This window comes from Streptococcus parasanguinis, from assembly GCF_901875555.1.
Lineage (GTDB): Bacteria > Bacillota > Bacilli > Lactobacillales > Streptococcaceae > Streptococcus > Streptococcus parasanguinis_H.
In genome coordinates this window covers 1-57,671 of record NZ_CABFMD010000004.1, presented here as the reverse complement: position 1 = coordinate 57,671, position 57,671 = coordinate 1, and the positions used below count along the sequence as shown (strand labels likewise).

Genomic DNA, 57,671 nt, shown 5'->3' with positions numbered 1-57,671 from the left:
TCTGCAGGATCAATGTCGATATGGGCAACCTTAGCATTTTTAGCGAAAGTCTTTGGATTCCCTGTCAAACGGTCGTCAAATCGACAACCAACACTGATCATAAAATCCGTCTCTGTCATAGCGATATTGGCTGCGAAGGATCCGTGCATTCCTCCCATCCCTAGGAAAAGAGGATGACTGGTCGCAATCGTTCCTTGACCTAAAAGACTGGTCACTACTGGAATCTGATAGCGCTCTGCTAGAGCAATCAACTCTTTTGCAGCTCCAGCGTAACTTACCCCACCACCAGCAAGAAGAACCGGTTTTTTCGCCTTGCTCAATTGCTTCAAGATCTTTTTGATCTGCAATTCATTGGGCTCTACCGTTGGCTGATAGCTAGGAAGCTTCACTGTCGGATCATAGATGAAATCTGTCTCTAAAGCAGACACATCCTTTGGAAGGTCAATCACAACCGGACCAGGACGGCCGGTCGTCGCAATATGGATAGCTTCTGTGATAATTCGTGGAATATCTGCTGTCTCACGTACTTGATAGTTGTACTTAGTGATGGGCATGGTAATTCCCACGATATCCGCTTCTTGGAAGGCGTCTTTCCCGATCCCAGCACGATTGACTTGACCAGTAAAGACTAGTAAGGGAACGCTATCGCTCATAGCATCTGCAATCCCTGTAATGGCATTGGTCGCTCCCGGTCCACTAGTGACGACTGCGACACCCAGCTTTCCAGTCGATTTAGCGTAGCCTTCAGCCTCATGCAAACATCCTTGTTCATGACGACCCAAGATATGCTGGATACCCTCAAAGCTATAGATGGCATCGTATAAAGGCAAAACCGCTCCACCAGGATAACCAAAAATCGTGTCAATCCCCAAATCACGCAGAGTTTCAAGAACAAGCTCTGAGCCGGTTTTTGCAGTTTCTAAGGTAATTTTCTCCATGTCTCTCCTTTCCAGTACTTTGTAGTTCAAATTAGCATGCTACTATCATACCATTTTTAGAAAATATTTCAAGGAAAAATAGTAAATTTTCTGAATTTTCTATCCAAATCCGAATAATGAGAGTTTTCCTAAAACAATAACAAATCCAATCAAAAAAGAGGTTGGGACAAAAGTCCTAGCCTCTCAATTGTCTTTGGATTATCGAGCAAGACGCAGTGGTTGAGTGGGCTCTACTACGCTGATTTCATCAGCTTTTACAGCCCTACTCAACTGTGCGGAGGTGGGACGATGAAATCGAATTCTAACGAATGACCGATTTCTGTCCCACTCTCTTTTCTTTCTTATAACCAACCCTTTTCTTGGGCGATCTTGGCTGCCTCCGTTCGATTTTCCGCATCCAACTTGGTCAAAATAGCCGACATGTAATTGCGGATGGTTCCATTTGACAGGTATAAATGATCAGCAATTTCTTGATTGGAAGCCCCCTTAGCCACCTCTCTTAAGACTGCTTGCTCCTGCGAGCTTAAGGGATTGGGTTGGGTCAAAATAGTTTCCATTAATTCAGGAGAATATTCTTTTTGCCCTGCCAAAACTGTATGCAAGGTCCCCATCAAGTCCGTAATGCGACGTTCTTTTAAGACATAGGCGTCGACTCCAGCCTTGAGAGCCCGCTCAAAGTAACCGGGCCGCTTAAAGGTAGTAACAATGACGACCTTGAGCTGGGGTTGGTGGCTCTTGGCCCATTCAAGAACCTCAAGACCTGTACGGATTGGCATTTCCACATCTAAAATAGCAATATCTACTGACTGACTTTCCAGCAATTGAATCGCCTCTTGGCCATCTCCAGCCTGTAAGACTTCTTCCACGTCCTTTTGCAAAAGCAAGAGCTGGCAGAGAGCATCTCGCAACATACTTTGGTCTTCAGCAACTAATAAGCGCATCTTATTTCCTTTCTTGATAAGGGATGGTTAATTCTATTCGAGTTGGGTTTTTACAATGACTGATCACCAGTTCTCCTCCTAGCAATTCAAGTCGTTCCCGGATCGAGTGCAGGTCCTTGTCGGAGACTTTGGCAAAACCGATGCCATTGTCTTCTGCGACCATTTCCACCCCTGTTTCGGTAGAGCGATAAGAGAGATGGGCCTCCGTCGCTTTGGCATGTTTGATCATATTGGTGGCTAATTCCAGAGATACCATGGCCAGAGCAGACTCTAGGGTCGGCGAGATACTAGCTGTGTCGAGCTCATTTTGAATCTCCACTTTGACTTGCGCCACTTCTAACATTTGCTGGACAGTTTCTAACTCTCTTGCCAGGGTTCGCTGTTTCAAGTTCTCCACAATCTCTCGGACTTGGTGCATGGACTCTTGGCTAATGGCTTGAATTTCTTGTACCTGCTCCTGTGCCTTCTCAACCTGACCCAATGCTAAGAATTGATCGGCCAGATCTGCCTTAACACTCAGCATGGCAAAGGTGTGTCCCAGACTGTCATGTAGATCGCGGCCAATCCGATGGCGTTCGTTTTCAGCCAGCAAGAGATTGATCTGAGCATTTTGCTTGGCATGGTCAGCTTTCAACTCTTCCATCATCCGATTCCGGACCATACTAAAGGTCATAATCGCGATGAACAAGCAAATAATCAGTACAAAAAGCCAATCATTTTCTCCCATATATCTATTAAATAACAAGGCTCCCAACAGGATCAGTTGTGATAGAAAGGCCGTCCAAAGAAAGGGGGAACGAAAATTGCTGACTTCAAAACGATAGACTAAAATATTACTTAGATAATAGTAAAACCAACAAAAGCCAGTGCCAATATAAAAGGTATTCCCGCCTATATAAGCCAAAAGATAGAGCCAAAAAAGCCAGGTCAGTATCTTATTTTCCGTAATGAGGATTCCTAGATAACTCACCATAAAAAAGAGAGCTAAAAAGAAATGCCAGTAAGGAATTTGCCCAAATAAAATGGTAGCAAAAGGAAAGGCCATAAAGATTAGGCCTACGTAAAACATATGGTGAATATGCTTGAGTTTTTCAATCATGCATGAACCTCAGAATGACGACGATAGACGATGACAAGGGTAAACAAGACCAGGGTAAACAAGGTTAAATAGAGACTAGCAAAACCATTGACCTGCCCCTTATTTAAAAAGGTCTTGATCAGTTCCATCAATTGATAGGTTGGCAGGCATTTGCCAATAGCTTGCATCCATTCTGGAAAGACACTAATCGGCATCCATAGGCCACCCATGACAGCCAGTCCCATATAGAGGAGATTGCCCGTAACCGACATCAATTGACTGGAAGGAAGCAGGGTCAGGACCAGACCAATAGCTACAAAAGCTAGACTTCCTAGGATGAGAAGAAAGGCTGCTAAGACCCAATTTTGTAAGGACATGTTCACATGCCGCACTACATGACCCACAGTAAAGACGACCCCAATGGATAGGAGAAAGTCTACAAAGAGACCCACAACCTTTATTAAATAATATTCTACCATAGATACCGGGGTATGGCGCAAGACTTTTTGCCAATTGTTGAGTCGATCGGTTTCAAGAACCGTTGGAAAGGAAAATAGGGCCGTAGACATCATGGAAAAAGCCGTCATGGAGAGGAGATAATCCCTCATAAAGTGAGCGGGCGCCCCGGGTGTGTCCTGGTACATCCCTGAAAAGAAGAGATAAAAGGCCGTGGGCATCCCTATTGATAATAAATAATAAATGGCTTGGCGACTGGTCAAATGCCACTCAACTACGCCGAGAGCTTTCATGCGTTTCATCTTCTCTACCTACTTCCTTTGTATTTTCAAAAATAGAATCCAATAAACTTCGATTGGTCACTTCGATCTCTTGGATCGAACAGCCTTCTTCTTGTAATCGCCTCCACAAGCGATTGGCATCACCTGTCACAACTTGAAGGGCATCGGGTTTGACCGTCACTTGACCAATTCCGTCCATCCCTGCCACTAGAGCTTGGTAGCGTAAAGGCAGGGTAAAATGTTTTTCCACCTCTTCACTTCTCATAGCGAGTGGTGTTGTATCCCGAAGCAAATGTCCCTGATGCAAGACCAGAATCCGATCGGCCGTATGCTCGACTTCCTCAATGTAATGGGAAGAATAGACAATGGTCACACCTTGATCTTTTAAATCCCTAACAATCTCCCAAAAGCGTTGGCGAGTGGACGTATCCATAGCAGCCGTTGGCTCATCCAAAAACAGAAGAGACGGATGACCAATCAAGGTCAACACAAAGGATAGAAGACGCTTTTGCCCACCAGACAGCTTACTGGCCAATTGTCTCTTCTGCTCCGAACTAAAACGCAATAGATCATCGATTTCATTAATCGTTAAGGGATTAGGATAAATGGAGCGAAAGAAGTTGATCAGCTCCTGCACGGTTAACTTTTGAACGATAGCATTCTCTTGAGGGAGATAAGAGACACTAGCCTTTAATCGAGGATGACCAGGAGCCTTCCCTTCTACTTCAATGATTCCAGAAGTCGCTTTCATATCTCCCAGCAGACAATTCATCAAGGTTGTTTTCCCTGCCCCGTTTGGCCCAATCAAGGCCAAACAGTCCCCTCGTTCAACCCTGAAAGAAAGATCTTCTAGAATCACCTTTTCTTTGATGCTTTTTTTCAAGTTCTCAACTCTAATGACACTCATGATGTTCTCCTTTCAACCAGATCTGTCCAGCTGGAATGATGACAAATACAACCAAGGTCACTCCCCAAATCGTTTGGAAAAACCAGCTAGGAAAATGAGCAGAAAACCAACCCGTCATCTGTTCAGTTAGCCAGAGGACCATACAAAAAGCAAACATCCAGCCAATTTCTAGTTTCTTATTCATTTTTCAAACTCCTTTTTGACCTCTTTAACGAGCTTCAGCCCTTCTTGAGTTGCCCAGCTCACGATGCCTATCCCCGCAAATAATTCCCAAGGGAAATGGTAATAGAGACTATCATCCTTTGAAAAGATCAAATAGACGGCCATCCCAACCACTGTTAACGTAAATACTTTATAGAACCACTGTTTCATTTTTATACCTCTCACTTTCTGACTATATTATAGCGAAAGGTAAAGAATGCAACTAGATGATTTTGTCACTGGCTCACATGACAAATGTCACTAAAAAAAGGCTGGGACAAAAGTCCTAGCCTCTTCTTGTTTTTGGATTGTCGAGCAAGACGCAGTGGTTGAGTGGGCTCTACTACGCTGATTTCATTAGCTTTTACAGCCCTACTCAACTGTGCGGAGGTGGGACGACGAAATCGAATTCTAACGAATGACCGATTTCTGTCCCACTCTCTTTTTGTCTTCTTACTGACCTTCTTCTTTCATGCCATGCAATTTCAAGGCCTTCACCAAGGCATCTGCCTTCATGTTTTTCAAATCATTGAGACCGGCATCTTTGAAGTAGGAAATTTGCTCGAGAGATTTGGCATCAATTTTGTTGAGGTCAATCACACTAGTTGAGAGCAATTTCTTCTCTGGTGTGACACTATACTCCAAACTAAAACCAGGAACTGTTTTCAGTTTTTTATAGTCTTCATTTTGTTCTAGCAAAGCCTGAATAGCAGCTGTCAGCTCTTCTGGAGACTTTTCTGCCGCAATTGCTCCGAGCTGTTGAGGTAGGTCTGCGGTTACTTCGATGCGAAGGTTTTCAACCTTATCTCCTTTTGAGTGAATGATATCGCGGTGCTTGGTCCCATGGATATCTCCTACTAAGGTTGTGGTTTTTTCTTCATTTTTTACTTCTTTTTTAACAGTGGAACTGCTAGATGAGCTAGCGGCTGTAGTTTTCTTTGTTTGGGATTGCGAACAACCAGTCAATACCAAAATGGCTAGCCCAAGGGTTACAAAAAATTTCTTCATTTTTATAACTCTCCTTTCACATACTAATACCAGTATAACATATCGCGTCTTTCTTGTCTAAAAACTCCATCACTCAAACCTTTTTCCACTCATTTCAACCTTTTCATTTTTTGAAAAAATTCACATACTTTTCTCCCATTTTTAACCTTCATTTCGTTTTAAATCCATGTTTTCCTTCCTCATCAAACGCAGGAAGGCTTGTCATCCTCAGGGCTTCTCTTCATTGAAAACTCTGTTTTAGGCAAACATTTATGCACATAAAAAGGTCCCTTTCGGAACCTTCTGTTCATTTATTCTACACTAAACAAGTATGGGTAAACGGGTTGGCCACCTTGGTGGATTTCCACTTCTACGTCTTCGTATTTTTCTGCGAGGCTTTGGGCCAATTCGTTTGCCACTTCCTCACTACCCTCTTCACCAACATAGATGGTCACAATTTCACTGTCTTCGTCCAACATGTGAGCGAAGGTTTCTTCCAAGGTTTCCATCATGTCTGGATTTGAAACGACGATCTTACCATCTACCATACCGAGGTTATCATTTTCGTGGATTTCAAGACCATCAATAGTGGTATCCCGAACAGCAGTCGTTACGCTACCAGAAACAACATCCGCCAATGCAGCGCTCATGCGTTCATAGTTTTCTTCGATCGGCTTACTTTCATCAAAGGCAAGAAGACTGGTTAATCCTTGAGGGATTGTCTTGGTTTCTACAACTGCTGCAGGTTGATCAATCACTTCTGCTGCAGATTGAGCAGCCATCAAGATATTTTTGTTGTTTGGCAAGATAATGATGTTGCGCGCATTCAACTCTTCAACAGCTTTGACAAAGTCTTCTGTTGATGGGTTCATGGTTTGACCACCTGAGATGATGTAGTCTACGCCCTGTGCCTTGAAAATATCTGCCAAGCCATCACCTGCTGCAACAGCAATAATGGCATATTCTTTTTCTTCAACTGGTTTGGCTTGACGTTCTTCTTTTTCAACTTGCGCTTCATGTTGGTTGCGCATGTTATCGACTTTGACCTTGACCAAGCTTCCATACTTAAGACCTTCTTGCATGACAAGACCTGGATCTTCTGTATGGACGTGAACTTTGACAATCTCATCGTCATTCACCACCAATAGGGAATCCCCAAGGTTGTTCAAATAGTTACGGAATTCATCGTAATCGAAGTCTTTGACATAAGTTGGACCTTGTTTCAAAGCGACCATGATTTCTGTACAGTAACCAAACTTGATGTCTTCAGTTGCGACATGGCCAGCGACTGACTTGTGGTGTTCTGCATTGATCATTTCTGACATGGTTGCAGGTGTTGCTTGGAACTCTTCAGAAGCGATGAATTCCCCTGTCAAAGCTGATAAGAATCCTTCATAGATGAAGACCAAACCTTGACCACCAGAGTCTACCACACCAACTTCTTTCAAGACCGGCAACATATCTGGAGTCTTAGCAAGAGCTGTTTTAGCACCTTCAAGAGCTGCACGCATGACTTCTACCGCATCATTGGTAGATTCTGCTTTTTTCTTGGCACCGATGGCTGCCCCACGAGAAACCGTCAAAATGGTACCTTCAACCGGCTTCATAACGGCTTTATAGGCTACTTCAACACCAGACTGGAAGGCTGCTGCAAGTGCTGCTCCATCCAATTCTTCTTTGTCTTTGACACTTTGAGAAAATCCACGGAACAATTGAGAAGTGATGACTCCTGAGTTCCCACGCGCGCCCATCAATAGTCCTTTAGCGAAGATCCCTGCTGCTTCACCAACAGTTGAAGCAGAGCGATCAGCTACTTCTTTTGCCCCATTTTCGATGGTCATTCCCATATTGGTTCCTGTGTCCCCGTCTGGTACAGGAAAGACGTTCAAAGAGTTTACATATTCCGCTTGTTTATTTAAGCGCGTAGCCCCCGCTTGAACCATTTCTTGAAATAAACTTGTAGTAATATTAGCCACGATTATTCTCCCACAATCTTGATATTTTGAATATAGACATTCACAGTATCCGTAGTGATTCCAAGTTGATTTTCCAAACTAAATTTCACACGTTCTTGAATATTTTTTGAGACTTCGCTAATTTTTGTTCCATAGCTCAAAACAGTGTAAACATCAACTGCGATAGTTCCTGCTTCCGTTGTTTTGACAACAACACCTTTAGAGAAGTTTTCTTTCCCTAGGAGGGCTTGGAAATTATCTTTGATCGCATTTTTGCTGGCCATTCCAACCACACCGAAGATCTCAGTAGCAGCACCGCCTACAACAGTTGCGATAACCTCATCAGTCAATTCAATTTGACCGTCCTTTGTATTGATTTTTACTGTCATAATTTCTACCTCAAAAGTATTTTATATTCTATTTTACCATAAAAGAGGCCAACTGTAAAAGGGTAGGGACTATTCTTCTCCCGCTGTGACAGCTGTCTCTAGAGAAAAAGAAAAGGGAGTGGGAAAGGACTCCGATTCGTTCAAAAGAGTCCGTATTCCCACCCCCGCACAGTTGATTAGGAAGTACGAATGTTTCAAAAATGAGTAGTTCCAATCAACCACTGCGTCATACTACTATTCCTATCAAAAAGCGAAGGCTGAACACTTTATGCCCAGCCTTCTTTCTTTATTAAACGCGTTCTACTTTACCAGATTTCAATGCACGAGCTGAAGCCCAAACTTTTTTAGGTTTACCATCGATAAGGACAGTTACTTTTTGAAGGTTTGGTTTTACGGCACGTTTTGTTTGGTTCATCGCGTGTGAACGGTTGTTACCTGATACAGTCTTACGACCTGTGAAATAACATACTTTAGCCATTTCTGTGTTTCCTCCTATTAGATCTAATATAACGGATGTGCTAGCACCACATACCGTACTATATTACCAAAAAAAATCTCTCTTGGCAAGCTTTTGGAGAAAGTTTTTCATTTTCTATCTTAAGAAAACGAATTCTCTCCTACATAGATAATTTCTAGATTTCCTAAGGAAACATCGCCCGTAATGTAGAAATCCTTGCTAGTGAGAGCACTTGGATTTTCCTGATGTTGGATGGCTGAGAGGGAATTATCCACATTAACATGGACGCGCCAATCGCTTGGCACATAGAGGCTCAGACTCCCAAGGGAAACATCGACAACAAACTGGGCAGAAGGACCCTCAATCCGGCAATTGTCAAAATAAACCGATGCTTCTCCGAGACTGACATCTGCACTTCCATGGGTAAAGTGTTGATCATTGAGATACTTGGTTACTGTAGAAAAAGTGACATCAATATTGTTGCCATCAGACTTACTCATGGACCCAGCAGAATAGGAAGCTAGGCGGTCTTTTGTCTTCTTAGAGGGCTTGAATAAAATATTGAGTCCAATCACAGCGAGAATTGAAGAAAGGATCACCACCGAATTGGATACCGGAAGGAAATGGTATTGCCCATTGAGACAAAAGAGGGCTAAAAGTCCATAGATGAAGCCCCAACCAAAATGGCGTTTTAAGAAACTAGAGAGGGAGAGGACCGCTAACAAAGTGACCCAAGCCAAGGTCCAGATGCTGATGTCCCATTTTACAAAATAGCCCTGTAAAAGCACCAAGGCTGCTAGAAGGATCAAGAAGATACCGATTAATTTTTTTCTCATGATATTACCTCATTTCATTTAGTCGTTCTTTTAAGAGTTGGTAGTAGCGTCTGGATACATGGACCTGCTTGTGGGTTTGGTAGAAGTTGACCGTGCTGGTCCCTGAAAAAGACTTTTCCAACGAGTAGATCTGCTTCGCGTTGACAATGGTGGATTTGGAAATCCGACAAAAGGCAATGGGAAGCAACTCCTCCAATTCATAAAGCTTCTGCTTGACCTCATAGGCCTCATCCCTGGTATGCCCATAGATTTTCTCCCCATCCGTCTCAAAAAAGAGGATCGATGCTACATCTAGAAAATACTCACTTCGATCCTTGTAGAAGGCTAATGGAGCGACTTTTTGTTCTAGGATTCTCTCTTGCAGCTGGGTCAACTCCGGGGTCAGGCGCGGAGCTCGAATCAAGATCTCAGGCTCGTCCATTGATGGATCCAATTCAATTCTAACTTTCATAAAACTCCTTTCCCAACGTTTTGATAGTACCATTATAACAGCTGTTGAAAACAAAACAAGGGCTTTTCAGTAAGTGGCACGTTTTGCCCATCAAGAGGTAGTTTTTGAGAAGTAAAAAAGAGGGTGGGACAGAAATCGGTCATTCTTTAGAATTCGATTTCGTCGTCCCACCTCCGCACAGTTGAGTAGGGCTATAAAAGCTGATGAAATCAGCGTAGTAGAGCCCACTCAACCACTGCGTCTTGCTCGACAATCCAAAGACAATTGAGAGGCTAGGATTTTTGTCCCAGCCTCCCTTGTTTATTTGTTGCTTTCCTTATCTGGTAAAAGAAAACCAAGACCCACGCAAGCAAGAACACCCGCTGTGATCACTAAGCCATTTGAAACCGGCAAGAGATCATAGATCGCGTTTGCAATCATCAGGGCAATCAAAGCACAGATAGCACTTGCCTTGTAATCCTGTTTCATCAGATTTTCAAGAGTAAAGAAAGCAAATAAGAGAACGGGAAATAGGGGCCAGATATTCACATCAAGCTTTGGAAAGCCAACCATTCCCATTGTGACAACCGCAAGAGCAGCCAGAATAAATCCAAGTCCAAGTAGTTTTTTCATCCTAATACCTCATTTTCACTATTCGGAAGGGTTCCTTCCTTTGATGATTCTATGATAGCAGAGGGAGTGAAAAGTAACAAGGACTTTTGACTAAGTGGTTAAAAATAGCGCCTATGCGGTCAAAAAAAGGAGCGAGACAGAACGAATCGGTTATCACCATCATTCATTATCTCGCCCCTCCAAGTGGTGCTTCTAGCCATCACTACTACATCAAGCAGGTCCTTTTAATGTTCATCGAAGCCTTTTATAATTAATTTGGTACAAAAAGCAATTAAACATCAAAAAAGCCCGTCACAACAGACTTTTTACTGTATCATTTGATGCCGATTGCAGGGATCGAACCTGTGACCTACGCGTTACGAGTGCGTTGCTCTACCAACTGAGCTAAATCGGCGATTACCTTCTTAGTATAGCACTCTGAGAACGGATGTCAAGCACTTTTAGTTGATCTTTTTAATCAGAATCTGACATGGATTCTGTGGATCCCATAGTTGAGGAAAAATCTCTAATTTTTTAAAACCAAGACTGCGATAAAAGAGATTTGTTCGGTCATAATCTTTATTTGAACCTTCTGCGACTGTTTTGACCTGTAGGTAGTCCACTTGTTTGACTGCTTCTCTTTCTATAGTCGTAATTAATTCCCTTCCAATTCCTTGACCTTGGAATGTTTTTTTCACGCCTAGACAATCAATTTCAGCACAATCTTCACTCGAATATGATAAACTTATAAACCCTACTACATCACTTTCTTGATAAGCAGCCCAAACTCGTAAATCTTTAGTTCCTTCGATGTAGGCTTGCGTGCTTTCTGGTATTCCAAACCATTCTGGCAAATCCTTTAAAACCTCAGCGACAACTGCCATTTTTTGATCTTCATCCTTGACTTCTTTAATTACAAACATCATCAGTTCCTTTCTTGATTTTAGTCTTACTTTACCTCTTACGAACCAGCACTTTCGTAAGCATCCAATCCCCTATCCCAGAGTTTGAGGGAAATGCCAAAGAAGACAAGAGAAATCAGAATCAAACCACCGATGTTAAAGAGCCCATTCTTGCCCTGCAAGAAATAGCTAGCTGGATAATAAGCCGTAAAGGCAAAAGGCACGATAAAACTGATTAACCAACGAAGGAGCGAATTGTAAATAGAAATAGGATACTTGGTAAAATCATTAAACATATAGAAAATGTAAATCATGGCACCTGACTGCTTGGTCCAAAAAGCGATGCTGGCTGTCGCGATTTTTAAAGAAGTGTAAATCAAGGTCGCAAAAGGAATACAGACTAGGAAAAGCAGGAATTTTGAAAGAGTCCAAGCGATGCTAGTCACTGTTGTTCCTAATAGAATGCAACCGACCAAGAGTTCACCCAAGGCATCAATCTGAAAGGTCTCAATCAGGATGTGAAAAAGAGGATTGATAGGTCGAGTCAGATACTTGTCAAACTCCCCTTTTCGAACTAGTCGTTGACCTAAAGCCCAGAGATTGTCAAAAAAGAGATGATCTAATCCCTTTGGAATTAAGGAAAATCCATAGATAAAGGCAATCTCTTGAAAGGTCCAACCTTCTAGCGAAGGGATATGTTGAAAGATGACATTGAGAAACAAGAGGTTTAGGCCTTGAGTCAGAAAGACTCCCAACACACCAACCACAAAATCCACCTTGTATTCCATGATTTGCTTGATGTATTGTCTGATAAAAATCAGATGCATGCGTTGATATTTTTTCATACTAACCTCCCTGAATGGTGATAAATGACTGGACTCGTTTCCAAATCAACTGAGACAAGCCCACCATTACTATAAGCCAGAAGAACTGGAGCAAAAGCGCTTGAAGAATCTGACTAGCATCGTATTTCCCAACAATAATCATAACCGGAGTGTAAATCAAGGATGAAAATGGCAATAAGGAGAGAATATCTGAAACAATCTTTGGAAAGAAAGCCAAGGGAATCAAACTACCAGACATAAAGGCCACTATGGAAGTCTTGAGCAGATTGGAACCCCATAGATTTTTAAATACAAAAGCTGAAAATCCAAAGCAGATATTAAAGAAAAAGTTAATCAGATAGGCCAGCGTTAAGCTAAAAAGATAAAGGGTAGTTAGTCCCAGCACTTCTACAATCCCTTGCCCAGATAAGATTTTCATCAAAACAATGACACTTAAAAATGGCAGTCCAACAGAGATAAAAATCAACCACTTGGAACCAAGCTCCGTAAAGAGGTAAGAAGCCGCAAAATGCACTGGTCTCAGCAAGCGCATGATAATGGAGCCATCCTTGACCTCCTCCCCAATCATAAAGGAGCTATCAGACCTGGTCAAGAGATTGGTCACAAAACTCATGATGATGTAAAGAGTGATATCTGCCATACTGAAGCCCTGAATCAAAGGCTCCTGGGAGGAATCAAAGACAGCCTTCCATAGATAAAAAGCCACAAAAGCCCCCATGACATCACCAATCCGATAAAGTAGAAAGTTGACTCGATAGCTAATCAACTCCTGAATCCCTGCATTGATAAAGGGTTTATAACGTCTCCATAATTTGACCATCTTAGAGCTCCTTTCGATAGAAGCGACGGATAATATCTTCAATATCCGTATCTACCATCTTCAAATCACGGACTTCAAAATCAGATAAGGTTTGCTTGATAATATCGGCCGACTGGTAGCGGGAACTATCGAATTCAATATTGAGAGTATTTCCTTGTCTATCAATGGACATATCAGGCAGGCCTTCATAGTGAGAAAGGAGATGACTTTGATCTGGTACTAGTTCAAAGGAGAGAGTCTTCATCTTTCCAAAGGTCTCCTTGAGCTGGCTAACCGTTCCATCAAAAATCTCTTGCCCCTTATCAATCATAAAAATCCGATCACAGAGTTGCTCAATATCACTCAGGTCGTGAGTGGTCAAAAGAATAGTGGTCTCTTCCTCCTGATTGATCTGGGTGATAGCCCGACGAATGTTATCCTTGACCGACACATCCAAACCAATAGTCGGCTCATCTAAAAAGAGAACCTTGGGATTGTGAAGCAAGGAAGCCGCAATATCCGCCCGCATCCGTTGACCTAGTGAAAGGGTCCGCACAGGATCCTTGATAAATTCTTTCAAATCCAAAACTTCATTCAAAAAGTCCATGCGCTTATGGAAAAGCGAGTCTGGCACATCGTAAATCTCCTTCAAGACCGTGTAGGTCTCTTGCAGTGCCAAATCCCACCATAGCTGGGTGCGTTGTCCGAAAACGACTCCAATATCCTTGACATAATCTTGGCGATTATCCTGGGGAATCTTGCCGTTAATCCGACAAAAACCAGATGTCGGCTTCAAAATTCCTGTCAGCATTTTGATAGTGGTTGACTTCCCAGCACCATTTGCCCCGATAAATCCTAAAATCTGCCCTTTTGGAACTTCAAAAGTTAAATCCTTGACCGCTTCAAAGGTCTGCTTTTCAGGATGAATAAAGGAGCGCAAGGCTCCCTTTAACCCCGGCTCCTTAACTGTCTTCACAAAATTTTTCCGAAGATGTTGCACTTCTATCATTGCCATATCTATCTCCCTATCGTAAGAAACAACATTGTATTTTTGACTACAAATATTCTAAATCCTTACTTTCTACACTTTCTCAATATTATTACAGAAGGCTTTATACCAACCTATTATAATCTAATAAAAATAGGAATGCAAGCGTTTGCTTATTGATTATGAAATGAGAGATTTCTCACTTAAAATGAAACTTTTAATCAAAAATTCTGTTAAATAGTTTCCTTAAGAGACCAAAAAACCTGCCCTTAGGGGCAGGTTTTTTGTTATTTTTTAATCGAGAAAATTAACGATTCTACTGTAAATCCTCCAGCATTTAATGATTATCATCAGTCCCAATGGATTTTTAAGCCCTCAATTATTCTCCAAAAATTCTTTAATGCGAGAAACAATAGCATCGCTTTGATAATGATAGAGGTCGTGAGGCGCATCCATATAGACGACTCGAACATTAGACTGGTCGCTTGCAAATCTCTCTGCATAACGTTGCCACTCTGATTGGCTAAAGCTAGTACCATCACCGTTAGACACCAGGAGTAAGGCTGGAATTTTCGGATTAATGCTAGATGGAACTTTCTTGGCATTTTCCCTTGCCAAACGGGATTCATGGAGCATGGCTTGTGACATCAACTGCTTATATGCTAGTAATTTATATTGTTGTCGTTCAGTTTCAGTCAGAGTTGGATTTTTTATATAAAAGGACTCAGGGAAATAGCGTAATAAGCCAATCTTACTGCTCCAATAAGCCACAGTAAGCAAGGCCTGATTGTCCTTTAAATCCTCATAACTTGCTGGTAATGCCCAATCCAGACCAACCAAGGCTTTCACTTCATCAGGATACTTTTCCTGCCAAGCCAGACTTTCAAGACTAGCCATTGAATGAGACAGAATGATAAAAGGTCCTGATATATTTGCTTGTGATAGAGCTTGACGGGTCTCAGAAAGAACCGTCATCACATCTCTTGATTGATCACTATCTTCACTAAAACCATATCCCGCTCGCTCTACGACGACTACTTTGTATTTTTTGGATAGGGAATCTGTTAGATTCTTAAAGTCTAATATAGGTGAAGCAATACCTGCACCTGAAAGAACTACTATTGTCTCTTGACCATCCCCTTCAACGTAAACATTGATTTTATGCCCATTAACGAGAACAGTTTTACCCATAGGAGTTAGAGATGCTTGTTCCTTTTCTAAGCTGATACGATGAAAGATAAATGTTGCTACTAAAAACAAAAGAATGAAACCAAGAAAGGCTAGACAGCATTTTTTCAGTTTTTTCATAGCATTATTGTACAAAAATTAAATCCCGGAAGCAACTTTTCCCAAACAAAAAAACAAGATCCACATGGGACCTTGTTTTCCTGTTTTTATTAAGCTTTGCCTTCTGAACCGAATACGTCGATACGTTCTTCAACAGCTGCAGTAATTGCTTCGAAACCTGGTTTCAAGAATTTACGTGGGTCGAAGAGTTTCTTCTTGTCGTATTCTGCTTCGTTTGCATCGTATTCACGTACGAATTGACGAGTAGCATTTGCAAATGCGATTTGGCATTCAGTGTTCACGTTAACTTTCGCAACACCAAGTTTGATCGCTGCTTGGATTTGATCATCAGGGATACCTGATCCACCGTGCAATACGATTGGGAATCCTGGAACAGCTTCAGTCAATTTTTGCAAGTGGTCAAGGTGAAGACCTTTCCAGTTTGCTGGGTAAGGACCGTGGATGTTACCGATACCTGCTGCCAAGAAGTCAATTCCTGTAGCAACCATTGCTTTAGCGTCTTCGATTGGTGCCAATTCACCATCACCGATGATACCGTCTTCTTCACCACCGATAGTACCAACTTCAGCTTCAACGGAAACGCCTTTAGCATGAGCTTTTTCAACGACGTCTTTCGCCAATTTAAGGTTTTCTTCAACTGGAAGGTGTGAACCATCAAACATGATTGAAGTGTAACCAGCTTCGATACATTCAAGAGCATCTTCATAATGACCATGGTCAAGGTGAATAGCAACTGGTACAGTGATTCCCATTGCTTCTACAAGGTTTTCGATAAGGGCTTTACATACTTTGTAACCACCCATGTATTTTGCAGCACCCATAGAAGTTTGGATAAGTACTGGAGCTTTCTTAGCTTCTGCTGCACGCAAGATAGCTTGAGTCCACTCAAGGTTGTTTGTGTTAAATCCACCAACTGCATAACCATTGTCACGAGCTGCTTGGACAAATTTTTCTGCTGAAACGATTGCCATTAGTAGTAGGCCTCCTCTAATTTTTTGTGGTTAAACCACTTACATCGTTTATTTTATCACTTTTACGCTAAAATTGCTAGTTTTTCCTGTGGCTTTAAGCGCTTTCTTACGATAAATAGTACGGAACACTCTCCCCTAAGACTTTCATCCTAGCAAATAAGGAAAAGAGAGTGGGACAGAAATCGGTCATTCGTTAGAATTCGATTTCGTCGTCCCACCTCCGCACAGTTGAGTAGGGCTGTAAAAGCTGATGAAATCAGCGTAGTAGAGCCCACTCAACCACTGCGTCTTGCTCGACAATCCAAAAACAATTGAGAGTCTAGGACTTTTGTCCCAGCCTCAATTCTCTTCTTTAAAATTTTTTAGTGAAAGGAGAAAGGCAATCCCGCAAATCACAAGGGATACCGCTGCAACCCATTGAGAATAGAAATAAGCAGCAAATAATTGACTGTCAGTAAACATTTTTCCAAGAAACCCGTTTACCAATCTAAAAAGAAAAGGAAAGGTGTCAGGCACAGCAAGAAATATCGCAACAAGTAGAATACAGCCTGCCATCAAGAAAAGATTGGGAATCCACTTTTTAATCCTCTTCTCTTTTCTGAGCAAATACTTAGAAGCAATCGCTGCTAGAAAAACGAGGACATTCCATATGTTTAAGGCGATAAAATATCTAAAAGTATCCTTGTATGCGCCTATCCCCATAGCTAAAATCATAATAGGACCGAAAAAATTAATGGCACTTCCCAATAGTGCAAAGAGGCCATCGACCAAAATCAGATACTTCTTCTTCATGTTTATACCACCTCTCCCACCTATTCTACCACAAAGGTTTCGAGAAACAAAAAAAGATAGCCGAAGCTATCTTCATCCGATGCGGAGAGAGGGACTTGAACCCTCACGACCTAAAGCGGTCACAGGATCCTTAGTCCTGCGCGTCTGCCAATTCCGCCATCCCCGCGATTGAGTACCTTACTAGTATATCAATCAACGACTTTTTTGTCAAGATTTTTTTCAAACTTTTTTCAGAGTTTGTCATTTTTTCACAAAAAGGGAGCAGGTCTATAGACCTGCTCCCTTGATTTTTATTTGCTATCGTGGTTTTCAACTGCCGCTGTGATAAAGGCTGTGTAAAGTCCTTCTGGGCGGTTTGGACGGCTTGACAATTCTGGGTGGTATTGGCAAGCCACAAAGAATTTATTTTCTGGAATTTCAACGATTTCGACCAGACGGTTGTCTGGAGAAACACCTGAAAAGACCAGTCCTGCTTCTTCGAATTGTTCACGGAAAGCATTGTTAAACTCATAACGGTGACGGTGGCGACGTTGTACCACTTCTTGATTGTCATAGGCAGCAGCTGCTTTTGATCCTCGTTTGAGTTTAGATGGGTAAAGACCGAGACGGAGTGTTCCTCCCATATCTTCTACATCGATTTGATCGCGCATGATATCGATCACTGGATACTTGGTGTCTGGATCCAATTCTGCTGAGTTGGCTCCTTCTAGTCCCAAAACATCACGTGCAAATTCGACACAGGTCAACTGCATACCAAGGCAAACTCCCAGCATTGGTACATCATTTTCACGCGCATACTTGATGGCTTGAATTTTTCCTTCCGTTCCCCGTTGACCAAAACCACCTGGGACGATGATTCCATCAGCATCTCCAAGGAGTTCTGCCACATTTTCGGCTGTCACATCATTGGCATTGACCCAATTAATCTTGACTTCAGCATCATTCGCATAACCTGAGTGCTTCAAGGCCTCAACGACAGAAATGTAGGCATCTTGCAATTCCACGTATTTTCCAACTAAGGAAATCTTGACCTGCTTCTTGAGGTTCATGACCTTATCGACCATCGCAGACCATTCTGTCATATCTGCTGCAGGAACATTCAATTTCAAATGGTCACAAACGATTTGGTCCATATTTTGTGCTTGCAAGTTCAATGGGATTTGGTACAAATGTTCCACATCAAGTGACTCAATGACAGCTTCTGGTGCGACATCACAGAATTGAGCCAACTTGTTCTTAATTCCTTGACCAGCTGGTTTTTCTGTACGGATGACCAACATATTTGGTTGAATCCCAAGACCACGCAATTCTTTCACAGAGTGTTGGGTTGGTTTGGTTTTCATTTCACCCGCAGCCTTCAAGTAAGGAAGGAGAGTGGTGTGGATATACATGACATTTTCAGCACCGACATCTGCCTTCATTTGGCGAAGCGCTTCAAGGAATGGAAGGGACTCGATATCCCCAACGGTACCGCCAACTTCTGTGATGATGACATCTGAATCGGTCGTCGTCGCTGCTCGTTTGATCTTTTCTTTCAAGGCATCCGTAATATGAGGAATAACCTGTACAGTAGCGCCCAAGTATTCCCCATGGCGTTCCTTGCGAAGGACTTCGCTATAAATTTTTCCTGTCGTCACATTTGAGTACTTATTCAGGTTGATATCGATAAAGCGTTCATAGTGACCAAGGTCTAAGTCCGTCTCAGCACCATCGTCAGTGACAAAGACTTCCCCGTGTTGGTAAGGGCTCATCGTCCCTGGGTCGATATTGATATAAGGGTCAAATTTTTGGATGGTCACTTTCAATCCACGATTTTTGAGCAAGCGACCAAGACTTGCTGCGACAATCCCTTTTCCGATGGATGATACGACACCACCCGTGACAAAAATATATTTTGTTGACATGTGCTTTCCTCTTCTTCTAATGTTGTAGAGGCCATTCCTCTTTGCAGAAAAAAACAAAAATAGCTCCCTAATCCATAGGGAGCTCCGACCTCAAAATGAGGTGCCCGAACAATATCTTACCGCAAATGCTCCACTTTGTCAAATTGAAAATTTCATGAAAATGATTCCTGCCGTTTACACGACTTTTTCCACTCCATTTTGTGTGACAAGAAATTTCTCAAATTGAAGATCAGGCATGCAGGAAGCAAGATCCTTGTGGATTCGCTCCAGTGCTTCTAAACGCATCTCTACTGTGGTCTCTTGATTTCCTTGGATGACAAAGAGAGCGTTTTTTGTTGTTTCCTCAAATTTGTAAAGGTCGCTATCCCGCACATCCAACCAAGCTAGAACCCCTTTTTGATCTCTGTAGACGGGGTCTGTCGGTGCTACATGCTTTTCGCTAGAAAGGATAGGTAAGAAGAGATCTTCTCTTTGACTGATCGTAAATTCTATCGGACCCTCAATCTTATCCAGATCGTGTCCTCCAATAGCGAGAAAAGATTTCAGACATTCAACATTATAAATGTCAATGATACTATTGATCTGAGGCAGAGAACCTCGATGCTGGATGTTTCGGATGAGGGCAAGAATTGTTGGCGGATTTTTCTTGGTACTGCGCCCTACCTTTTGCAACAAATCCGTATAGCCTGTAACAACCGCTGATTCTGCAACTTCTTCCACCTCACACTGGAGCGCCCATTGTTCCATCGCTTGCTTTTTTTCAAGAAAAGCGACAGGTAAAACAGCTTGAGGATCCACATGTTTAGCTATGCCGACCACAACCGTGTCAATACCAGCATCTACTAAACTGTCATCTAAACGAAAGTCCATTTGAAACACCTCCTATTTGGAAAATACTTACATGTACATTATACTCTAACTTGTCACCGTTTTCAATGCAAACAAAAAGAAACAAGGAACAATTTCCTTGTTTCGTATGAATTATTCTTCTTCCTCGTCTTCAGAATCCTCTTCTTCGTCGTCTTCTTCGCTCAATTCAACTTCTTCACCCAAATCATCTGGTACAATTTCATTGATTTCAGCATCGTAAGCTTCGACTTCACTCTTTTCATCATCTGGATTTTCTTCATCATATGAAAGAGCTGGATCTGCTTCGTAAACTTCTTCGTCTTCTGGATCGTCATCGTTGTAGTCGATCGCATCTTCGTCTCCATCCATGAAGGCATTAACACGTTTTTTCTTGCGTTTCTTAGGTGTTTCGTCTTCATCTGTTTCTTCAAGAGCGATGATTTCCTCGTCAACTTCATCGATGGCATACCATGAACGAAGTCCCCATTTGTTATCTCCAAGAGGGATAAAGCTTCCATCTACATTCAATTCTGTGTAGAACAATGGGAGGGCTTCACGGATCTCGCTGTTTGATTTTTCAAGGTAATTTTGAATTTCATTTACAAGATCGCTAAAGTACATTTCATGGTCACGTCCGCGTAATTCCAAAATCGCACGCGCCACTTCAATCATAGAAAGTTCACTTTTTTCTTGTCCAGCAAATACTTCTAATTCCAAGGGTAAATCTCCTTATGTTTCATTTCCTAAATGGAGAAGGATCCGGTCTTAAACCTCATCCTATCCTCGATGATAGATTGAAAACTTCTCGTCACTAAATCTATCACGCATTTTATCGTTACACTCTATTGTACGATAAATTTCCCCTTTCGTCAAAGGAAAATTCCAGGATTCTCCATGAAATCAGAAAAGGGAGTGGGAAAGAACTCCGACTAGTTAAAAAGAGTTCGTTTTCCCACCCCCGCACAGTTGATTAGGTCATCTTTGGAGCTTAAAGGCGAACAAAGATGCCAATCAACCACTGCGTCATACAGTTATTTCTACCAAACATCAAAGGCCGGACAGTTGTTGCCCAGCCTTTTTATTCTAAATTATTTTACTTTTGCTGTGCTTGTGATCACGTTCACTGCTTTCTTCACGGTGATGTCATGTTTCAACATTTCTGGTGAAAGAAGGTTGCGAACTTGTTCAACTGGCATGTTGTAATCTGCTGCCAATTGTTCGATTTCAGCGTTGATTTCTTCTTCAGTTGCTTCGAAGCCTTCTGCTTTGGCTACTGCTTCAACCACGAGGTTTGTCTTCGTGCGGCTTTCAGCTTCTGCTTCGTATTGTTTGTGAAGATCTTCTTGAGTTGTTCCAGTGATTTGGAAGTACATTTCAGGTGAGATACCTTGACGTTGCATGTTTCCAAGGAATTCGTTGATTGAACGGTGTACTTCTTCGTGGATCATTTCTTCTGGAAGTTCAACAATTTCAGCGTTTTCAACTGCAAGATCGATTGCTGCTGCTTCTACTGCATCGTTGTATGCTTCTTCTTTTGATTCAGCCAATTCTTTACGGTATTTTTCTTTCAATTCAGCAAGAGTTTCAACTTCTTCGTCGATGTCTTTTGCTAATTCATCGTCAAGAGCTGGTACTTCTTTTGCTTTTACTTCGTGGATCGTTGTCACGAATTTTGCTTCTTTACCTGCAAGGTCAGCTGCTTGGTAGTCTTCTGGGAAGGTTACGATCACATCAACTGTTTCACCAGCAGAGTGTCCAACCAATTGGTCTTCGAAACCTGGGATGAATTGACCTGAACCAAGTCCAAGTGAGAAGTTGTCACCTTTACCACCGTCGAATTCAACACCGTCGATAGAACCTACGAAGTCGATCACAACTGTGTCACCTTCTGCAGCAGCACCTTCTTTAACAACCAATTCAGCCAAGTTGTTGCGTTCGCGTTCGATACGAGCATCCACATCAGCGTCTGTTACTTCTTTAGAAACTTCTACTGATACTTCAAGGTCTTTGTAAGCACCCAATTTTACTTCAGGTTTTGTTACAACAGCTGCTGTCAATGTCCAGTCTTGACCTTTTTCCATAGATACAACATCGAAAGTTGGTTGTGCTACAACTTCGATTCCAGCTTCTTTAACAGCTGCTTCGTATGCTGCTGGAAGAAGATCGTTCAAAGCATCTTGGTAAAGAGCTTCTTCACCAAAACGTTGGTTGAAGATTGGACGTGGAATATGACCTTTACGGAATCCAGGTACGTTCAAAGTTTTCTTAACTGACTCAAACACACGGTCCAAAGCAGGTTTGATTTGCTCTTGGCTGATTGTGAAAGTCAATACACCGTGGTTAGTTTCTTTGTTTTCAAATGATACAGACATTCTGTCTCTCCTTAAAATAATATAGTCATTCCTTATAATTTTACCACAAAACTTTGAAATTGCAAGTTTTAAAACGTTTTTGCCTCTCTTTTCATCCAAAAAAACTAGCCCCTAAAAGCTAGTTCTATTTATGATTTTCGGATGGGATCATCGAGGTAGAGAGCACGGGCACCGCCGATCAATTTTGGCCGACTGGCCAGGGCTGTGACATGGGCACCGCCTAGTTCACGCAAGATAGGGCGAATCGGAACTTGGACATGTTTGACATGCATCCCCACCGAGGTATCTCCGATGTCTAACCCGGCTTGGGCTGTAATAAATTCTACTTCAACAGGATCCTTAAAATACTTGAAAGCAGCGAGTTGCCCAGCACCTCCTGCATGGAGACTCGGAAGGACATTGACGATTTCTAGCTCCTTCTTGTCTGCCAATTCTCTTTCAACCACTAAAGCGCGATTGAGATGCTCACATCCTTGTACCGCTAGATAAATCCCTCTTGGATTCAACTCATCTAGTAAGGTTTTGACAATAGCTTCGGCAATGTCGATGTTCGAGGCTTTTCCAATTTTCCCTCCTGCAACTTCACTTGAAGACATCCCGAGGACTAGAATCTGTCCTTGGTGGAGACGGCTTTTTGCCAGAACATCTACTAGAATTTCTTTCGTAGCCTTCTTCAGTTGCTCCAGATCCATGAGTTAGCTTCCTTTCTTTTGGAAGGCATAATAGACTACATAGCCTAAAGCCATTCCGACAAAGTTTTGAGCAAGGTTATTTGGAATATCCGAGATAGCAGCTCCCCAGCCATTGCCTAAAAAGAGAGCAGAAGCTAGTGCGTAACCGCCTACCATGACGACTGTCGCAAGAAGCAAGCCTAGGTAACGAGCTTTTCCCTTGAAGCCAGCGAAATAGCCTTGTCCCCCGTGAAAGAGGAGACTAAAGAACATCCACTGAGGATAACCTGAGATGAGGTCGAGTAAAAAGGCCCCGACACCACCAACAATAGCGCCTTCCTTGCGTCCAAAATAGAAGGCCGTGAAATAAACACCCAGATCTAGCAGGGTGACGATCCCTGTGGGAGTTGGGAGTTTGGTATAGTAGCCAAGTACAACTGTCAAAGCTGTCAAAATGGAAAGGCGGGCAATGAGTTGAGTTCGATTAGATGTCATATTGTACTACTCCATACTGGTCTGAATGTTGAATCGCTTGGAAGACAAAGTCTTTAGAGGCTTTAACAGCTTCAAACGGTGATTTCCCTTTCACCAACTGGCTGGAAATGCTAGACGCAAAGGTACAACCAGCTCCTGTATTGTTCTTTTCCAAGACTGGCTCTTCAATGACGGTGAAGTCTGTACCATCATAAAAGACATCGATAGCCTTTTCTTTATTGAGACGATTGCCACCTTTGACCACGACATTCGCCGCTCCTAATTCGTGGAGCTTGCGCGCTGCCTCTTTCATATCGTCGAGCGATTGAATCTTGCTTTGGGTCAAGATCTCAGCTTCTGGTAGGTTTGGCGTAATGATGGTCACATAAGGGAAGAACTTGATCAATTCGTCTCGAAGAGCTGAAACTTCCACATCGTGGCTTTCCTTGCAAACCAAGACAGGATCGAGCACTACTGGGATATCTGCATGAGCTTTGACATAGTCCAAAGCTAGGTCTGCCACTTGGACATTTGGCAAGAGGCCGAGTTTAATAGCAGAGAAAGGAACATCTTTGAGGGAACCCAGTTGTTGAGCGAAAGTGGTTGGATCTACCGGAATCACTTCAAAACCATGTTCGGTCATGGCTGTCAAACAAGTCACCGCCACAAAGCCATGCTGTTTGTTGGTTGTATAGGTTGCAAGGTCCGCATGAAGACCTCCCCCACTAAAAATATCATTTCCTGAAATTGCGAGAATTAATTCATTACTCATAGCGTATCTCCTTTAAATATAAGCCATTGGGCGCTGCTGTTGGACCTGCGAGATTGCGGTCCTTCTTTTCCAAAATCAGATCGATCTGCTCGATCGGCATCCGATCATTTCCGATCTTTAGCAAAGTTCCCACCATATTACGGATTTGCTTGTAGAGAAAGCCATTGCCTGAAAAGGTAAAGAGTAGGCGATGATGGTTGGCATCCTCGACCAAGCAAGCCTCTGTAATCGTGCGAACCTTATCCTCCACGCTGGTTCCCGAAGCGGTAAAACCAGTGAAGTCATGAGTCCCTTCCAATTTTTTGATGGCCACTTGCATCTTGTCTACATCCAACGGATAAGGGTAGTGAGTTGCATAATGGCGCATCATTGGATTTTTAGGACGACCATAATCCACGATAAATTCATAGGTCTTGCTGTGCTTATTGTAGCGCGAATGGAAATCATCTGAAACCGTCTCAACACGAATCACATCGATATCCTCAGGTGTTTGGGTATCTAGGGCAAAGCGGAGCTTCTCCTCATCCCGAACTTGAGGGAGATCAAAATGGATGACCTGACCAAGAGCATGGACACCTGAATCCGTTCGGCCGGCACCATGAATCATCACTGGCTTTCCTTGATTGAGACGCGTCAAGGTCTTTTCGATTTCTTCTTGCACACTGCGGGCATGCGGTTGGCGTTGAAACCCTGCAAACAAGGTCCCGTCATACGAAATGGTTGCTTTGTATCGTGTCATGGTTTTATTTTAACAGGATATAGAAGGGGTTACAAGAGTGGAAAAATCAAACTGTCCGGGTACAGTTTGTAAAATAAAAAAAGAGAGAGTGGGACAGAAATCGGTCATTCGTTAGAATTCGATTTCGTCGTCCCACCTCCGCACAGTTGAGTAGGGCTGTAAAAGCTGATGAAATCAGCCTAGTAGAGCCCACTCAACCACTGCGTCTTGCTGGACAATTCAAAGACAATTGAGAGGCTAGGACTTTTGTCCCAGCCTCTTCATTGTTTATAAGTCATCCAAGGCATCTTTGACCTTATCAAAGAAGCCTTTTTTCTTTGGGTTAACCTTGATATCCCCCGCTTCCGCAAAGGCTTGAAGGGCTTCTTTTTGCTTGTCATTTAGACCAGTTGGGGTGACAACATTGACTGATACATATTGGTCTCCCATAGCACCACCACGAAGACTAGGTGCTCCTTTTCCACGGAGGCGGAATTTCTTACCGGTTTGGGTCCCTTCAGGAATCACCAAATCGACATCTCCATGAACAGTTGGCACATGGACCGTATCTCCAAGTGCCGCTTGGACAAAGTTCAAGTCTAACTTGTAGTAGATAGTTGAACCATCCCGTTCAAACTGATTACTTGGCTCTACACTGACAACGACATACAAATCACCATAAGGTCCACCATTAAATCCTGCTTCACCTTGACCCGCTAAACGGATTTGTTGACCTGTTTCAACTCCTGCAGGAATCTTGACGTTCACGCTATGGGCTTGCTTTTCATGACCTGTTCCACGACAAGTCGTACATGGATCTTTGATTTCTTGACCACGACCATGACAGACATCACAGGTCACTTGACGGCGCATCATACCAAGAGGGGTTTGCGTATCTACATTGATGACACCAGAACCATGACAGCGACCACAAGTCACTGGACTCGTCCCTGGTTTTGCCCCAGAGCCATGACAAGTATGACAGCTGGATTCTCGATTGTACTTCACTTCTTTTTCAACACCGAAAATTGCTTCTTCAAACTTGAGATTGACACGGTATTGGAGGTCATCCCCTTGACGAGGTGCATTTGGATTACGACTTGCACCGCCTCCAAAGAAGCTAGAGAAGATGTCTTCAAAGCCACCAAAACCAGCGCCATCAAAGCCACCAAAGCCACCAGCTCCACCACCGAAGCCACCATTAGCACCTGCAGCACCATATTGGTCATAAGCAGCTCGTTTTTGCTCGTCACTTAAAGTCTCATAAGCTTCTTGAACTTCCTTGTACTTTTCCTCAGCACCAGGTTCCTTGTTGATATCTGGGTGATATTTTTTAGATAATTTCCGATAGGCTTTCTTGATCTCATCTTGAGATGCATTCTTTGAAACGCCCAAACGGTCATAAAATTCAGAATTGTTCATTTAAGATACCAAGACCGTAAAATTCGACCGAAAAATAGGAAATCTGACGCCGGAGCGATGCTCCTAGACAGATTTATCTTTTTTCCGAGAATTTAGGTCGGGTTCAGTTCCTTTCTTTTATATTAAATCAGAATTTTTGGGAACCCGTGTTCAGTTGCGAACACTCTTTGTTCCTTTCTTTTATTTTCATGTACATCTTTAGAGGCTGTTTTCTATACTCTGCTTCACTTGATCAAACTCTTGGTCTGATAGAGTATATATCAAATCCTCTTCTGTATACTCGTTTTGTTCTTTAAAATAGTTGTCCGTATTCTCTGCCAACCCTAGACTTAGAATCACTTTTCTTGCAAACTCTCGATGTGCAAAACCGATAGCCGTAATGATTTGTTTATCTTGCACAACCAGTTCGGGTTGGAAATTTTCACGTGGAAGAAATTCAAAATAATCAAAGAAGTTTTGCCAAATTCCACCTGTAAATTTCGTATCGTTCAACAAGCCTGCTTTCGCCAATAAAAGAGGCGCTGAAGAAATGGCTGCAATTAAGATATCTCGCTCACCAAGATCTCTCAAAAACGAAATCAATTTTTCATCCTGTAGAGCAGGTCCAATGTTAACCATTCCTGGCAAAATCACGCAAGAATACTCTTCTATACGGATTTGATCTAGTGTTTTCGTTGGTTGACAGGGCAAGCCATCCTCAGAGACCACCATTGAATGATCTGAAGCGGCATAATCAATCGTAATATCAAAAGACAGAGCTAAAGTACTCGTTAAAGCAGTTATCTCATAAAGAGAAAAATTAGGATAAATGATACAAAGTACTTTTTTCATACGCAACATCCTCTATTTTACCGAAAAACAGAGGCTGGGTTGCAACCTCTGGATTTCTTTTCATCATTTACTAGTAAGGCTGAATTGAGTTTCAGCTTAAATCGAGCACGCCCTAACCTCTTGGTGAAAAAGACAAATCTTCCTAAAAACTAAAGTTTCTGCGTCAGATTTCCTATTTTCACTGTGAGGTTTTAACGGGCTTTGCATCTTACTTTTCCGTAAACTCTCCGTCTACGACGTCATCGCCGCCTGCGTTTCCTGTTGTTTGTGCGCCTTCTGCTCCTGCTTGAGCTTGTTGTGCTGCTGCGGCTTGTTCGTAGAGTTTAACGGCAAGGGCTTGAGCTTTTTCGTTCAATGCTTCAAGTTTTGCTTTCATTTCGTCCAAGTTGTTGTCTTCTTGCGCTTTCTTAAGGTCATCAAGGGCAGCTTGGGCAGCATCACGTTCTGCATCGAAACCTTTGCCTTCAGTTTCCTTGATTGTCTTTTCAGTCGCAAAGATAGCTTGGTCTACTTCGTTACGAAGGTCAATTTCTTCTTTACGTTTCTTATCTGCTTCAGCGTTTGCTTCTGCATCTTTCATCATGCGGTCGATTTCTTCGTCTGTCAAACCTGAGTTAGATTGGATAACGATTGTTTGTTCTTTTTGAGTTCCAAGATCTTTGGCTTTAACAGATACGATACCGTTCTTATCGATGTCAAATGTTACTTCGATTTGTGGAATACCACGAGGTGCAGCTGGGATATCTGTCAATTGGAAACGTCCAAGAGTCTTGTTATCTGCTGCCATTGGGCGTTCACCTTGAAGAACGTGGATATCAACGGCTGGTTGGTTGTCTGCTGCAGTTGAGAAGACTTGTGATTTAGATGTTGGAATCGTAGTGTTGCGGTCGATAAGTTTTGTAAATACTCCACCCATTGTTTCGATACCAAGTGACAATGGAGTTACGTCAAGAAGGACAACGTCTTTGACATCACCAGTGATGACACCACCTTGGATCGCAGCACCCATAGCAACCACTTCATCAGGGTTCACTGATTTGTTTGGTTCTTTACCAGTTTCAGCCTTAACAGCTTCTACAACAGCTGGGATACGAGTTGAACCACCAACAAGGATGACTTCTTCGATTTCTGACAAGCTCAAACCTGCATCTGAAAGAGCTTGACGAACTGGAGTTTTTGTACGATCTACAAGTTCACGAGTTAAATCGTCGAATTTAGCACGAGTCAAGGTCATTTCCAAGTGAAGAGGTCCAGCAGCACCAGCGGTGATGAATGGCAAGCTGATTTGAGTTGAAGTGACACCAGAAAGGTCTTTCTTAGCTTTTTCAGCTGCATCTTTCAAACGTTGAAGAGCCATCTTGTCTGTTGACAAGTCGATACCATTTTCTTTCTTGAATTCTTCAACCATGTAATCAATAATTTTTTGGTCAAAGTTATCACCACCGAGTTTGTTATCCCCTGCAGTTGCCAATACATCGAAGACACCGTCACCCAATTCAAGGATAGACACGTCAAATGTACCACCACCAAGGTCGAATACCAAGATTTTTTCTTCTTTATCTGTCTTATCCAAGCCGTAAGCAAGGGCTGCTGCAGTTGGTTCGTTAACGATACGTTCTACTTCAAGACCAGCGATTTTACCAGCGTCTTTAGTTGCTTGACGTTGAGCATCGTTGAAGTAAGCTGGAACTGTGATAACAGCTTTGGTTACTTTTTCACCAAGGTAATCTTCAGCATAACCTTTCAAGTATTGAAGGATCATAGCTGAGATTTCTTGTGGTGTGTATTCTTTACCGTTAGCAGAAACTTTTTCAGAAGTACCCATCTTAGATTTGATAGAGATGACTGTATCTGGATTTGTGACTGCTTGACGTTTTGCAGCGTCACCAACGATGATTTCACCGTTTTTGAAGGATACTACTGAAGGTGTTGTGCGGTTTCCTTCTGGGTTTGCGATAATTTTTGATTCAGTTCCTTCAAGAACTGCTACTGCTGAGTTTGTTGTACCTAAGTCAATACCGATAATTTTGCTCATTATTTTTTCCTCTTTTTATTTTTATTTTCTTTTTGATACTTCCCTTAAGTGGTGGGGACGTGAGCAACTCCCTACGGGATTTCATCACTTATTTTTGAGCCTATTGTCTCAAAAATCCCCTGTTTCAGTAGCACAAGCTACTGAAACTTTCACCACGGCGGGAAATATCTTCCTTGCAAGCCTCCGGCTTGCGTCTTATCTTTCTTTCATAGTTTATTGTCGTTTCGGACAAGGTTTTTTAAGTTCTTTAGCCTAATTGTAGACAACTACCATAGCCGGTCTTAAGATGCGGTCATGGAGTTTGTAGCCTTTTTGGAAGACTTGTGCGATGGTGTCTGCTGGATGCTCGTCATCTGCAGGCATGGTTTGGATGGCCATGTGGTAGTTATGGTCAAAGGCTCCGTCCGCTGGAATTTCTTCGATTCCTTCTTCCTTCAGAGCATGTACCAAACTCTCTTGGACCATTTCTAAGCCCTTCTTCACATCATCTGTTAACCCTTCAACGGCAAGGGCACGTTCGAGGTTGTCCAGTGATGGTAAGATCGCTTTTGCCAAATCTTGGCTACGGTATTTTTGTAATTGTTGACGTTCTTCATTGGCACGGCGCTGAATGTTTTGCATTTCTGCATGAGCACGAAGGTATTTATTTTCAAATTCCTCGGCACGCGCTTGCGCTTCTTCTAATTCAGAAGGTTGGTTGCTTTCCTCTACAACTTCTTCAGTTGTTTGGGCAACTTCCTCTTCTTTCAGGTCTTCTTTTTTGATATCTTCTGTCAAGGCATACACCCCTTTCATTTGGTCTTAATTTACTTCATAATGGTTGCTGTTGAGGTAACGGTAGTAATCCGTCAACTTCATGACGAGGACTCGTCCGATGACATTGACGAGACTCACAACACGCCTGTAATCCATCTCTACAGGACCGATCACATGCATGAGGGCCATCCCACGATAAGGAACCAGGAACTTGTGGCTAATCACTGTCACATTTTTCAAGGCCTTCTCTTGGGATTCTGCAACCAGGATCTGGGTCATTTGATCTTCTGGCATTCCCCCTCGTAACTCCAAGGCTACATGTTGGGGATTATCTAAGAACTGATAAGTCTGAAGATCGGCGTAGGTTAAGGATGAAACCTTTCCTTCTACAAAGACCAGTTCTTGAAACAGTTGCGAGAAGACGTAATCAAACAGATCCAAGACATTATCTGTCGTCTTGAAATAGCGCTGTACAATCTGTGGAATCTCCGTTCGCAAGCGGTAGTGGATATCCAAGACCGTATTTCCAATGAAACGCTCTCGAACCAGCTGATGGAAGATTTCCAAATCACTGGCTAAGAAATTCTTTGGAATGGCAAACTGGACGGTGACAGGCTTTGATTCATCCAAGGTCAGAACCGCTAAGGCATCGTGATTGGATAATGGAACAATCTCAAAACCAGTCAAGCGCTGACGTGTCGGCTCAACATCCTGAATCACTGCGGTGTAACCCGTCATCTGGGCGAGTAACTTAGCCGTAGCATCCAAAATATCGTCTAACTTAAAGGCTTCGAAATCAAAGGCTTTCACCACCTGGTAGACATCTTGTTCATCAATCAACTCTAGATCCAGCGAGTTCTGAACAAAATATTGAAAACCAGCCCGGCTAGGCATTCGGCCACTCGAAGTGTGAGCCTTTTCTAGTAAGCCTTGTTTTTCGAGGGCAGCCATGTCGTTTCGGATAGTAGCACTACTGGATTGAATGACATCTTGCAATGCTTTTGAACCGACTGGTTCGTGGGTCTTGGTAAAGATATCGACAACAAGATTTAGAATCTCATTTTGACGTTCTGTAACCATGACCTCACCTCTCTTTCGTATTTAGCACTCTAAATACCCAAGTGCTAAACCATGATTCTATTATACACCCATCCAAAAGAAAGTCAAGAGAAAAATCCAAAAAATTAGCACTCTTTTTTCAAGAGTGCTAAAAATCATTCTGAAGACCTAGAGAAGTGAATCTCCTTCTATTTTCCAGCCTTTTTCAATAGTTGAATATATTCTTCCAATACTAGCTGATGTTTGGCCATATACTGGGCATTTTCTACGCCAACATAACGGAAATGCCAATTCTCAAAATTCACACCCGTGATGTTGCTCTTCCCATCTGGGTAGCGAAGGACAAAGCCATATTGCGGTGCGATGGCAGCCAGCTGCATGCCCAACTCATCACTTTGACCAGCTTCGACACTCATATCAATGGCAAGCCCCGTCTGGTGTTCACTAGCACCAGGGACCTGCACCTGAGTCTGTACCTGCTTTTCAGCTTCTTCATGCGAAAGACCACTAGCCTCTAGTTGCGCAACACGCTCATTATAGAGCTCTGTTTGTTCGGCCACGCTTCGATAACCTGATATCAAGGTTTCTTCTGGGGCGATTTTTCGAGCTGCTTCTAAGAATTGACGAGTTGGTTCTACAATCCGACTATCCACTTTGATAGCATCTACATCTGTCAATTGTGGGTTCAACTCTGGCTTCACATTGTCACGGTTGACCAAGATCAACTGCCAGTCTTTGGTCGAAACGGCTGGTAAATCTGATTTTTCTTTCTTTTTTTTAGAAGAAGAGGGAGTCGTTACAGCTGTGTTTTTAGCCTTCCAAAACTGAAGTCCCGAAAACAAGCTTGGTTTAGCTAAGTAAACACCAATTCCTGATCCAAGAACCACAAAAAGAAAGAAACTCAATAGGTAAGGCCACCATTTCTTGCGCTTTTTCCGTGCTCGTTTGTATTTTTTACTCATAGCTTCCCTCTAGGAGTTTTGCGCCAACTTTACGATAGGACATATCCCCAATTTTTTCGATAGTAAATACTCCATCTTCATAGGCTAAAACCGTCACACTTCCGTTGTCCAAGACCAATTCTTCGACAGCTTTTGGATCAATCAAGTAGATTAGGGTCGTAATCGTCATACCGTGGCTGACCACAATGGCATTGCCACCGCCTGCTGCTTCTAAGTCCTTGGCAATCGCTTCAAAACCTTCTTTGATCCGTTTGCTCAATTTTTCCCAGGATTCTGCCCAGCCTGTAGTGTCCACTTCAACAATGCCTTCAGCCATTTCCATTAGACTTAGTTTTCTAAAATCATCAATTTGAAAAACCCGAGGGAGAACACCAAAAAAGAGGTCTCCATCATAAGCACCATCAAAGCTACCAAAGCACCACTCACGGATACGCTTATCATAGCGATAAGGGATCTTACCGGCCAGGCCCATCTCGTCAAGGATGATGCCCATACTCTGAATCGCACGGCCAGAGTCACTCGAAACGGCTTGATCAAAGTCAAGTCCAGCCTTTTTTAGGCCAATTCCTAGTTCTTGAACGCCCCGTTCTCCTTCTTGTGTCAGGGGTGTATCAGACCACCCTTGAGCACGTCCCAAGGTATTAAACATGGTTTTTCCATGACGGGCAATGTATAATCTGGTTTTTGTCATTGTATTCCTCCGTATTTGTCCACTTTATTATATCATGTTTTCCTATCAGACAGACGGAAAGCTCTTACATTTTTCGCCTATACAGCATCCCACCATGAAAAATAGCCTTTTTCTGATCGTTTAGTCTTTCTGTATGGCTTCACCTATTTGTCGATAACTTGCATCTCCGATTGAGCGGACTGTAAATTGGCCATCTTCATATTCTAAGAGACTGACACTTCCGTTTGGTAGTGGCAGATTCAGATTGGCTTTTGCCTGCAACAAACAGATGAGGGTCTGAATCGTCCAGCTATGGCTTACCACTAGGGCATTTCCACCCCCTTGCTCTTCTACTGCTTTGGCAATTGCGGTAAAACCTTCTAAAATTCGGTGGCTGACTGCTTCCCAAGTTTCAGCCCAGCCAGCTGTATCGACTTGGTAGATGCCATTGACCAAATCTTCTAGAGAGAGGTCTTTATAATTGGTAATATGAAGCAAACGTGGAATAACTCCATGAAAGAGCTCGCCTCCATAAGCTCCGTCAAAACTTCCAAAACACCATTCACGGATCCGCTTGTCAAACCGATGGGGAATTTGATCTTTCAATCCCAACTCATCGAGAATAATTCCCATGGTCTGAATGGCGCGTCCAGAATCACTGGAATAAGCATGAGTGAAGTCCAAGCCGGACTCACGTAGCCCAATTCCCAAAGCTTGAATTCCTCGCTCTCCTTCTGGTGTTAATGGGGTATCGGACCATCCTTGGGCTCGCCCCATCGTGTTAAACATAGTTTTACCATGACGGATAACATATAAATTTGTCTTAGCCATTCTGCTCTCCTTTGTACAATGAAAAAAGTCTGGAGTTTCATCATCACAGACTTTTCTATTTTCTTCTATTATACTAGATTTCTCTTAGTTTTTAAAGCTATGAACCGGAGCTGGGATTTGACCACCACGGGCAATAAAATCAGCTGACGAAGCCTTGTTCACCTTCATTACAGGAGCATATCCAAGCAGGCCACCTAATTCCAACATATCCCCTTCCTTGCCATAAGGAATGATTCGAACCGCTGTTGTTTTTTGGTTGATCACCCCAATAGCTGCTTCATCTGCGATCATGGCTGCAATGGTCGTAGCTGGAGTATCAGCTGGGATGGCAATCATATCCAGACCAACGGAGCAGATGGCCGTCATGGCTTCCAATTTTTCCAGGTTGATATGACCCGATTGGACCGCCGCAATCATCCCTTCATCTTCTGAGACCGGAATGAAGGCACCTGACAGCCCACCGACTTGGTTACAAGCCATGATGCCGCCCTTTTTCACTTGGTCATTGAGCAGAGCGAGCGCTGCTGTAGTTCCATGGGTTCCGACTACTTCAAGCCCCATCGCTTCAAGGACACGGGCAACCGAATCCCCAACAGCTGGTGTTGGCGCGAGAGACAAGTCGACGATCCCAAACTCCACACCAAGGCGCTCACTAGCCATTTGACCGACTAATTGGCCAACACGGGTAATCTTGAAGGCTGTTTTCTTGATGGTTTCAGCCAAAACATCAAAGCTTGCACCAGGAACTTTTTCAATGGCCCGTTGGACAACACCAGGTCCTGAAACCCCAACGTTGATGACGACATCCGCTTCACCGACACCATGAAAGGCACCCGCCATAAATGGATTATCTTCTACTGCATTGGCAAAGACCACCAGTTTCCCTGGCCCCATTGGATCTGCTTGGGAAGCTTCTTTAATGATACGGCCCATATCTCGGACAGCTGTCATATTGATCCCTGTCTTGGTCGATCCGATATTGACTGAAGAGCAGACAAAATCGGTCTCTGCTAGAGCGCGAGGAATAGAATTGATAAGGATCTCATCCCCTTTTTGGTAGCCTTTTTGAACCAAGGCTGAGAAGCCACCGATAAAGTTAATTCCGATCTCTTTCGCCGCACGATCTAGCGCCTTGGCAAAAGGTACATAATCTGTCGCATCGGTCGCTGCTCCGATAATGGAAATCGGAGTGACCGAAACCCGCTTGTTGACAATCGGAATCCCCAGTTCTGCCGCAATTTCGTCCCCAACGGCCACAAGATCCTTAGCCTTTGTCACAATCTTTTGGTAGACTTTTTCTGCTGCCTTATCGATATCTGGATCAATACAATCTAGAAGCGAAATCCCCATGGTGATGGTCCGAACATCAAAGTTCTGTTCCTCAATCATGGCAATGGTTTCTGTTACCTGTTTAATGTCCATAAATTCTCAACCCCTATCTTACAAATTGTGCATGGCATCAAAAATCGCAGCACTTTGGATGTTAATTTTCACATGAAGAGACTGACCGAATTCTTCCAATTCTGAACGAAGCTGGGTGAAATCTTTTTTCTCATCTGATGAGACGACCGCCATCATGGTAAAGTATTCATCCAATACGGTTTGAGAAATATCGTCGATATTGAGTCCCAACTCTGCCACTTTCGTTGCGACACCGGCTACGATTCCTTTTTGGTCTTTTCCGACGACTGTAATAATTGCTTTCATTTCACTGCTCCATTCTATCTATTTGCTTCCATTGTAGCACATTCCCCTTAAAATCGCCCTTCTCAACTGGAAACGTTCGTATATTTTCCGCGTATTTAAAAAAGAGAGTGGGACAGAAATCGGTCATTCGTTAGAATTCGATTTCGTCGTCCCACCTCCGCACAGTTGAGTAGGGCTGTAAAAGCTGATGAAATCAGCGTAGTAGAGCCCACTCAACCACTGCGGCTTGCTCGACAATCCAAAGATAATTGAGAGGCTAGGACTTTTGTCCCAGCCTCCTATATCAACTATTCAGTTCAATCCTTTAGGATCTCTTCCTTTACACACACCGTACTCTCATACTCAGCTCCAGCTAAACGGTCAAATGCAAAACGACGATTGAGCAAGATGATGGCAAGGGTGAGAATGAGGTACAATAAGAGCATAAAGAAGAGCAATAAGATCATGGATAGGGTCAAGAGGGAATTATCCGTCAAATCGCTGTTCAAGAACGAAATCAAATAGAACAATCCCTGAGGAATCAGATAGAAATAGCCGACTACTAGGATCCCACGCCAGATGGTGCGAAGCCATTTTTGCTTTTCAAAATGCAGGCGGAATTTCAGCAAAGCCATTCCCAAGGTTTTGCCCCGCCACAAAGGAATCAGGCCAAAATAAACAGCCAAAACCGCTACATAAGGAATCGCCCCTAAACGCTCGATCAGCGCGTAAAGTAAGGATAGCATCACAAAGTCGATAAAGAAGGCAAGTCCAATCCGAAGACCAGAGACTCTCGTCCCCACTCGGAAAGAATGCTGGTCGATTTCATCTCGTGTTGGCAGTAACCAAACCAGGAACCAACCAAGCAGATAACCCACTCCACCACCAGTGGTATTTTGAATAATATCATCGACATCTGCTAGGCGGTAGGGACCCGGATATAGAAAATAGAGCCCTGACAACTGGGTCAACTCCAAAAAGAGACTAAAGAGGGCCGTCAGGAATATCGTCTTCTTAAAGCCACACTTGAAATAATAGCGCAGATACATCCCAAAAGGAATCAACATCAAAACATTAAAAGCCGGTACGTAAAAAGTCGGATGCTTAAGAGCCTGAAGCCAAGTGCTTGTCTGTGTTAATTCAAAAGGACTCTCCTTGAAAAAATCCACCACAAAGGCAAACGGATAAAGATTAATCATTTTCGAGTAGCTGGTATGGATCTTACTTGGATCCGGCAGGGGCAAGACCACCAACAGATAGACCGTCATCAAGTAAAGCATAAAAGAATAGAAAATCAGCACCCGCAATTTATTGACCGAGCCATATTTTCGGTAATTCAAAATCATGTAGGGTACGGTCAGCAAAAAGGCCAGGAAAGGAAAGAGCTGAACAGCTGTTTTAATTGTAGAAATATAGCCCATTGTGTCTCCTTTTTACACTCATAAAATCACCCTTTGCGCAATGACAAAAGGTGATTTTTCATTGATATAGAGTATTATACGACGCAGTGAGGGAAGAGTCAAGGATAGAAGAAAACAGGACAACGACTTATTCATTCCTCTTTTTCACGAAATCGTAAGGACTTACTCTAACTTTTAGAATACCGTAACGATTATTTGACTTTCCATTTCATAAAGCATATACTTATATTAATCTGAGCTAAATAGTTTTAATTTTTAAAATGAACTGTCTTAAATTCAGATTGAAAAACTATTTACTTAACGGAGGTGACGCTATGTCATTAGAAGAAAAATTGAACCAAGTAAAAGGCTCTGTTAAAGAAGGCTTCGGTAAATTAACCGGCGATAAAAAAACAGAAGCTGAAGGCACTGCTGAAAAAGTTGCTTCAAAAGCAAAAGAAGTTGCTGAAGATGCAAAAGAAGCTGTTGAAGGAGCTATCAAGGGCGTGAAGAATATCTTTCACAAAGACGATAACTAAGCCTTAACATCCTAGATCCACCCTATTTTCTACAGTCATGTTTGACTGTGGAAGATAGGGTGGTTTTTCTAAACTCAAATCCAAGACTCAGCTATTTTGTAAAATGGAAATTTCCATGCTTTCATGAACAGCTTTTGGTAAAATAGTATCTAAGCAAAAGACATAGTCCACTAACAAAAACATATCATCTAATTGATCGTCTAAATCGTTAACAAGGAGATAAATAAAATTCTTTTCTCACTTTTCTTGATATAATGGTATGTAGCTAAAGGTTTCAAAAGAGGTTTTCATTTATGACAGATGTTTTTATTAGTTACAGACGAGAAGATGGTTTAATGCATGCTCGTTTTCTTTCAGAAAAACTAACCAATTCGGGGTGTCGTGTTTTCTTTGATCAGAAAGACATCCATCCAGGAAATGATTTTGATTTGACCATCAAAAAACACCTAGAAGAATGTAATGATGTGATTTTGATCGTTACCAAATCCTATTTTGGAATGAAAGATTCAAATCATCAATTGAGGATCCAACAAGATTCTGACTGGGTTCGAAAAGAAATCGCCTTAGCTCTATCACATCATAAGAATATCATTCCTCTATTATTTAACGATACTCAATATCCTAAAGCCTCTGAGATCCCAACTGATATCCAGGCCGTTTTAAAAAAACACTATATCAGAACTTTCAATGACGAAAAACCAGATCGTTTATTAAATAGCATCAAAGATTCACTCTCTCCAAGCACCCAAACTCAGATGAAATTTGGAGAATATGTCCAGATTTTTAACACCATTGCCCAAAACAAAAAAGATCATTTTACAGACGAAATCAAAAACATCTGCAAGAAGTTAACTGAAGAGAAAATCAACAAACAGTTAATCCCATTATTAGATTCTGACCAAGCAAATGACATTCAATTTCTAGCCTACTATACTATCTTCACCTTCTATCGCAGACGAGAAGAAAAGTCTAAATTGTATCATTTCATCGAGCAATATAGCTCAAGCTTCCAAGATCATCCTTTCAACAACATCGTATTATCTCAATACTATAAGTTTAAATATGATGAAACGATTGATGAATTTGAAAACCTAGATAAGGCTATTTGTTTTGCGAATGAAGCTCGGCAACAGATCCAACAGAATTATGGAGTCTATATTACTTATTCGGAACTGGTAGCATTGGGATTAGAAAACAATTCTTCAAGATACAAGGCACATCTTCAAGAAGCGATCGACTCCATTCATAAAGCAAATGAACTAAAAAAAGATTATCCTAAAAATTACTATATTTACGGTAAACTTCTAGCTTATTCTGGTGATTATCCAGCCGGTCTTCACTTTATAAAAAAAGCAATCGATTTGGAAGATCGTGAAAGAAAGGATTCCTTTATTCGGATTCTCCAGTATAGTATTTCAAAAGAATCGATCATTTGTAAGATGGAAAACCAACAGTTAGAAAAACGTTTTAAAAAATTTATTCTTCTCAACAATATAATTCTTCTATCCTTGATCATTGTTTTATATTGTTGGCTTGTTTATTTCAGGTAAAATTATGAAAATAGTAGACCAAATCCTTGATTTCCCAAATCATTCATGGGGAGAAGATAGAATCTTTAGCGCTAACAACATAGCTGGAGTGATTGACGGCTCTAGCCCTATCCAAGTCATCCCCATTTCACCTTATCATTCTCAAGCAGAGTGGCTTTCAGATCATCTTGCCAAAGAAATTCCTTTAAACAGCGATGTTAGCCTACCTGAAATCTGTAAAAAGATTACAGATCAGTTAAACGCTTCTCACTCAAGTGTTTTAAAGAAATTCGATGAAGCAACTTTACCGTGTGCTGTCCTAGCGGGAATTCAAACGGAGGATGAACATCTCCATGGATATGTAATTGGGGATTGTACTCTAGTCATTCAACTTCATACAGGTGACATAAAAATTTTAACCGATGATCGAATTAGACATTTTTCAAATTTAACAAAAGCCATTAAAAATGAAGCTTTACGTTCTGGTCAAGATAGCACGGAAGCTGTCAAAAAACAGATGACGCAAAACCGTAAAGTGATGAATACAGCTGATGGTTTCTGGACAGTGGCACTAAAAGGACCATTTCAAACACAGTTTCTTGAGTGTCACTATAAAACAAAAGAAATCAAAAAATGTTTACTGTTCTCAGATGGTTTCGAACGTATTTTCAGCAACTCCTTGTACTCTATCTCCGATATTCTAGAGGGCAAGGTCACTCTCTCCTGTGCACTTCATTCTCTTAGAAATTGGGAGAACAAGGCCACGAATTTAGATGTTAAACAGCATGATGATGTCAGTGCTATCCTAGTCGAATTTTAGAAAATGATCTATGCAAGAAAGAATATTACAAAAGGCTAAGGTCTTATATGATTTTCATAATCAAACAAGAGTCACAAAAAGGACCGACTTCTTACTTGTCATGGGGTCCCATGATTTACGTGTTGCCAATCATGCAGCTACTCTTTTCCATCAAGGAAAAGCTCCCTTTTTGATTTGTAGCGGCGGTTATGGAAAAATCACAAAGACTATCTGGGACACTACCGAAGCAGAAACCTACGCTCAAATCTGTATCCATGAAGGGGTCCCACAAGATAAAATTTTCATTGAAAATAGAGCTACTAATTCCGGAGAAAATTTTACATTTTCTAAGAAGCTATTGGAGTCTTGCAATATCCCTGTTTCAACCGGAACCATCGTCTGTAAAAACTACCTCAGCCGCCGAGCCCTAGCAACTGCTCAAATACAATGGCCAGAAGTAGAATGGTTTGTAGAACCACCTCATCTTTCATTTGACGAATACATTAAAAATGAAACAAACAAAGAAAGAATGATTCACTTAATGGTGGGGGATCTCCAAAGATTGATCATTTATCCAGAGCTTGGTTTTCAACTTCCTGTTACCATTCCAGAGGAAGTTATGAATGCATATGACAATTTAGTCAGCCAAGGCTATAGCCAATTTCTCATTGACGAAAAATAAAAACCAAAAAACAGACGATAATACATCGCCTGTTTTTTGATGATTCCACGAGCAAATCAGCTATCCTTATGATTTTCTTTAAGGATGATGACATAAGGTGTAAAATCGTATTCTAATATCTTTACATCTTGTTCCTTTTTCAAATGCTCCCAATTTGTAATGCAATCATGAGTTTGTTTTGCATTGTCTTTTATTGGATCCCATTTATAACCCCTGGAGATCATGAATAGACTCCAGCGACGGTGTTCGATTTTTTCCAATTCTTCTTTAACTGCACTTTGAGTGACATCAGAAAATTCTTCTTTTGCTAAGATATAATTCCTTTTTGTTGATTGATGCATCGATTGTCTGATAGAGGACTCTCTATGAAATAAATCTAACTTTTCCCATTCAATCTCTATATTCTCGCGATTTTTTAGAGAAGAATCTAGATGTTTTCCTGTATTGTGCATACAGGTATAGTTATAATTGAAAAGCTTGGCTTGGTTTATAATATCTTCATTTCGAATCGCTTTATAGGAGTATACATCTTCATCCGGATCTATGAATAACATACCTGGCTCCAAATCTGGAGATTGTCCGCAAACAATCATTTGACCTGTAAATTCCTGAGAATTCTCTCCAGTATTCATTTTTCGTATACTTTCCAACAACCCCATCTTATAATGATTGCTTCCTGTACAAACCACAAAATAGGTAAAACTATTTTCTGCATGACAGTCGGAAATGATTCGTTTGAATTGCAATGATTCTGCATCGATATTCCAAAATCTGATCTCCATCTTCCCATCAACTTCAAACATGCGTGAAGATTCAGATCCCACATTTTTGTTTGGTAGAGTCAGGCTATATTGTCCAATTTTTTCACCCTCAATAATTTCAATCTCCTTATAGGACAATCCATTCACAATATCTTGGTGAAAATTATTAAGAAAAATACCTATTTTGTCCTTCATATCTTTATCGAAAATATCAAATAGAATCGTAGAGTCTGCCGATAAAACCGATAAAGACATGGCTTCAATCAATGTACGCTGCCCAAAATCACCAAACCCTACAATACCAATGTGAACATCGTCTGTTGCCTGATTTTCACCATTTGACTGTTGAAAAATAGGATATTTTTCAAACATATTCTCAACAGCTTTCTTTTGAACATTTAGGAGCTGGACATTCCTAAACTCCATATTGCTTTCACTATCTTTTTTAAACATTAATTTTTCGAAAACCGGATCATTGCAAGTGAAATAAATGGATGGACAGGACAGGTTATCTTCAAAATGAGTCTCATGTTCGTATATTTTATTGATCATTTTTAGATAAACATAATTCTCATACACATACTGATCGCAGAGCAAAATATGATTAAATTTATCCAAGTGAACTTTTTTGAGTAGGGTATCATATGTCACATCTGGATATTTTTGAATAATCGAAACGCCCATTTCGATCAACTTATTCTTCATATCTCTTTGTAGAACTTCTTCCTCAATTAAGGTTACTTTACAGTCTTTTGATAAGAATTGAACAAATTTATCCCTATCTTCCCCTTTCCCTATAATCAAAAATGATGTCAATTTCTTCCTGTTAACCAGACCAACTAAGTATGAAAATGGGGTTCTGACAAAAATAATCAACGCTCCAATGGTACAAAAAGGTGCTGTGATGACAGCAATACAATAAATGTATGTCACAATCGTGAAAAAGATATTTTTATGACTATGTAAAAATTTTATCGCATCTATTTGACTGATATCTGGATCAATTTTATAGGCCTTTATAGCATTTTGAATATTTAAAGACAATCTCAAAAAAGTATTATCAACCGCAGCATAATAAATAATCCCTTCGACTACACAAACGATAAAAACTACTACTGTTACAAACCATAAATAATCTCTGTACTTTTTCCTTAACATCAACTACTCCATTAAAAAAATATGCTTTCATTGCAGTTTGACAAATGATAAATAAGATTCAACTCTAAGATTAAGATCACTTTTCATAAAAAAATTTATATCGTCAATCCAACAAAAAGTTTCTATTAAAATTATATCATTTTTTGAAAGATAACTAGACTTGGATTCGCCCCTGCATAAAGGAAGAGAGTGTTAGACAAAAAGAACACCCAGAACGGTGCTCTTTGTCATGTTTGTTATTCTATTGAATGGATATAGGAGTCTAACATTTCGAAGTCCATTTTTGATTACATGGTAACTTACTAGATCAGCTATCGAACAGATAGGTGGAGTTGGGCCAATTAAAATTTTCTTATGCTGTTATCTCTACTTTTTTAAATGTATATAGAAATGCTAGCAAAACTAACACCATATACACTACTGCTATGTAATTAGAAGGTAGATAGATGACTAAGGTCGAAAACAATAATCTCGAGACAACATCCCCCATTTGGAAGTAGGTTACCATTCCTCCAAATATGGTCGCCAATTTCGTTTCATCTATATGATTAAATATGATCGCTCCCATTTTAGGGTTTAATGCACTAACGAATACACTCGAAAGAAAGGATGCAAATAGCATGAAATAAATATTTTGGTAGTAAAATGCAACAAATGAAAGCAAAACAGTCATTAAATTCATTTTTAGCAAAGCTCCTATGGAGAGGCTTTTAAATCTTTTACTAATCAAAATGAAAGCACCTCCTAAAATCCCTCCAGCAACCGTACTAATGCCTAAAAGTGAGATGGTGGTTGCTGTATTCATAATGGTCAGAGCAAAACCTTTAGAAAGATTGACGACAACTAATGGTGTGAGAATAGCTAAGCTTCCATTAAGAATCGGTATCACAAGTAGGGCAGCCTTCATATGACTAATACTAAATAGATGCTTGATGGAGAGTTTTAAGTGTGACATGATCTCGGAAAACAAAGCTCTGAACTGAAATGTAGAGCCCGTGCTAGACGAGGTTTGATCATCATAATCATCATCAATCTGATGTTTGATCACTAGCATAATGAACAAACTAATCGCAAAGGTCAGAGAATTGATTAGAGCTAAGTGAATGAAACTCAGAATCGTGATCAAAAACGCTCCCAATGATTGATTGACAATATTCATGGTTGACGTTACCGTCTGCCTAAAGGCCATCGCCTCTTCTCTCTCTGATTTTTCCACAATCCGATTCGAAATTGGGTAGAAAAGACCATTTTCAAATTGTCCCAGTGTATCTGAGACAAGATTAACCATACTAGCCAGTATGACTACCATAATAGATGCCTTAAAATTCATCACCATAGCCACTACTAAATACAAACCTACCCGTATCCACAATGTTTTAATAATGGTCTCAACTTTATTCATCGTTCTATCTGCAATGATTCCAAAAAATACTGTAAATAAGATCGGGACCGTCTCTGATAGATTGATGATTGAAACAGCCAAATTACTGTCTTTCAGCTCCGTCACATAGGTCATGAGAGCTATAAAATATAAGGTATCTCCCAAATTTGATATCAGATCTGAAAGCAGAACTTTCAAATATAGCTGATTCTTTAAAATTTTTCTCATAGGTCTCCCTTACTGTGTACCTTCACCTCATAAAAAGATTCTCTCTTACTTTTTAGTATCCGTGTTAAACTCCCTCAAGCGTTCTTGTCCCAACTTCAACATCTCTTTCTCCACCTTACTCCATTTTCCAAAGAGGCATTCTTGTAGAACTTCTGCTGCTGAGGTTTCATCTACTTGCGAATCATAAACACACGATTGATCTCTTTGATAAATTTGAATTTGTCTAAAAAGTTTAGCCTTTTCCAACTCTCGTAAGTTACCAACCAAATGTTCTACAATTTCATCATGGTGCTCTTTGGGAGTCGCTCTAGCTTGACGAGGATCTATAGCATAGAGCTCTTCATAACGTATCAAGGTACTGAGATAGGACAATTCTGGCTTAGTCGCAATCAGTGCAAGTGAAACTTGGTAACCTCTAGTTGCTAATAATTGTGCCGTTTTTCGAGGAACTTCTGTTGTTCTCAAGGTGCCCTCGATTAACAAATGATAACCTTGTTTACTCAATTCATCTACGAGATATTCAACCATTTTTCCCGCAAACACTTTGGTATAATCCACACTATCTTTGCCATACTTTTCCTGTAGGCCAAGGTAGTTCGGATGAAAAGAGCGATAACTATCTCCATCAATGATAATGATATTACCTTGAAATTCCCTTTGTTTCACACGATGAATCGTTGTTTTCCCAGCACCACTCTGTCCACCTAGCAAGATAGCCTTGGGCTGAGACGAAGTTGTTTTACCACGAGTTAAAGAACGAACGAGTCGTCTGGATGCTCGTTCAAAATCATCTTGACTAAATTCTTCTAGTTTCATTAAGCCACCACCAGATGACTAGCTTGTTCTAGCATCCGTTCAATGCCATCCAAATAGCCATTATATCGCTCTACTTCATCAAAAGTCCCCACAAGATAAATCTTCGTGTTCAGCAAATCAGACAAATCATCGCTCATTAGAACCCAAGGATTAGAAGTATCATCAAATGCAATTCCTTGTTCATCTTGAAAACGATAAAGTTGCGCTAAGATATTCGACCCTCGTTCTTTAATTATTTCAATTTTTAGAGTGAGCTGGTAATCTTCTACTGGTGAGAGCATCTTTTCCTCCCCTACGATATCGATATAGGAAACATTAAATTTCTGACAAATACGATCTATTAATTCTGTCGAAACTGAACTTGTTCCATTTTCATAACGACTCAGGCTATTTCGAGAGATACCAACAATCTTTGCGAACTCAGGCTGGGTTAGGTCATGTGTTTTACGTAACGCTTTAATATTTTCTCCGATCATGAGAGCCCTCCTTTTATTTATTTCTATTATAGCATTAATAATTTAAAAACGCACCATTATTGGTGCGTTTTTAAATCTGGTAGATGAATCGTTCTTCAATCTAACCTACTGATCTCAGTATGTTAAAACTAATCCAAATATATAATTTTATCAAAAAGAGATCTAATATTTTCATCTAGATGATGGCTTACAAAAATAACAGTTTTTTCTGTCATTGAGAATAGATGTTTCTCAATTTGATACCGCCTTTCTTTATCAATCGCATCAGTTGCCTCATCAATAATTAAAATTGGTTTTTCTTCAAGATAAGCTCTAGCTAGACTAATTCGTTGCTTCTGTCCACTAGAAATGTCTTGGCTAATTTCCGATAAAGTAGTTTCCAATCCATGACTCAATCCATTAATCCAGTCTCTTAAATAAAATAATTCCAATGCTTTTTCGATTTTTGAATCTTCTATTTCTCGGCCTAATGTCAAATTAAATAAAATGGATTCGTTAAAAATATGATCTTCCAAACTAACATAAGAAATATTTTCATGAAGATCCTTGAAATTCATATTTTTTGAATCGATATTGTCATAGAAGATGTGGCCTTTCGAAATTGGGATTTCACCATTAATAGCCTTTAATATAGTTGATTTTCCTGAACCAGATGACCCTGATATTGCATACTTCTTATTTTTTTCAATTTTAACATTTAAATTATCTAAGACAATCTTACCGTCACGTTCAATAGTTACCGATTGAAATTCTACTTTATCTATAAATTTCTTCCAAGTTTGTTTATTAACATTACTTTCATTAATACTTTGGTCACCTTCAAATTCAAATTTTTCAAATATTTTGTTTACAGTTTTAAACTCAGCGTAATTTGCCGTTAAGCCTGTTAAGCCAGCGAAGATAATTGATGAAAAATATTGAGAAGAAGATACAGCACCAATCGGAATTAATCGGTTAAAATATAAGACCCCTGCGTGGGTCAACATGGCAATTTGACTCACAAAACTAGTCCCATTTTGAACAGACATAAGCCCACCAAAGGTTTTTGAATATGAAACTCTGGACTTCGAATATTTTTTTGAATAAGATAAAATTTTTACCATTAAAAAATGAAGTTGATTAGCATTGGATAACATTCGAAATCCACTTAAAGAATCATCAATTGCTTTAACTAATTCTTCATTCTTCTCAGTAAAGTAAACAGCTTTATTCTCCATTTTCTTTGTAAATATTTTAGGAAGATTTACCATTAGAATGAAGAATATCAAAATTGTAAACAATAATGAATAATGGAAACTAAAAAAGGCAATAATTGCAAAAATGATATTTAATGCTTGACTAATCATTAATTCAAGTGTTTCAAAGCCAAGATCTCGAATAGTATTGAGATCATTTGTCAGCCATGAGGTATAGGCGCTAACACTTTTTGCGCCAAAACGTATCACACCTTTACTTTCAATACTTTTTACAATATCTTTACGTATTTCGGTACACATTTCTTGTATGGCTTTTTCACTTGCTTTTGAGTTTTGATATATTTGCAATACCCATATTAAATTTACAGCTAAAATCGCTCCACTTAAATACAAAAATCCCTGTAAATCAAAATTTACAATTGTAGAAATTGCTTTTGCACTCAATATACCATTTAAGTAAACACATAATGAATTAATAAAAATCCAAAACAACCATATAGAATTACTTCGTTTGCATCTAATTAAATAAGTTTTTAATGTCATATTCCAGCCTCATTTAAAAATTCCAAATATTTTTTCACAAATTATTATCTTATGTTTAAGTGCAACATAAGATAATAAAGTTCCTATTTTGTCACTTAATACTCCTCAAACACTATATTCATTAAGTACTTTGTTATTGAAATAATTTCTTTCCTGTAATCTACAATACCCTTTGAATATCTTTTGTTGAATACTTATCATCGCACGAATAGAGCAAGTCAGCTAACCCGTGACAAAAACAAATCCTTCTTGATCCCCTCCTTTTGTATTATTGCATTTAATTTTAGCACCTCATACATAACAAGTCAATACATAATATAGTTATTTTGTATCTATTTCTAATTAGATGCTTTTTTGTATTTTAAAACGATGTTATTTAAAAACATCGTTACATATTATTCCGTCAATTTTAAAATATACTGCTCTACTTTTAGCATCATAGGAATATTCTCATCAAGTTTGTACAAAAAACGGGCAACTTCATAATTTTCTAATGTGTTATCTTTTGATGAAATACTTTTGCTTATATTTCCCATTAATACATATAAATCTGCTAATAGATAGGTAGTTCTATAATCTTTACATTGCTTAATTGTAGTAGAAATTCTAGAAATTGCTTGTTCAGTATCTTTTTGGAGCCATAAATACCGGCATACGTTATAGTTAAATTTGATTGACAATTCTAGTTCTTCTATCGTATTTAAACTCAATTGGTTAACTCTTTCCTCTATTCGATCTCTAATTTTATTAAATCGTTCTATACTCCCAACTTCATAATAAAAATTAAATAATGTATTAGAGAATTGAAGATAGTTCAAATCAGATGTACTTAGTTGCTCAAGTACTCCCTCTAATTTTTGAACTGCCTCGTCTTTCTTTCCATAAAAATAAAAATCAACAAGTGTTTTTATCCACTCCATATAAAATTTATCAGATAAAGATAAACGATGAGTCTTAATATTTTCTAATTCAAGTATATATTTTAAAGACTCATAATTCCGATTCATAATAAAAATACGTGCTATTTTTTTAAATTCTGTTAGCTCGTCTATTTTCTGTTCAACATGTTCTTCAAAAAAATAATCCATACTGACTTTTAGTTTGCGTGATAAAGCATACAAGAAGTCTGCCCCTGGAGTATATTCTCCACTCTCTAACCGACTAATTTGACCTTGTTTGCAAATCCCTTCAGCCAATTCTTTTTGTGACATTTTTAATTCTTTTCGTCTATTTTTTAATCTTGTTGCTAATAATGTACCCACGTTTGGATATTCCTTTTCTAATTGATTTTGACTTCAATTTTAATTGTAATATGTTTAAATTAAAAATTCAAATATATGTCCAGAAAGATACAATTTTTATATAAATGGTAGCAAATATTTTTTGATATACCTCGTCTTCTTTTGAAAATAATCTACTCAAATAATTTCTAGATTGTCAAATTAAGTTAAACTTTTCATGTAACTCAGAAAAACATATAAGGGATTTGAGAGTTCAAGCAATTCCTAAAAGTCTTTGAAATTAAAAACGCATAATATCAGGTATTCAAAAAACTGATATTATGCATTATATTTTAGTCTAAATTAGGGAGATTATTTCCAGATAAAGTTTTTGACAAACCTCTTATCTGTTTAAGGTACATCTCCCCCATATCTTTGTTGACTACAACTATCATTGTAAAACATATTACTTAAAGCAACGACTATCTAAAACTTCATCAAATAGTTCAAGGACTTTAGATTCTGTATTATGGCTGATATAGATAACACCAATATCCTGTAACCCTAATATTGTCTCTTCAATGGCCAATCTATTTTCTTTATCGAGCTGTGAAGTTGTTTCATCAATGATAATAAAATCAACATCCTTAACAATCGCCCGAGCCAAAGCAATTTTCTGTTTTTCTCCACCTGATATAGCTAAACCATTCGACACAAGTTTTCTATCTAAACCAGATAAACTTTCACCAACAAAAGAACTCAATTGAGTTTTTTCAACCACTTCAGCCAGCTCCTGATCTGAAATTAATTTACCTAATGTAATATTCTCTCTAATTGAACCATTTATTAAATAAATAGCTTGATCAATATAGGCTATACGCTTGTAGTAACTTTTTAGATTAATTGCATTAAGATCACAACCGTTGATAAAGATACTCCCTGATTTGGCCTGTTTCAATCCTAATAATAACTGTAAAAGAGTTGATTTCCCGCTTCCAGACTCCCCAACAATGGCATATTTTCTCCCTTTAATAAAGGTCTGAGAAAAATCGTTAAAAATCACATGATTATCATACTGAAAAGAAATATCAGCTAAGGAAATATTATTTACTCTCGAGTCAACTTCAATAGTTTCATTAACTGTTTTGGTCTGAAATTTTTGTAATAAAACATCTGATGACTTAAATATTGTAATGGAAGAAGTCAAACCCTGAATACCGTTAAATAAGTTACCAGATAATGACGCTATACTAAATACACTACCAATCGTCGTTAATCCTATACTAGAAATATAGAGAGTAAAAATGATTAAGCCTATTTGTGAAAAAAGCGAAACCAACAATACTACACTTCCAACCTTTGCTTGCGTCATAGAAAATCTAAATTGATGTTCTTCTTTTGTTGTTGAAGCATTGTTCATCCTTGAAATAAAACTTACTAACGCATCTCCAAGGAAAAACAGGCTCAGTCCCTCCATATTGTCTCTCACTGCCTCTGTATACTCTTCATTTGCTCTCGTATACTTTTCTTGTGCTATTACAACATATTTTTGTGATAAATTGGGAATAACGAGTGATATTAAAAGAAATGCTACTGATACCAATGCAATTGACCAATGTAATATGAAAATTGAAATAAAAGCACTAATTACAAGAGCTAACATATAAATAAAAGTTAAAATATTTTCAAAAGCCTGAGCTTCTATCTGTTTTGCATCGTTAATAAACCAAGAAATAGCTTTTCCTGTATCTCGTTCCGCGATTAAATCAGATGAATTTTCCACGACATTATCAGTGATTTGTGTTTTCAACAAAATATTTGAACTTTTTAAATATCTTGCTTTAAAGTAATCCGAAAGAAATGAGAGAAGTACTGTTACTAAGATAATAAACCCAAGAATACATATCGCACGAAAGAATCTATTTTGACCGAGTTTATAACTATCAAACAAAAATGTTAATGAATAAGACATGATCGTGATAGATATCGCAAATAATATTTTAAAAATAATGGCAATAAGAGTATCTTTCCAATTTTTCTTTATGATGTTATATAGTAGGATATTACTCATATTTTTCACCTCCCAATTGAAGCAAGAAACTTCCTATCTGATTGATTTCTGATTGGTTCACTCTATAATAGATTCTTTTCCCTTTCATTTCTGATTGAATCAAATTTTCTTTTAATAAATGAGATAAGTGGTGACTAATAGTTCCTGTTGAGATAGACAATTCTTCTGAAATTTCGCGTCCATACATAGATTTTTTTGATAACATTAAAATTATATTAAAACGAGTCGGATCAGAAATAAGAGATAATTTTTGGATCATATCCTCTTTTTTTTCCTCAACTGATTTTGGTTGTCCCTCTAATAAGGAGGGTACCAGACCAAAATAACAAAATCCTTTTGTTAATTCCCCCTCCATGAATAAACTAAGTCCAAAAAGTTGAGAGAATTGAATAAACAACGTATATTCAACGTCAACAATAGTATGGTTTTTACTCAGAGAATCTATTGTAGACTCCAATTCTTCACTTATGAGTTTCTCAGTGCCTATCTCACTATAAACTTCATCAAGTCTACTAAGTATCAAATACTCCTGATTCTTAATTACTTGTTCCATTGATAAAATGAATTGATATAACTGATCAAACGTATGATTTATATTATGCAGTAGTTTATAAATTAGATACCTTTGTTGTTCATTAAATAGTTTTAAATTATCAATTTCATGAAGGTGAAACTCTGGAGAAAGTTCGTATCCTAAAGATTGCATATTCTTAATAAACTCTGATTTTATAACAGAAAGCAACTCAGAAGTAGAATAGTTTTTAATAGTTTTTTGCAATCTAGAATATGTCAAGAAATAAAGAATTTCAGGAGTTTTCTCATTTCTATAATTTTTAAAGAAGATTTCTATTTCAGAAAATTCGTTTAAAACGCTCCTACCTTCACGCCTAATATTGTTATAGAAAGAAATCAGATCTTGATGTTCAAGATCGATCTGTTCTTTTGACAGTTCATATTTTTGATAATTTATCGGTAAATCTGAATCTGTTTTTTCTTCCCAATTACAAATTCTCGTAGCTAATAGCAATGCCTCATTAAAATAATTAATTTCTTTTTTCATACAACATCTCATTTCGTGAACTATAAAATAAATGGGAAAATTTTCTTATCATCTGCATCCTTGTTGATAACCTCAATAATAGTCAATACCCCTTCTTTATTTGTCTATATTTTACCAATATGTTTTATATATGTCAATCATTATGTTTTATAATAATGAAACATAATTTCAAATTTCCTTATATTCCAACATTTATAGTAATTGTTTCTACTAAAAAATATTCAAAATTCAAGTAGGGCTTACTAACTTACTAGTGAAAGATTTTGTTTACTACCCAAATTTAATCTTTTAACACAATTGCTCTTTTTCAAATTATTTCATCGCCAAATATCTTTTGATATATTCTATTTTATTTTTATAAGAAACCCTTTATAACGTGTTATAATTAAACAAATAAGTGTCAAAGGTGAAATTATGAACGATGTTGCAAATACGAATAAAGGTGAATATGAATTAATTGAAAATAATCTATTAGCCTTCAATCTATTTAAATCTGAAGAAGATAAAAAAACGACTGATATATTTGCAATAAGCAGTCCTTTTGAATATGCCTTACCTCAGTTAATTGACAATAATACATCGCTAAATTTAGCAAATATCATTGATATCAATGGGGAACCACTATTTAATTTTGTTGATAGACATCTTAATCCCAAGCCTAAAGTATATGATAAAAAGAATGATAATTTTTACGAATTAGATTTTGCTAGTCTTTCAGAAAAAACAAAAAAGAAGCTAGAAAATGGTACCTTTAAAGTAGGAAATTCCAAAAAAATTAATGGTAATTATAGAGCTGTCATTGTTGATACGACAAAAAATAATGTCCGTGTTGAAGATGTTACATTAAAAAAAGTAGAGAAAAAAAGCAACAACACTGACGATTCCTCCAGAGTTGATTTATCAACCCAAGTTCAACTAAAACAGATTTATGATCTACTTTTAGATATGAAAGCTAGTCAAGAATTTCAAATTAACTGGGATAGAAATAATAGCATCTTACCTCCATTCTTCTCTGCTAGAACTAAAGTTTTACAGGCACTAAACACTGTCTCCTTAGAGGAAAAAATTCATCTTTTAAATGAAGCAAATACTTATATGGAAGATTCTGTCAGTGCAATCAAAGCTGATTTGATCTCCAATAAAGAGGAAATAATTAAGAGAACTAAACAAGTAGATTATTTATATGACTCATTAAAAAGACATGCTGACTTTATACTAAACGATACAGAAATAATGACAAAAATAGTTGGTATGCAACTTTACATTGATTTAAGCTTAAATAATAAAGCAATGGCTCTCGAACGCCTTACTTCTTATAACGGAGTAATGGAATTACTCACCCAACCAGATATAACAACCAATAGAGGTTTACTAATTAACTTATTACAAAAGATTCCTCGTATAAATAGAGCTAAGTGGTTAAAAAATTCAGATAAAATTAGCCTATTAGAACTTATCAACAGTCATTATAAATACGGAAAGAATGATATTGATTTATTTATAAATCTACAAGAAAAGCTTCATGAAGCAAATGATACAAATAATACTTTTTTAACAAATTTAGAAAATAAAAAATTGGAGATTGGGGATAAAAGTGATGTCCGAGAATCAAATTAGTCAAAAACGTAAATGTAAGTTCTGTCGTAAAACAATAACTGATAAAAGGTTATTTCCTGTTTGTGATAGATGTAAAAGTAATGGAAAAAAAGGAACCGGAGTGCTTTTAGGAACTACTTTAGCCTTCGCCATTAATATAATAAAAAAACGCCTCTAACAGAGTAGTATTTACTCTGTTCAGATTGAAGACAAAGTTCATTTTGGACTATTTTCTTCAATCTTTTTCTTTTACCATAATATATCTTTAAAATGGAAAATTTATGTTATTGCAATTGTTAATACCAAAGATAAAGTCAATCAGACTGTAGGTGATATTGCATTTCGTAGTTTAAAAAATTGATGGTGTGAAAAGTGGTGTGAATTTTGCTAAAAATCATCAAAAAAACACTCCATAGTGTGAACCATGAAGTGTTTCGAAACGTTGATATAATCGTATTGATTAACGTTTTGAGAATTGTGATGCTTTACGAGCTTTTTTAGGACATCTCAAAACTGATTAATAGCAATCGTCAGAAGAGTTTCTTCCGATTTTGATTTCAAGATGGTTCTAAAATAGGGGAATTTCTTAACGCAGAACTTTCAATCCTATCTTCTTCCTTCTTATCCTAATAAAGTTTGCAATATTGGAATAACAACGATAAATAGAAGCGTACTTAGAGTCACCACATTCGTCGAGAATTCCACATCACCTTTTCCTTGATTGGCAAGAATAGGAAGAACCGCTAGAGCAGGTGTTGCTGATTGGATCATAAAGGTCCTAAATTCTGGTGCTACCATATTTGGAGAGAAGAATTTCAAAACTAGGAGCATGATGACCGGTGCAAGGATAAAACGACCAACCAGTGTGATAATGGTATCCTTATCAAAGCGAATCGTCTTAAGTCCTGCCTTCGCTAGAACGATACCAATATAGACAAGTGATAATGGCGTTGTTAAACTACCAATATAGGTCAAGGTACTTTCCGCAAAACTTGGAACAGGAAGACGGAGCACTAAAAATACGAGGGCTACGAGAAATCCCAATAAAGGAGCTGGGAAGAGTTTCTTCCAATTGAATTTTTGAGCTTGCTTGGAAGTCCCTTCTTTGCTATCCGATGTCATGAGATAGACACCTAATGTCCAAGTAGATACCGTATTTGTAATATAATACACCAAAAAGTAAGGAAGGGCTTGATTTCCAAACAGAGCTATGTTTAAAGGCAAACCAATAAAAATGGTATTGGCATTCACAAAGGTATTAATCATAGTTCCGCGACGGCCTGGGCGCACTCTAAATAGTTTCACCGCTATAAAAGCCATTAGGTAACCGAGAATGAAGGCGATAAATGTATAGAATAAACCGCCAGACAAGCTAATCAATTTGTCTAACGTTAAATATTTAAGAACAGAGGTAAAAATTGCCACTGGCATGGCTACATTCATAATGAGTTTAGATAAATCATTTCCGAAACTCTCTTGGAACCAACCGCGGACTTGCAAGAAATAACCAAGAATGATGATGACGATAATGGGTACAATACTCTGAATTGACGTTATAAAGATTTCCATAGTCTCCCTTTCTACATGCATAACGTATAGTTGAAGGCGTACGAAGCATTCAGTCATCCTCGTACACCCCATTTCCATTTACTTATTTATACTCTGGATACCACTTCAAATCACGAACTGCTTTAGCCATGTCTGTTTCCTTAGCACGTGCAAGACCTTGTTCTTGCGCTTTTTTAGCAACTGCTTCTGCTACTTTAATAGAAACATCTGCCACATACTTGAATGGTGGCAAGACAGGAGCTCCTGGTTGGCCTGGATTGACAATACCACTCAATGAATGAGCTGCTGCCCCAATCATTTCATCTGTTAGAAGGCTAGCTTCAGAAGCCAACATTCCTAGACCAAGGCCTGGGTAAATCAAGGCATTATTAGCTTGACCAATGACATAGTCTACACCTTTATAAGACACCGTGCCAGCAGGAATTCCTGTTGCGACAAAGGCCTTGCCATCTGACCATTCAATCAAATCTTTGGCACTTGCTTCAGCTAGCTTGGTTGGATTTGATAATGGGAAGATCATCGGACGTTCTGTATTTTCGCACATAGCTTCTACAATTTCTTTTGTGAAGGTATTTGGCTGAGTTGAAGTTCCGACAAGAATAGTTGGCTTCACGGTTCTGACTACTTCAAGCAGGTCAGTCAACTTATCTGCATTGGCAAAGTCAGCACGTTTCTTAGCAAACGGTTTTTGTTCAGGAGTTAGGTCATCCATGTCATCAAAGAGAAGACCTTGTTTATCGACCATAAAGAAGCGTTTATAGGCTTCTTCTTCAGAAAGGCCTTCACTGACCATTTCACGAAGCACACGAGAGGCAATCCCTGCACCAGCAGTCCCACCACCATAGCAAAGATAAACTTGATCGGTTAATTTTTCACCTGTAATATCTAGCGAACCAAAGATACCACCTAGAGTCACAATCCCAGTGCCTTGGATATCATCGTTAAAGGTTGGGATTTGTTTCCGATATTTTTCAAGAATATTGGCAGCATTTAAGCGACCGAAATCTTCCCAGTGAAGGTAGAGTTTAGGAAAGAGACGTTCTGCTGTTTGAACGAATTGGTCAATAAAGTCGTAGTAACGATCTCCGCGGACACGTTCGTGGCGATTTCCTAGGTAATTAGGATTGTTACGAAGTTCTTCACGGTTAGTCCCTGCGTCAATGACTAATGGAAGCACCATCGAAGGGTCGATTCCAGCAGCACCCGTGTAGACCATCAATTTCCCGACAGAAATATCGACACCATTTGTTCCCCAGTCACCGATTCCAAGAATTCCTTCTGCATCTGTTACAACAATGAGACGAATCTCGCGTTCCCCAGCAGCATTTTTCAAAGTGGCTTCAATATTTTCAGGATGATTGATATCAAGATATCCCGCATATTGTGGATCTACAAAGAGGTCACTATAACCTTCAATCGTATCTGCAATGGTTGGGTCATAGACAATTGGATTGAATTCTTCCAAATGCTGAGCAAAGAGGTAATAGAAAAGAGTCCGGTTTGTATTAAAGATTTCCATTAAGAACAACCGTTTTTCCAAATCATTAACCTTTGTTTGCATTTGTGCATAGGTTTGTGCTGCTTGCTCTTCAATCGTTTGAACATAAGGTGGCAGTAAACCAATTAGGCCTAGTTCCTTTCGCTCCTCCAAGGTAAAAGCAGTTCCTTTATTAAGGAAAGGATTGTTTAAAATATCATGTGCAGTCATAGTGCAACCTCCTTTTTACGAATATTATACCATTAAAATGAATCGTTTGCAGAACTTTGTTGCTTATAAAATACAATTGTAGATGTATATGTTATAATGAGTCTACGAGAAAATTTATAATCAGCCTTTTGATACTTAAAACACTGTCATTGATGGCACTTTAAGTTCTTTTATAAATTCCTGAACTCATCAAATCCTCGACAATTACTCTTTACTAAAAGTTTCGAGTAAAAGAAACTAATGATACAAATTAGCAATCCTAATTAAAATAAGTATCCTTTAGGTTCGCTATATAATACTTTGTATTTTTTAAGGTGTTTTTTTGTCATACAAAACTTGTATTCTATTTATATGACAACTAAAAACTATTTACAACAATATATTTCCCAAAAAGTGAAATATTTTCGAACACAAAACAAAATGAGCCAGGAAGAACTTTCGGAACAGGCTGGACTTGGTCTTAAGTATATCAATCAACTAGAAAACCAAAATGTGAATCTGACCATTCACAGTCTAGAAAAAGTGATTGATGCTTTACAGATGACCCCAGAGGAGTTTTTCAATTTTAGTAGCCTTGAATCCACCTCTGATAAGACTGAAAATCTTTCACTAAAGAGATTGAACATGAAGATTAAACAAGTTCCTGTTGATAAACGCGAAAAGATGTTACGCATTTTCGAAAGTATCTTAGATAACCTCTGATATCCCTGACTCACCCACATTATATCTGGAAAAAAAACGTATAGTCAAATGAAGTGATACGGATAAATATTATTTATCTGGTTATTCCCCTAGATGTTGAAAGTGAGCCCTTATGAACTTAAAAGACCTACAGTATTTTTATGATCTCTGCCAAGTCCAATCCTATACAGACGTAGCAAAGCAACACGAAGTCAGCCAGCCTTCTATTTCATACGCCATCAAGCGCTTAGAGGAGTCTTTTAATTGTAAGTTGATTCACCACGATCCCTCACACCGTTCCTTCAAACTGACTTATCAAGGAGAAATCCTTCTGGAACACACAAAATTGATCTTACCTGAGATCAGTTCTGCTCACAAAGAAATAGATCGATCCTTGGCCCATTACTCTACTGTAGGATTTCCTCCTATAATCATGCAGTATCTCTTCGCTGCCCTAAACCAAGAAAAGGAATTAGATTTTTTAAAAAAAGTACGCCCCATACGGCGTGGTTCCTTAGAGTTATTGGACCTCCTTCTCAAAGGAGAATTAGATGCCAGCTTACTCGGTTTGATTGAACCATTCAATCACCCTTTATTGGAGATGCGAGAACTATTTCAGAAAGAAATTTATGTCGTACTATCGAAAGATCACCCTCTTTCTACTGCCATGTCCCTTTCTTTTGAAGAGTTACTTGATCAGCCCTTCATCCTTTTAGATGAACATTTTATTCACCTAAAAGCATTTGATATTCTTAATCAGAAGTATCAGAACAAGGCCGAGATTTTCTTTAAGACTGACGACATTGTCATTATTAAAGAACTTTTAAAGAAAGGGATTGGCCTTAGTTTACTGGCTGATATCGCACTTTCTGATGAAGATGATGATTTAATAAAAATCCCTCTAATACCAGAGGACCAGATAACATTTACAGTTTATTACGCTTATCTCAAATCAGCTACACTGTCATCAGAAGTAGAAGCCTTATTTAATCTCATTAAATCATATGAATAGCAAAAAAACTCTAACTATCAACTATCTGATAGCTAGAGTTTTTTACATTGTAGATATTAAACTAACAAAAAGAGAAATAAGGAATTTGTACTGACCCCAAAAAGTTAGACAATTAATTTATCCAAAGGATTTAGTTCTGTATTGCACAGGACTGAGTCCTT

Annotated in this window: 58 protein-coding genes and 2 tRNA genes (1 of these 60 running past the window's edge); 8 read left to right on the top strand and 52 right to left on the bottom strand. The window is 39.4% G+C overall.

The window, feature by feature from the left end:
• The 14 genes from JX304_RS01495 to JX304_RS01430 form a co-directional block, all read right to left on the bottom strand.
• Positions 1-938, bottom strand: partial view of an acetolactate synthase large subunit gene (locus tag JX304_RS01495; protein WP_205010946.1) — the 5' portion only. The gene continues 763 nt to the left of window position 1, outside the view; only the first 938 of its 1,701 coding nucleotides appear in the window; the start codon lies at positions 936-938; its stop codon lies beyond the left edge, outside the window.
• A gap of 341 nt (positions 939-1,279) precedes the next feature.
• Positions 1,280-1,879, bottom strand: a complete 600-nt coding sequence (locus JX304_RS01490; RefSeq protein ID WP_205010945.1) for a response regulator transcription factor — start codon at positions 1,877-1,879, stop codon at positions 1,280-1,282.
• 1 nt (position 1,880) lies between these two features.
• Positions 1,881-2,978, bottom strand: coding sequence for a sensor histidine kinase (locus JX304_RS01485; protein WP_205010944.1), 1,098 nt, complete (start codon positions 2,976-2,978; stop codon positions 1,881-1,883).
• The gene (locus JX304_RS01480) at positions 2,975-3,715 is read right to left on the bottom strand and encodes an ABC transporter permease (protein WP_205010943.1); all 741 of its coding nucleotides are present in this window, start codon (positions 3,713-3,715) and stop codon (positions 2,975-2,977) included. Before JX304_RS01480 ends, JX304_RS01485 begins: the two co-directional genes overlap by 4 nt.
• The gene (locus JX304_RS01475; RefSeq protein ID WP_205010942.1) at positions 3,684-4,601 is read right to left on the bottom strand and encodes an ABC transporter ATP-binding protein; all 918 of its coding nucleotides are present in this window, start codon (positions 4,599-4,601) and stop codon (positions 3,684-3,686) included. Before JX304_RS01475 ends, JX304_RS01480 begins: the two co-directional genes overlap by 32 nt.
• On the bottom strand, positions 4,588-4,785 hold the full coding sequence (locus tag JX304_RS01470) for a hypothetical protein (protein WP_205010941.1): 198 nt from the start codon (positions 4,783-4,785) through the stop codon (positions 4,588-4,590). Before JX304_RS01470 ends, JX304_RS01475 begins: the two co-directional genes overlap by 14 nt.
• Positions 4,782-4,973, bottom strand: a complete 192-nt coding sequence (locus JX304_RS01465; RefSeq protein WP_205010940.1) for a hypothetical protein — start codon at positions 4,971-4,973, stop codon at positions 4,782-4,784. Before JX304_RS01465 ends, JX304_RS01470 begins: the two co-directional genes overlap by 4 nt.
• A gap of 282 nt (positions 4,974-5,255) precedes the next feature.
• Positions 5,256-5,810: an SP0191 family lipoprotein gene (locus tag JX304_RS01460; RefSeq protein ID WP_187538069.1), complete on the bottom strand. Its 555-nt coding sequence runs from the start codon at positions 5,808-5,810 to the stop codon at positions 5,256-5,258.
• Positions 5,811-6,100: 290 nt separating this feature from the next.
• Positions 6,101-7,765, bottom strand: coding sequence for a DAK2 domain-containing protein (locus JX304_RS01455; RefSeq protein WP_205010939.1), 1,665 nt, complete (start codon positions 7,763-7,765; stop codon positions 6,101-6,103).
• Between the two features lie 2 nt (positions 7,766-7,767).
• Positions 7,768-8,133, bottom strand: coding sequence for an Asp23/Gls24 family envelope stress response protein (locus JX304_RS01450; protein WP_003004393.1), 366 nt, complete (start codon positions 8,131-8,133; stop codon positions 7,768-7,770).
• A 289-nt stretch (positions 8,134-8,422) separates the two neighbouring features.
• Entirely contained in the window at positions 8,423-8,611 is a 189-nt protein-coding gene (gene rpmB / locus JX304_RS01445; RefSeq protein WP_001140948.1) for a 50S ribosomal protein L28, read from the bottom strand.
• A 119-nt stretch (positions 8,612-8,730) separates the two neighbouring features.
• On the bottom strand, positions 8,731-9,426 hold the full coding sequence (locus JX304_RS01440) for a LiaF transmembrane domain-containing protein (protein WP_205010938.1): 696 nt from the start codon (positions 9,424-9,426) through the stop codon (positions 8,731-8,733).
• Positions 9,427-9,430: 4 nt separating this feature from the next.
• On the bottom strand, positions 9,431-9,877 hold the full coding sequence (locus JX304_RS01435; RefSeq protein WP_205010937.1) for a LytTR family DNA-binding domain-containing protein: 447 nt from the start codon (positions 9,875-9,877) through the stop codon (positions 9,431-9,433).
• Positions 9,878-10,177: 300 nt separating this feature from the next.
• On the bottom strand, positions 10,178-10,489 hold the full coding sequence (locus JX304_RS01430) for a hypothetical protein (RefSeq protein WP_205010936.1): 312 nt from the start codon (positions 10,487-10,489) through the stop codon (positions 10,178-10,180).
• Positions 10,490-10,602: 113 nt separating this feature from the next.
• Here JX304_RS01430 and JX304_RS01425 point away from each other — a divergent pair, with 113 nt between their 5' ends.
• Positions 10,603-10,743, top strand: coding sequence for a hypothetical protein (locus tag JX304_RS01425; RefSeq protein ID WP_205010935.1), 141 nt, complete (start codon positions 10,603-10,605; stop codon positions 10,741-10,743).
• Positions 10,744-10,810: 67 nt separating this feature from the next.
• On the opposite strand, the gene JX304_RS01420 is transcribed toward JX304_RS01425, so the two are convergent.
• The 28 genes from JX304_RS01420 to JX304_RS01285 form a co-directional block, all read right to left on the bottom strand.
• Positions 10,811-10,883, bottom strand: a tRNA-Thr gene (locus JX304_RS01420).
• Positions 10,884-10,929: 46 nt separating this feature from the next.
• Positions 10,930-11,391 (bottom strand): GNAT family N-acetyltransferase, encoded by a 462-nt coding sequence (locus tag JX304_RS01415; protein WP_205010934.1) that lies wholly within the window; start codon positions 11,389-11,391, stop codon positions 10,930-10,932.
• 38 nt (positions 11,392-11,429) lie between these two features.
• Positions 11,430-12,215 carry an ABC transporter permease gene (locus tag JX304_RS01410; RefSeq protein ID WP_205010933.1) on the bottom strand — a complete coding sequence of 262 codons (786 nt, stop codon included), beginning with the start codon at positions 12,213-12,215 and terminating at the stop codon, positions 11,430-11,432.
• Position 12,216: 1 nt separating this feature from the next.
• A complete protein-coding gene (locus tag JX304_RS01405) occupies positions 12,217-13,035 on the bottom strand; it encodes an ABC transporter permease (protein ID WP_205010932.1) in 819 nt (272 codons plus the stop codon).
• A 1-nt stretch (position 13,036) separates the two neighbouring features.
• The gene (locus JX304_RS01400; RefSeq protein WP_205010931.1) at positions 13,037-14,029 is read right to left on the bottom strand and encodes an ABC transporter ATP-binding protein; all 993 of its coding nucleotides are present in this window, start codon (positions 14,027-14,029) and stop codon (positions 13,037-13,039) included.
• 348 nt (positions 14,030-14,377) lie between these two features.
• Positions 14,378-15,310 (bottom strand): alpha/beta fold hydrolase, encoded by a 933-nt coding sequence (locus tag JX304_RS01395; protein WP_205010930.1) that lies wholly within the window; start codon positions 15,308-15,310, stop codon positions 14,378-14,380.
• A gap of 89 nt (positions 15,311-15,399) precedes the next feature.
• Positions 15,400-16,281, bottom strand: a complete 882-nt coding sequence (locus JX304_RS01390; RefSeq protein ID WP_187540761.1) for a class II fructose-bisphosphate aldolase — start codon at positions 16,279-16,281, stop codon at positions 15,400-15,402.
• A 339-nt stretch (positions 16,282-16,620) separates the two neighbouring features.
• Positions 16,621-17,073, bottom strand: coding sequence for a hypothetical protein (locus JX304_RS01385; RefSeq protein WP_205010929.1), 453 nt, complete (start codon positions 17,071-17,073; stop codon positions 16,621-16,623).
• Positions 17,074-17,153: 80 nt separating this feature from the next.
• Positions 17,154-17,239 (bottom strand) — tRNA-Leu (locus tag JX304_RS01380).
• 124 nt (positions 17,240-17,363) lie between these two features.
• Entirely contained in the window at positions 17,364-18,977 is a 1,614-nt protein-coding gene (locus tag JX304_RS01375) for a CTP synthase (protein WP_205010928.1), read from the bottom strand.
• Positions 18,978-19,151: 174 nt separating this feature from the next.
• The gene (locus tag JX304_RS01370) at positions 19,152-19,847 is read right to left on the bottom strand and encodes a B3/B4 domain-containing protein (protein WP_205010927.1); all 696 of its coding nucleotides are present in this window, start codon (positions 19,845-19,847) and stop codon (positions 19,152-19,154) included.
• Between the two features lie 111 nt (positions 19,848-19,958).
• Positions 19,959-20,543, bottom strand: coding sequence for a DNA-directed RNA polymerase subunit delta (gene rpoE, locus JX304_RS01365; protein ID WP_003010182.1), 585 nt, complete (start codon positions 20,541-20,543; stop codon positions 19,959-19,961).
• A gap of 371 nt (positions 20,544-20,914) precedes the next feature.
• Complete coding sequence (tig, locus tag JX304_RS01360; protein ID WP_205010926.1) at positions 20,915-22,198, bottom strand: trigger factor; 1,284 nt, start codon at positions 22,196-22,198, stop codon at positions 20,915-20,917.
• Positions 22,199-22,326: 128 nt separating this feature from the next.
• A complete protein-coding gene (locus JX304_RS01355) occupies positions 22,327-22,890 on the bottom strand; it encodes a TIGR01440 family protein (protein WP_205010925.1) in 564 nt (187 codons plus the stop codon).
• A gap of 3 nt (positions 22,891-22,893) precedes the next feature.
• Positions 22,894-23,364: an ECF transporter S component gene (locus tag JX304_RS01350; RefSeq protein ID WP_003010175.1), complete on the bottom strand. Its 471-nt coding sequence runs from the start codon at positions 23,362-23,364 to the stop codon at positions 22,894-22,896.
• On the bottom strand, positions 23,354-24,115 hold the full coding sequence (locus tag JX304_RS01345; RefSeq protein WP_205010924.1) for a bifunctional hydroxymethylpyrimidine kinase/phosphomethylpyrimidine kinase: 762 nt from the start codon (positions 24,113-24,115) through the stop codon (positions 23,354-23,356). The genes JX304_RS01350 and JX304_RS01345 overlap by 11 nt, the downstream gene beginning before the upstream one ends.
• Complete coding sequence (gene truA, locus JX304_RS01340) at positions 24,108-24,854, bottom strand: tRNA pseudouridine(38-40) synthase TruA (RefSeq protein WP_205010923.1); 747 nt, start codon at positions 24,852-24,854, stop codon at positions 24,108-24,110. Before truA ends, JX304_RS01345 begins: the two co-directional genes overlap by 8 nt.
• Before the next feature lie 267 nt (positions 24,855-25,121).
• Complete coding sequence (gene dnaJ, locus JX304_RS01335; RefSeq protein ID WP_205010922.1) at positions 25,122-26,255, bottom strand: molecular chaperone DnaJ; 1,134 nt, start codon at positions 26,253-26,255, stop codon at positions 25,122-25,124.
• 198 nt (positions 26,256-26,453) lie between these two features.
• On the bottom strand, positions 26,454-27,086 hold the full coding sequence (locus JX304_RS01330; RefSeq protein ID WP_205010921.1) for a DJ-1/PfpI family protein: 633 nt from the start codon (positions 27,084-27,086) through the stop codon (positions 26,454-26,456).
• Positions 27,087-27,294: 208 nt separating this feature from the next.
• Positions 27,295-29,121: a molecular chaperone DnaK gene (gene dnaK, locus JX304_RS01325; RefSeq protein WP_205010920.1), complete on the bottom strand. Its 1,827-nt coding sequence runs from the start codon at positions 29,119-29,121 to the stop codon at positions 27,295-27,297.
• A gap of 252 nt (positions 29,122-29,373) precedes the next feature.
• On the bottom strand, positions 29,374-29,898 hold the full coding sequence (gene grpE, locus JX304_RS01320) for a nucleotide exchange factor GrpE (RefSeq protein WP_345770904.1): 525 nt from the start codon (positions 29,896-29,898) through the stop codon (positions 29,374-29,376).
• 24 nt (positions 29,899-29,922) lie between these two features.
• Complete coding sequence (hrcA, locus tag JX304_RS01315) at positions 29,923-30,957, bottom strand: heat-inducible transcriptional repressor HrcA (RefSeq protein ID WP_205010918.1); 1,035 nt, start codon at positions 30,955-30,957, stop codon at positions 29,923-29,925.
• Between the two features lie 167 nt (positions 30,958-31,124).
• Entirely contained in the window at positions 31,125-31,898 is a 774-nt protein-coding gene (locus tag JX304_RS01310; RefSeq protein ID WP_205010917.1) for a M15 family metallopeptidase, read from the bottom strand.
• Positions 31,891-32,589 carry a histidine phosphatase family protein gene (locus tag JX304_RS01305; protein ID WP_205010916.1) on the bottom strand — a complete coding sequence of 233 codons (699 nt, stop codon included), beginning with the start codon at positions 32,587-32,589 and terminating at the stop codon, positions 31,891-31,893. Before JX304_RS01305 ends, JX304_RS01310 begins: the two co-directional genes overlap by 8 nt.
• Before the next feature lie 120 nt (positions 32,590-32,709).
• Positions 32,710-33,399 (bottom strand): histidine phosphatase family protein, encoded by a 690-nt coding sequence (locus tag JX304_RS01300; RefSeq protein ID WP_205010915.1) that lies wholly within the window; start codon positions 33,397-33,399, stop codon positions 32,710-32,712.
• Positions 33,400-33,483: 84 nt separating this feature from the next.
• Positions 33,484-34,821, bottom strand: a complete 1,338-nt coding sequence (locus JX304_RS01295) for a PFL family protein (protein WP_205010914.1) — start codon at positions 34,819-34,821, stop codon at positions 33,484-33,486.
• Between the two features lie 18 nt (positions 34,822-34,839).
• Positions 34,840-35,106: an ACT domain-containing protein gene (locus tag JX304_RS01290; RefSeq protein WP_003004214.1), complete on the bottom strand. Its 267-nt coding sequence runs from the start codon at positions 35,104-35,106 to the stop codon at positions 34,840-34,842.
• A 296-nt stretch (positions 35,107-35,402) separates the two neighbouring features.
• The gene (locus tag JX304_RS01285; protein WP_205010913.1) at positions 35,403-36,506 is read right to left on the bottom strand and encodes a VanZ family protein; all 1,104 of its coding nucleotides are present in this window, start codon (positions 36,504-36,506) and stop codon (positions 35,403-35,405) included.
• 314 nt (positions 36,507-36,820) lie between these two features.
• Between JX304_RS01285 and JX304_RS01280 the strand changes: the two genes are divergently transcribed.
• From JX304_RS01280 to JX304_RS01265, 4 genes are all read left to right on the top strand, one after another.
• Complete coding sequence (locus JX304_RS01280; RefSeq protein ID WP_070660735.1) at positions 36,821-37,024, top strand: CsbD family protein; 204 nt, start codon at positions 36,821-36,823, stop codon at positions 37,022-37,024.
• Between the two features lie 293 nt (positions 37,025-37,317).
• Complete coding sequence (locus tag JX304_RS01275) at positions 37,318-38,574, top strand: toll/interleukin-1 receptor domain-containing protein (protein WP_205010912.1); 1,257 nt, start codon at positions 37,318-37,320, stop codon at positions 38,572-38,574.
• A 4-nt stretch (positions 38,575-38,578) separates the two neighbouring features.
• A complete protein-coding gene (locus tag JX304_RS01270) occupies positions 38,579-39,373 on the top strand; it encodes a protein phosphatase 2C domain-containing protein (RefSeq protein WP_205010911.1) in 795 nt (264 codons plus the stop codon).
• 10 nt (positions 39,374-39,383) lie between these two features.
• On the top strand, positions 39,384-40,034 hold the full coding sequence (locus tag JX304_RS01265) for a YdcF family protein (protein ID WP_205010910.1): 651 nt from the start codon (positions 39,384-39,386) through the stop codon (positions 40,032-40,034).
• 56 nt (positions 40,035-40,090) lie between these two features.
• Here JX304_RS01265 and JX304_RS01260 read toward each other — a convergent pair whose 3' ends face one another.
• The 8 genes from JX304_RS01260 to JX304_RS01225 all read right to left on the bottom strand — a co-directional run bounded on the left by JX304_RS01260 (position 40,091) and on the right by JX304_RS01225 (position 50,944).
• On the bottom strand, positions 40,091-41,953 hold the full coding sequence (locus tag JX304_RS01260; protein WP_239649393.1) for a hypothetical protein: 1,863 nt from the start codon (positions 41,951-41,953) through the stop codon (positions 40,091-40,093).
• A 352-nt stretch (positions 41,954-42,305) separates the two neighbouring features.
• Complete coding sequence (locus JX304_RS01255; RefSeq protein ID WP_205010909.1) at positions 42,306-43,562, bottom strand: MFS transporter; 1,257 nt, start codon at positions 43,560-43,562, stop codon at positions 42,306-42,308.
• A 45-nt stretch (positions 43,563-43,607) separates the two neighbouring features.
• Positions 43,608-44,378 (bottom strand): type II toxin-antitoxin system toxin PezT, encoded by a 771-nt coding sequence (gene pezT, locus JX304_RS01250; RefSeq protein ID WP_205010908.1) that lies wholly within the window; start codon positions 44,376-44,378, stop codon positions 43,608-43,610.
• Positions 44,378-44,854: a type II toxin-antitoxin system antitoxin PezA gene (gene pezA, locus JX304_RS01245; RefSeq protein WP_205010907.1), complete on the bottom strand. Its 477-nt coding sequence runs from the start codon at positions 44,852-44,854 to the stop codon at positions 44,378-44,380. The genes pezT and pezA overlap by 1 nt, the downstream gene beginning before the upstream one ends.
• Before the next feature lie 128 nt (positions 44,855-44,982).
• Complete coding sequence (locus tag JX304_RS01240; RefSeq protein ID WP_205010906.1) at positions 44,983-46,593, bottom strand: ATP-binding cassette domain-containing protein; 1,611 nt, start codon at positions 46,591-46,593, stop codon at positions 44,983-44,985.
• 395 nt (positions 46,594-46,988) lie between these two features.
• A complete protein-coding gene (locus JX304_RS01235; protein WP_205010905.1) occupies positions 46,989-47,855 on the bottom strand; it encodes a helix-turn-helix domain-containing protein in 867 nt (288 codons plus the stop codon).
• A gap of 424 nt (positions 47,856-48,279) precedes the next feature.
• Positions 48,280-49,884 (bottom strand): ATP-binding cassette domain-containing protein, encoded by a 1,605-nt coding sequence (locus JX304_RS01230; RefSeq protein ID WP_205010904.1) that lies wholly within the window; start codon positions 49,882-49,884, stop codon positions 48,280-48,282.
• Positions 49,877-50,944: an ArsR/SmtB family transcription factor gene (locus tag JX304_RS01225; RefSeq protein WP_205010903.1), complete on the bottom strand. Its 1,068-nt coding sequence runs from the start codon at positions 50,942-50,944 to the stop codon at positions 49,877-49,879. The genes JX304_RS01230 and JX304_RS01225 overlap by 8 nt, the downstream gene beginning before the upstream one ends.
• A gap of 414 nt (positions 50,945-51,358) precedes the next feature.
• Between JX304_RS01225 and JX304_RS01220 the strand changes: the two genes are divergently transcribed.
• Entirely contained in the window at positions 51,359-52,561 is a 1,203-nt protein-coding gene (locus tag JX304_RS01220; RefSeq protein ID WP_239649392.1) for a hypothetical protein, read from the top strand.
• 600 nt (positions 52,562-53,161) lie between these two features.
• On the opposite strand, the gene JX304_RS01215 is transcribed toward JX304_RS01220, so the two are convergent.
• Both JX304_RS01215 and JX304_RS01210 read right to left on the bottom strand, forming a co-directional pair.
• Positions 53,162-54,109 (bottom strand): AEC family transporter, encoded by a 948-nt coding sequence (locus JX304_RS01215; RefSeq protein ID WP_205010902.1) that lies wholly within the window; start codon positions 54,107-54,109, stop codon positions 53,162-53,164.
• Positions 54,110-54,191: 82 nt separating this feature from the next.
• Positions 54,192-55,817, bottom strand: coding sequence for a malolactic enzyme (locus tag JX304_RS01210; protein ID WP_205010901.1), 1,626 nt, complete (start codon positions 55,815-55,817; stop codon positions 54,192-54,194).
• 351 nt (positions 55,818-56,168) lie between these two features.
• Between JX304_RS01210 and JX304_RS01205 the strand changes: the two genes are divergently transcribed.
• Positions 56,169-56,519 (top strand): helix-turn-helix domain-containing protein, encoded by a 351-nt coding sequence (locus tag JX304_RS01205; protein ID WP_205010900.1) that lies wholly within the window; start codon positions 56,169-56,171, stop codon positions 56,517-56,519.
• Between the two features lie 112 nt (positions 56,520-56,631).
• Entirely contained in the window at positions 56,632-57,510 is an 879-nt protein-coding gene (locus JX304_RS01200) for a LysR family transcriptional regulator (RefSeq protein ID WP_205010899.1), read from the top strand.
• The last annotated feature ends 161 nt before the right edge of the window (positions 57,511-57,671 follow it).

Bases quoted from the DNA above. Each gene is read 5' to 3' on its own strand.
- JX304_RS01490 (WP_205010945.1), bottom strand. From the start codon at position 1,879: ATGCGCTTATTAGTTGCTGAAGACCAAAGTATGTTGCGAGATGCTCTC.
- JX304_RS01485 (WP_205010944.1), bottom strand. From the start codon at position 2,978: ATGATTGAAAAACTCAAGCATATTCACCATATGTTTTACGTAGGCCTA.
- JX304_RS01480 (WP_205010943.1), bottom strand. From the start codon at position 3,715: ATGAAACGCATGAAAGCTCTCGGCGTAGTTGAGTGGCATTTGACCAGT.
- JX304_RS01475 (WP_205010942.1), bottom strand. From the start codon at position 4,601: ATGAGTGTCATTAGAGTTGAGAACTTGAAAAAAAGCATCAAAGAAAAG.
- JX304_RS01470 (WP_205010941.1), bottom strand. From the start codon at position 4,785: ATGAATAAGAAACTAGAAATTGGCTGGATGTTTGCTTTTTGTATGGTC.
- JX304_RS01465 (WP_205010940.1), bottom strand. From the start codon at position 4,973: ATGAAACAGTGGTTCTATAAAGTATTTACGTTAACAGTGGTTGGGATG.
- JX304_RS01460 (WP_187538069.1), bottom strand. From the start codon at position 5,810: ATGAAGAAATTTTTTGTAACCCTTGGGCTAGCCATTTTGGTATTGACT.
- JX304_RS01450 (WP_003004393.1), bottom strand. From the start codon at position 8,133: ATGACAGTAAAAATCAATACAAAGGACGGTCAAATTGAATTGACTGAT.
- rpmB (WP_001140948.1), bottom strand. From the start codon at position 8,611: ATGGCTAAAGTATGTTATTTCACAGGTCGTAAGACTGTATCAGGTAAC.
- JX304_RS01440 (WP_205010938.1), bottom strand. From the start codon at position 9,426: ATGAGAAAAAAATTAATCGGTATCTTCTTGATCCTTCTAGCAGCCTTG.
- JX304_RS01435 (WP_205010937.1), bottom strand. From the start codon at position 9,877: ATGAAAGTTAGAATTGAATTGGATCCATCAATGGACGAGCCTGAGATC.
- JX304_RS01430 (WP_205010936.1), bottom strand. From the start codon at position 10,489: ATGAAAAAACTACTTGGACTTGGATTTATTCTGGCTGCTCTTGCGGTT.
- JX304_RS01425 (WP_205010935.1), top strand. From the start codon at position 10,603: ATGCGGTCAAAAAAAGGAGCGAGACAGAACGAATCGGTTATCACCATC.
- JX304_RS01415 (WP_205010934.1), bottom strand. From the start codon at position 11,391: ATGTTTGTAATTAAAGAAGTCAAGGATGAAGATCAAAAAATGGCAGTT.
- JX304_RS01410 (WP_205010933.1), bottom strand. From the start codon at position 12,215: ATGAAAAAATATCAACGCATGCATCTGATTTTTATCAGACAATACATC.
- JX304_RS01405 (WP_205010932.1), bottom strand. From the start codon at position 13,035: ATGGTCAAATTATGGAGACGTTATAAACCCTTTATCAATGCAGGGATT.
- JX304_RS01400 (WP_205010931.1), bottom strand. From the start codon at position 14,029: ATGGCAATGATAGAAGTGCAACATCTTCGGAAAAATTTTGTGAAGACA.
- JX304_RS01395 (WP_205010930.1), bottom strand. From the start codon at position 15,310: ATGAAAAAACTGAAAAAATGCTGTCTAGCCTTTCTTGGTTTCATTCTT.
- JX304_RS01390 (WP_187540761.1), bottom strand. From the start codon at position 16,281: ATGGCAATCGTTTCAGCAGAAAAATTTGTCCAAGCAGCTCGTGACAAT.
- JX304_RS01385 (WP_205010929.1), bottom strand. From the start codon at position 17,073: ATGAAGAAGAAGTATCTGATTTTGGTCGATGGCCTCTTTGCACTATTG.
- JX304_RS01375 (WP_205010928.1), bottom strand. From the start codon at position 18,977: ATGTCAACAAAATATATTTTTGTCACGGGTGGTGTCGTATCATCCATC.
- JX304_RS01370 (WP_205010927.1), bottom strand. From the start codon at position 19,847: ATGGACTTTCGTTTAGATGACAGTTTAGTAGATGCTGGTATTGACACG.
- tig (WP_205010926.1), bottom strand. From the start codon at position 22,198: ATGTCTGTATCATTTGAAAACAAAGAAACTAACCACGGTGTATTGACT.
- JX304_RS01355 (WP_205010925.1), bottom strand. From the start codon at position 22,890: ATGGATCTGGAGCAACTGAAGAAGGCTACGAAAGAAATTCTAGTAGAT.
- JX304_RS01350 (WP_003010175.1), bottom strand. From the start codon at position 23,364: ATGACATCTAATCGAACTCAACTCATTGCCCGCCTTTCCATTTTGACA.
- JX304_RS01345 (WP_205010924.1), bottom strand. From the start codon at position 24,115: ATGAGTAATGAATTAATTCTCGCAATTTCAGGAAATGATATTTTTAGT.
- truA (WP_205010923.1), bottom strand. From the start codon at position 24,854: ATGACACGATACAAAGCAACCATTTCGTATGACGGGACCTTGTTTGCA.
- dnaJ (WP_205010922.1), bottom strand. From the start codon at position 26,255: ATGAACAATTCTGAATTTTATGACCGTTTGGGCGTTTCAAAGAATGCA.
- JX304_RS01330 (WP_205010921.1), bottom strand. From the start codon at position 27,086: ATGAAAAAAGTACTTTGTATCATTTATCCTAATTTTTCTCTTTATGAG.
- dnaK (WP_205010920.1), bottom strand. From the start codon at position 29,121: ATGAGCAAAATTATCGGTATTGACTTAGGTACAACAAACTCAGCAGTA.
- hrcA (WP_205010918.1), bottom strand. From the start codon at position 30,957: ATGGTTACAGAACGTCAAAATGAGATTCTAAATCTTGTTGTCGATATC.
- JX304_RS01310 (WP_205010917.1), bottom strand. From the start codon at position 31,898: ATGAGTAAAAAATACAAACGAGCACGGAAAAAGCGCAAGAAATGGTGG.
- JX304_RS01305 (WP_205010916.1), bottom strand. From the start codon at position 32,589: ATGACAAAAACCAGATTATACATTGCCCGTCATGGAAAAACCATGTTT.
- JX304_RS01300 (WP_205010915.1), bottom strand. From the start codon at position 33,399: ATGGCTAAGACAAATTTATATGTTATCCGTCATGGTAAAACTATGTTT.
- JX304_RS01295 (WP_205010914.1), bottom strand. From the start codon at position 34,821: ATGGACATTAAACAGGTAACAGAAACCATTGCCATGATTGAGGAACAG.
- JX304_RS01290 (WP_003004214.1), bottom strand. From the start codon at position 35,106: ATGAAAGCAATTATTACAGTCGTCGGAAAAGACCAAAAAGGAATCGTA.
- JX304_RS01285 (WP_205010913.1), bottom strand. From the start codon at position 36,506: ATGGGCTATATTTCTACAATTAAAACAGCTGTTCAGCTCTTTCCTTTC.
- JX304_RS01280 (WP_070660735.1), top strand. From the start codon at position 36,821: ATGTCATTAGAAGAAAAATTGAACCAAGTAAAAGGCTCTGTTAAAGAA.
- JX304_RS01275 (WP_205010912.1), top strand. From the start codon at position 37,318: ATGACAGATGTTTTTATTAGTTACAGACGAGAAGATGGTTTAATGCAT.
- JX304_RS01270 (WP_205010911.1), top strand. From the start codon at position 38,579: ATGAAAATAGTAGACCAAATCCTTGATTTCCCAAATCATTCATGGGGA.
- JX304_RS01265 (WP_205010910.1), top strand. From the start codon at position 39,384: ATGCAAGAAAGAATATTACAAAAGGCTAAGGTCTTATATGATTTTCAT.
- JX304_RS01260 (WP_239649393.1), bottom strand. From the start codon at position 41,953: ATGTTAAGGAAAAAGTACAGAGATTATTTATGGTTTGTAACAGTAGTA.
- JX304_RS01255 (WP_205010909.1), bottom strand. From the start codon at position 43,562: ATGAGAAAAATTTTAAAGAATCAGCTATATTTGAAAGTTCTGCTTTCA.
- pezT (WP_205010908.1), bottom strand. From the start codon at position 44,378: ATGAAACTAGAAGAATTTAGTCAAGATGATTTTGAACGAGCATCCAGA.
- pezA (WP_205010907.1), bottom strand. From the start codon at position 44,854: ATGATCGGAGAAAATATTAAAGCGTTACGTAAAACACATGACCTAACC.
- JX304_RS01240 (WP_205010906.1), bottom strand. From the start codon at position 46,593: ATGACATTAAAAACTTATTTAATTAGATGCAAACGAAGTAATTCTATA.
- JX304_RS01230 (WP_205010904.1), bottom strand. From the start codon at position 49,884: ATGAGTAATATCCTACTATATAACATCATAAAGAAAAATTGGAAAGAT.
- JX304_RS01225 (WP_205010903.1), bottom strand. From the start codon at position 50,944: ATGAAAAAAGAAATTAATTATTTTAATGAGGCATTGCTATTAGCTACG.
- JX304_RS01220 (WP_239649392.1), top strand. From the start codon at position 51,359: ATGAACGATGTTGCAAATACGAATAAAGGTGAATATGAATTAATTGAA.
- JX304_RS01215 (WP_205010902.1), bottom strand. From the start codon at position 54,109: ATGGAAATCTTTATAACGTCAATTCAGAGTATTGTACCCATTATCGTC.
- JX304_RS01210 (WP_205010901.1), bottom strand. From the start codon at position 55,817: ATGACTGCACATGATATTTTAAACAATCCTTTCCTTAATAAAGGAACT.
- JX304_RS01205 (WP_205010900.1), top strand. From the start codon at position 56,169: ATGACAACTAAAAACTATTTACAACAATATATTTCCCAAAAAGTGAAA.
- JX304_RS01200 (WP_205010899.1), top strand. From the start codon at position 56,632: ATGAACTTAAAAGACCTACAGTATTTTTATGATCTCTGCCAAGTCCAA.